Below are 57,671 nucleotides of genomic sequence, written 5' to 3' on the forward strand. Positions count from 1 at the left end.
TAACGTAAATTCTCCCACATCTAGTGCAAAATTTACTTTTACATGTAAAGCCTACTCTCTTACTTTCCATGCATTCTAAACACATATACTCTGTATATCCCTTTTCTAGCCTCCCACAGTCCATTGCTTTTTCAACTGTTTCTATAACATCTGCCCTTATTACCTTCGGAATTCTTTTAATTTTTTTCTTTAAAAAGTTTTGCCAATTATCTTGCAATATTTTTTTTAATGTTACTTTAGTCATCTCTTCATCTCTCTTTTTTCAATACTTATACATATATTTTAGCAAGTTTTCCACAGATTTTGAAATTTTATAATTTCCTACTTAATATAAAAAAACTGCCAACTCAAAGTTAGCAGTTTTATATATATTTATTTTATTCATCAGCTGGCTTAGATGGCATTTCTTTATTTTGAGATGATGCTTTAAGCATTGTAACTGAAGTATAGAATATAACACCTATAACTAACCATTTTAATATATCAAGAGGTAGTTCTTTAACTATATATGCAGCTATAATAACTCCTATTGTTCCTCCAATTGTTATACCCATTGATGCTCTTCTGTCATATGCTTTTTCTTTAACGAACTTAATAGAAGCAACAGGCATTAAGAATGCACAAGAACCCATCATTATAGGGAATGCAACTCTTGGAGACATTCCTAATAAATAAACAAGTGCCATACAAGGCGCATAAAGTCCTATTCCCGCAGTCATTAAAGCCCCTAATATAAAGTTTGCAACTATTGCTACTATAAGTTTTGAACCTTTAATTCCAATAGGTACACCTAGCATTTTTATAACTTCTTTTCCATCTATAGTTTCTTTTATTTCCATAGTTTTATAGATTAAATTATTTTTAACTCCATCAAATGATTGCGATAATGGTTCTCCTCCTCCTGGCATCCAATCCATTTGTCCTGCAAGCATTAAAAAAGCAGTAATAAATAACGCTATTCCCATTGCAAACTGCACTTTCTTTTCTGGAAGTTTTGATACAATTCCTGCTCCAACCCATGCTCCAATTGTTGCAGATGCAAGCATACTAATTAACGTAGCAGAATCCATGTCTATAACTGTTATAAATATAAATGCTTCTAACACAACTGGTATTGTATGAGATACGTTTAATGTTCCAGGTAAAAGTCTATCCTTAGTTTGTTTCATTCCTTTTAGTAGTGCTGTAGTAGGTGCAAATGAACCTATACCTAAAGTATCGAAGAAATCTGTTATAAATCCAATAAAAGTAACTTTTGACCAAGTATTATGAGCTTCTAAATTGTTTTTGTTTTCCATAAAATCTTTTATAAATACCACTACAAACCAAAACGTCAGTACACCTAAAACACCTAAAACCATTTTAATCATAGCTTACATCCTCCTTTTATAGTTTTGCTTAATTTTATTTTATCATTTTTTAATCAAAACTTAAATATGATTTTGTTAATTTTTAAACCTTATTTGAATATTATGTTTTTTTGACAAACTATGTATTTTACTTCAATATAAATCCATATTTTAATGGATCTTCAGGGTCTATTACAAAATGATTAAATCCTGTTATATAAGCTGCTCCTGTTATTTCTGGAGTTATAGTTTTATACCCTCCAAGTTCTCCAGTTCCAACTATTCTACCTTTGAACAACGTTCCTAAAATACTTTCATAAACAAATAGTTCTCCTTCTTTTAACTCTCCTTTAGAGTAAAGAGTTGCAAGTTTAGCACTAGTTCCTGTACCACAAGGAGATCTATCTACTTGACCTTGACCAAATATAACTACATTTTTGTAAGTAGCTTCAGGATGAGTTGGCTCATCATATATTTCTACTAAGTCAACTGTTTTTATATGGTCTAAAGTAGGATGTTTTATTTCTACATTTTCATTAATTATATCTCTTATTTTAAGTCCTACTTCTGTTAACTTTTGAGCATTCTTAGGCTCAATTTTAAGGCCTAATTGCTTAGCATCAACTATTGCAAAAAAACTTCCACCAAAGGATATATCAAATGTTATTTTTCCTATTTCAGGAACTTCTATTTCTACATCTTTTTTATAATGAAATGCTGGAACGTTTACTATTGATACTTCTTTAACTTTTCCATTTTCTACTCTTGCCTTTGATCTAACTATTCCTGCTGGAGTGTCCATTACAACTTCTGTAATAGGCTCTTTAGCTTCAACCATTCCTGTTTCAATAGCTACAGTTATAGCACCTATAGAGCCATGGCCACACATATTTAAGTATCCTCCACCATCCATGAATATTATTCCAAAATCAGCTTCTTCATTCACTGGGGCTGTAAGAATTGAACCAAACATATCATTATGCCCTCTTGGTTCTAACATTATTGCCGTTCTTAAGTTATCCATATTCTTTTCTAGATACTCTTTTTTCTCAGCCATAGTTTTTCCTGGAATATTTGGTACTCCACCTACAATTATTCTTGTAGGTTCTCCCATAGTATGAGAATCAACTGCATGAATACTTCTTATAGCTTTCATATTACTTCTCCCCTCTTCTCATTTTTAATTTTAAAAATGCAAGCGCTTTTTTAGCATCTAATTTATCTACAGTGTTTTCACCAACAACTTGTGTTTCTATTCCTTCTTTAGATTTATTAAAATCAACTATCGTGTCCATGTATTTATTTGTAACTACAAATTTAGCTTGAGTTCCTATAAAGCTAAGTCCTACTACAGGAATTCCTCTTTTTCCTATTTCTTCTATTGTATTTGCATAGTCCACATGAGAATTTCCCCAACCGTCAACAGATATTATAACTCCATCAGCTCTCATTGCTTCTGCCCAAGCAGCAGCTCTTTGACCTACAAAATACTTTTCTTTATTATCTTGAGGTGTACCTACAACCATAACCCCTAAAAGGTCTATGTCTTTATCATTACTTACTATATCAAGTAAAGGATCTCTAAAATGATGAAGAGTTGTTTCCTTAGTGGATGGTCCTATTCCCACAAAATCACCACCTTACGTCATGGCCCTTAATGCGCCATCTCTATATTCATTAGGAGATATTATCATAGGAACATTTTTCATATCTATAATAGATGTTCCTCCTTTTAGTCCACTTGGTTCGTTAGAAAAAAGTTGATTGTCATACATCGCACCTTGACCTGCTATTTGTTTTATTATTAAAACCTTTTTAGAATTAGGTCTTATTTTATCAAAATATTCATACGATTCAGTAGCATCTCTTCCATCTAACTCTTTTAGAATATTTCTCAAGTTTTGAATAAACTTATCACATGCTCTAAACGCAGATAAAGGAAGTTTTCTTTCAAACGGCTGCCCACCTTTTAAAGTTACATCAAAATTAATTATATAATCATTCTTAGAAGGTGTACCAGCTCTATCAAATTCTAGTTGTTCCTTTAATATTCCTTCAGATGAGCCAAATTCATGCATTTGTCTTCCATCTTCATCTACTCCAGTTAGCATAACATAAACTCCAGTTAAAGTATGTGTTATACCTTCTCCTATTCTACCTAATACCTTAGTAGATATAGGTATAATATCCATTATAGTATTTACATATCTATTGTAATCACCTGGAGATATAATATCTATTTTTATATCTACTATTAAATCTTCATCTTTTATTAAAGAATTTGATATTTCTTTATCAATCTTAAGTACACCATTACTTATTCCACTTGCATCTGAAAATTCCACTTTCTCTATATGAAAAGATTTAATAACTAATCTTCTCAAATTTTTTTCTTTATACATAAACATCACCTTTTAAGGTATTTATTTAAAACTTCCCCCTAAATAGGGGGAAGTTATTTTATTATATTTCTGCTACATATTCGTATGGTAATGGTATTATTTTACCAGCACTTGGTATTTCAATAAGTTTTCTTAAAGTATCTTTTAATATATTTGTTTGCATTTCTTTATTATTTGGTTCACCTGCATTTGCTCCCATAGGAACTAATGGAGCAACTGCTCTTGGGCTACCATTTTGTCTAACTACTGGAGGAAGAGCTGCTATTATTATAGTTGGTATTCCAGCTTTCTCAATTGCTCTCTGCACAATCACGGCAGAGCGGTGGCAAGTACCTCAGCCAGCAGTTAAAACAACTGCATCAACATTTTCTTCTTTTAATTGTCTAGCAATTTCAGGACCAGTTTCATCAGTGAATTTTTGTTGGTCTCCACCACCACCCATAAATCCAAAGTGAACTGGTGCAACTTCTTTTATAAATCCTTCCTCAGCAAGTTCTCTTAATCTATCTATAGGGAACATACAGTTTATATCTTTGTTAACATCAGCATTATCATATCCACCATGAGATACCATCATTTCACTTGTTGGAGCATCTCCTGGTATTACTCTAAAACCAAAATCTCCTGCTAAGTTAAATCTCTCATCTGATTTTAAATGCACACCAGCTGCTGTAGCTAAAGCAATTCTCATCTCTTTCAATTCTTTAGTTACAGGAGTCCAAACTGGTGGAGGTGTTATCGGTACAAATATTTCTGATTGAAGTCCTTTAACAACTGTAAGACTCATATCTATTACCTCACTTTCCTGTTTATTTTTGTTCTTGTTTCTCTTTTTCACGTCTTTTATTTTCTTCTATTATCTTAGCATATTTTTCATTAACCTCAGGTCCTAAAACTTCAGGATAGCTCAATAAAAATCCAACTTCCATGCCAAGCTTTAATTCATAATCACTAATTAACATCCTCATCGGAACCTTGAATTGTCCAAGTCTTCCTTTTAAATCAATAGTAACACTACCATCTGTTAATTCAACTATTACTCCTTCATACATTCTTTCTGTAGAAGAATATTTTAATCTATCCATCATATCACCTATTTATTAAGCATCTTCTTTTTCGTAAATTTCTCTTCTCTTTTTACTCTTTTCTAACACTTGCTCATTTTCAAGAAGCTCTATTTTGCTTCCAGTTGCTTTTTCAATTAACTCAATATTGTTTAACTTAACATTATTGTTCCATTTTCTTTCTGGAGCTTTAACTTCTTCTCCAGCCATAACAGCCTTAACCATAGCTAATGCTCTTATAGCATCTTCCTTACATAATGTATTATTTGAAAGTATTTCATTTTCAATACCTTGTTTAGACTTGTTATTATCTATCATATATTTCATATATTCATTACCAACAACTAAAGCACCTTGAACAGCTGAGAATGTCATACCTACTACAGCAACATCTCTCATACCTATTTGCTCATGATGAGATGCAAAATCTATATGATTGTTTCCAAATCCTTCCGTAGTAATTATTGCACCATCTACATCCATAGCTTCTACCATCATACCTAATCTCTTAGATACATAGAATTTCTCAGAGTTAACTTGTGGAGACCCTACAAATACAACTCCTACTAAATCTATTTCTTCATCATTCATAGCTTCTATTACTAGTGGCTCTCTCCAATAATGTCTAGAGTTTTCTTTAGAAGCAGGCCCTATACAAGTTAATGCATGAATACCTCCATCTAATACTTCAAGTGGAGAAAGTACCACTGGAACATTTCCAAGGTCAACATTAGGCTTTGCTCCTAATGTTCCAACAGGCTCAACTGGTAATATTAAGTTATCATGCATTGCACCTTGACCCATTATTTCTTTAACTATAACTACTTTCTTTTTACCAGGTCTTCTGTATTGAACTAATTCTTCAGTTTCAACAACTAAAGATTCATCAGCATTTTTAAGAGCTTCTCTTATTTCTTGAGTTATTACATCTGTAGCCATATGAGCAGCAAGTGGTCCTGGTCTTTCCATATTAGTACCAGCTTTTACTGTAACTTGAGTTTTTATGAAGATATCTCCTTTATCTGGAGCACCTGGTCTTCCCCACATTATATTTTTATCAAGATCACCTTCTGAAGAACCGAATTCGCCTATTTGAACTCCATTTTCATCAGTTCCTGTTACCATAACGATAACACCATCTATCACTCTAGTAACACCAGTTCCTAATTCTCCTTCTTCTTTAGTAGCAATCGGTTGAACATCCATTATAGTTTCACTATAAGTGTTATATTTATCTGGAGTTATTATATCTAACTTCAGATCTACAACTAATTCTTCAGATGCTACTGCTCCTGAACAAATATCTTTTCTTATATATAAAGTAGTTCCTTCTATTTTAGTTTCATCAGCAAGTTCTACTTTTTCTATTTTAAAGTGTTTTTTAACTAATTTTCTAACAGCTTTAGCTTCTTTAACTTCTTCTTTAGCTTCAGTAGCTGGTTGAGCTTCAGCTACAGGAACTACAGCTGATTGTTGTGCAAGTCCCATTGAAGCTGCGATTGTTAAAGGTATTTCTAAATCTATATTTCTTCCTTCTCCTATATGAATTTTAACAGTTCCTCCACCAGATACTGGTGTTACAGAAGATACTGGTGCTACAGGTGCTACCATTTCTTCTTTAGTTTCTTCAACTGCTTCTTCTTTAACTTCTTCTACTTTATTTATTCCTTCTAATAAATCTGCAGTAAGAGGAGTTAAAGCATCTATAGTTTTAGTTAGTTTTGCACCTAATACCTCCTCTATAGTTAAGCAATTTTCAGGTATTTCAAGTAATCCTGAATCTTGTAAGTCAGCAAATATTGCTGGGTCTTCTAAATTTGATGTTTCAATTACAGTACCAGCTTCGAATCTACAGCAGCAAACTGCTGGATCTTTAGCATGAGCCTTAGCTGTTTCTGGAGTAATTGACATATAAATCGCCTCCTTTTATTTTTTTCTTCTATATAGTTTATGTCCTGCACCTCTTAAAACATGGTCTGTACTGTGATAAACTGGAACTCCTACCCTAGGAGCTACTTGCATAACTGTGTTAGTTCAGTCCTCACATGTTCCAGTAATCACCACTTCAGCCCCTTGTTTTTTAAGGTATAATACCTTTTCTGCTTGCCCTGGACATATTCCTGGTAAATCACATCTGTATCTTCCATTGCTTTCTGTCATTCTCTTACACTTAGTCTCTGCTACAACTTCAGCACCCATTCCCTTAGCAATTTCTTTCAATCTCTCTTCTTGCGCTCCACATTCACACGCAATTATACCTACTTTTCTTTTTTCATTCGGAAATGGCATAGATACTAATATTCCACCTAAAGTTTTATTAACTGGAGAATCTTCTTCTCCATGTTTTCCTGTGAAAGGTCCACCTAAAACTATCTCTCCATATGGTTTTTCATATCCTCCACATTCTTCTATATAGTGCTTAATTGGCATTCCTATTGGAACATCAAAGAATACTCTACCTTTCTTAGCATCTTTTACTCTTCCACCAACTGTAATATCTTTAGTTATAACAGGTTTTCTTTCTTCTATTGCTAAAACAATATTTTTAAGGGTTTCAACATTAGAAACAACTGCCTTTGCTTCAAGTGGCAATTGTCCAGGCTTTAGTTCTACTCCAAGTAGTTCTCTTATAATAACTCTTTCATCTCCTGCTGGATACATATCTGGTAAAAATTTAACTTCTATATTTTCTTCATTTTTACAAGCTTTACCAAGTGCTATAATAGCCTTTTTATATTTTGGCTTTATGGCAATATATCCTTTAGAAGCATTAGTCATTTCAAGAATATATTTTAATCCCTTTACTACTACTTCTGGATTTTCCTCCATTAATGCAACATTGTGCGAAAGCACAGGCTCACATTCTGCTGCATTTGCAATAACATATCCACCTTTTAAATCTACGTTTAATTTAACATGAGCAGGAAAACCTGCACCACCAGACCCAACTATTCCAGCTTCTTTTACAGCTTCTAAATGGCTATCTGTTTCTTTTATCTTTACATATTCTTCTGGTTGGTTTTCAAAAGGTTTTATAACTATTTCTTTTTCATTTATATCTACTACCTTACCATAAACACTTGAATGTATATTCGCTCCAAGCCCTTGTGGCTTAGCAACTAACTGTCCTTTTTTTACTTCGTCTCCTATATTTACTATAGGATTACAAGGTGCTCCAACATGTTGCTTTAATTCAATGCATATATTCATATCTTTCACCTCCTATTCTTTTATCACTTTCACCATATTATATAAGCAACTATCATGCCAATTTTTTAAAAAAAGTTGTAAATAAATCATATTTTTATATAATAGTTGATTTGACTAATATATAAAAACTTTATAATGCTTTTTAAAAAACTTCAAGCATCCCTTAATTTTCTGAAATTGTCAGTTTTTTGACGCATTTTCTAAAATGAATTCCTTTATAAATTATAAAAAACTTCTATCAATTACTTATTATCTTATATTTTCTTTAAGTTTATTCAAAAAAAAATAAAGCGTCAACTTTTCGACGCTTGTCAGCTTTTTGACACTATATTTTATATAAATCCATTTTATAATATAAAGTACTCCTTGGAATATTAAGAAGCTTTGCTGCTTTTGCTTTATTTCCACCTGAAATTTTCAAAGCTCTTTTAATAGTGTCTATTTCTACTTTTAATACCGCCTTATTTAAATCCATAGGATATTCTTCTTTTTTTATTTTTTTATTAACTTTTTCCATAATATAATTCGGCACTAATTCTTTAGTTATAGTATCATCTTTACTTAAAACAACTAAATGTTCTATTGTATTTTTAAGCTCTCTTATATTTCCTCTCCATTCATAGTTTTGAAGTATATCAATTACTTCCCTTTCTATTTGTGGTATCTTCTTATTATTTTGTTCACACATTTCTTTTAAAAAATTATGTATTAAAAGCACTATGTCTCCATCTCTTTCCCTTAAAGGAGGTAAACTAAGCTCTACCACATTTAATCTATAATACAAATCCTCTCTAAATGTTTCTTCTTCTGACATTTTTTTTAAATTTTTATTAGTTGCAGATATTATCCTTACATTTATATTTATAGTTTTTTCTCCCCCTACTCTTCTAATCTCTTTTTCTTGAAGAACTCTTAGTAATTTTGCCTGCATGTGCATAGGAAGATCTGCTATTTCATCTAAAAATACAGTTCCGTTATTTGCAAGTTCAAAAATTCCTATTTTCCCTTTTTTACTCGCTCCTGTAAACGCTCCTGCTTCATAACCAAAGAATTCACTTTCAAATAACTCACTTGGTATGGCACTACAGTTAACAGGAACAAAAAGTCCTTCTCTTTGACTGTAATCATGTATTGCTCTTGCAAACACTTCTTTACCAGTTCCACTTTCTCCAAGGATTAAAATACTTGCATTAGTTTTTGCAACTTGCCTTGCAGTTTCTATTGTTTTTATAAGTTTTTGACTTTTACCTATTATATTTCCAAAATTACTGCTTGAAAATTTTTTAACCTCATTTTCTAAAAACTTCAAAGTACTGTTTGCTTTTTCAAGTTGATAAGATAATTTTTTCACTTGCGTAATATCTCTATCTGTAGATACAGCACCAACAAATTCTCCATCTATAAAAATAGGATGTGCGCTTACTACTACATCCGTATCCTTTCTAGGCGGGCAGTGATATACATCAGCTACACCCATTCTAGTTTCTAAAACTTTTAATAAAATTGCTTTAGGAAAAAAATCTTTTAATTTTTTACCTATTATATCTTTAGCTAAAACTTTATAAAGCTTTTCAGAATTTTTGTTCCATATTACAACAATTCCTTCTTTATCTACAACGCATACAGCTTCATATATATGATTTATTATGTGATTTAATTTCCCTCCTAATTCTTCCATCTTCATATAAAAATAATCTCTTAATTGTTCTACTCTTATAACACCTATTAAACTCCTATTTTCTACAACAGGAAGTCTAGCTATTTTATTTTTAATCATTATATTTCTACATTCAAGTAAACTAATATCTTTAGTTACAGTTACAATTTCTTTTGACATAAAATTCTTTATAGGTAGATACTCATTTAATTTTTTTATTTTTATTTTTGCTATATCTGTTAAAGTCAGTAATCCTCTAATATTTTTATTTTCATCTATAACAAATATATCAGTTAAATTGTTCTTTAACATTTCTTCTAAACACAATTTAAGCTTATCCTCTTCATAAACCATAATAAAATCTTTAGACATGGCATCTTTAACTAAAGTTGTTTTAGGGATTAAAAACAAAGCAATCACCTCTTATATAATAATCGTTTTATAGAATATTATACAATTAATATGTGTTGTTGACAAAATTATTAATTATCAATCTTATTGTCCTTATTTATTCTTTTTTGCCTTCCTGTAGAATCCATCTCATAGTCTTTTTTATATATAAGCTCAGATATTGGAACTATTTTATATCCTTGAGATTGTAATTTTTCCAAAACTAGAGGTAAATATTGAGTTATGTATTTAGCATTATTATGAAATAAAACTATAGAACCATTTTTTGTGTTTTTAACTACTCTGTCTACAACATGCTCAACACCTATTTCTTTCCAATCTAAAGAATCTACATCCCACTGTATAGTATAATAACCTAAGCTTTGAGCAGTTTCTATAAGGGTATTATTATAGTCTCCAAATGGAGGTCTAAAAACCGTTGGCTTTTTATCTATAATTTTTTCTATTTTTTCAGAAGTAATTTCAAGTTCTTTAGTAATTTCCTCTTTGCTTAAAAGACTCATCTTAGGATGAGTTGTAGAATGATTTCCTATTTCATGGCCTCTTGCGTATATTTCTTTAACTAAATCTGGATGTTTATCAACCCAAAAACCTACTAAAAAGAACGTTGTTTTAACATTATATTTATCTAGTATATCTAATATTTCTCTAGTATATATTTGCCCCCAAGCAGCGTCAAAACTTATAGCAATTTTCTTTTCTTTTGTGTCTACACAGTAAATAGGCAATTTTTTTTCTTCAATTTGAGCCATTGTATCTTTTATAATATAAAAGGAACATAATAATACCGTTAATGCTATTAGGAATATAACTAAACTTAAGATTATCTTTTTAAAAGAAACTATTAGTATTTTCAAATTAAACCCTCCTAAATATGATTTTCATTAATATATTTTTATTTTAATATTCTTCAAAAAATTACTAGAAGATTTAGTTTTTTAAATGGGAAAATTATTTTTAGGAGGTGTTTTCATGTCTGAGATACGAAGCGAGTATACTAATTTAAAAGGAAAGAGAACTGAATCAGGAAGAATTACTAATAAACTTGAACCAAGACATTTTTTAAGAGAAGCTCATACAATTCAAGAAGGTATACGAAAAGATAAAAAAATAAAAATTCACAAAAAATATGGTTCTGATTCATAATAAAAATGAGTTGTGCAAAATTGCACAACTCATTTTTATTATGAATGTATAAAATTCTTTTAATACAGTTATTTATTTTACATATATATTAATTTCTTTCAAATATTTCTAACATATATTTTGTAAAACTGGTTAAATTAATACTACAACATCAAAAGATGTTGAAAACAAAACTTAAATGACATTACAAGGAGGAATTGACTATGGCAGGAAGAAATAAAAAAGTAGTTCCCGAAGCAAGAACTGCTTTAAATCAAATGAAACTTGAAACAGCTAATGAACTTGGTTTATCAAACTACGAAAACATTGATAAAGGAAATTTAACAGCTAGACAAAATGGATATGTTGGTGGATATATGACTAAAAAGCTAGTTGAAATGGCAGAAAAACAAATATCAGGAAAATAATAAATTTTTGAAAAGACTACCTATTTCAAGGTAGTCTTTTTTAAGGTCTTCATTATAAGAAGACTTTTTATTTTTGTTTTTTATACTTTTATTTTTAAGACAAATAGTTTAATATATAAATAGAAGTATTTTGCGGAGGATGATGTATTATGTTTGAAAACACATCTGAAGAGTTAGCAGTTAATAAATTACTATTAATGTATATCTTGAATAGAATCGAAATAAATTTAACTAATTCTCAGATTACTCAAGTAGTTATGGAAAATGATTTTATGAATTATTTTTCTCTTCAACAATTTTTAGCTGAACTTACACAGTCTAATTTTTTAAAGGTCTACAAAGAAGAAGGTAAAGAGTATTACTCCTTAACTAAAAAAGGAAATCAAGCTCTTGAATATTTTTTATCTAGAATACCTTTAGATGTTAAAGAAAAGATAGATATATATATATCAAAAAACAAAGAAAAAGTTTTAAAAGAAACTCAAATCAAATCTAATTTTTCTAAAATATCAGAAAATGAATTTATTGTAAATTTAAAAGTAATAGAAAATCAAGTACCACTTATAAACATAGACTTAAATGTAGCTTCTAACAAACAAGCAAAGTTAATTTGTGATAACTGGAAAAAAAATGCTCCTACTATATATGGAGAAATCATAAAGCTTCTTATAAAAAAATAGAGCCTATCTACAAATTATTGTAGTAGGCTCTTTGTCTACTTTTATATCTTTTATAAAATTATAATTTTCAGTATTAAATACCTTTATAACATTATTTTCTATGTCTGATACAAATAATAATTTTTTATCATTAGATATACTTATTCCAAGAGGTCTTCCTAAAATCTCTATCTTTTTTATAATTTTATATTTTTTAGAATCTAATATATCTATACTTTTATTACAAAAATCCGTTACATATACTTCATTTTTTAAATTATTAAAAGCTATCTCTATGGGTAATTTAAAGTTATTTAGTGTTTTAATTGTTTTAAAGGTAAACCTATCTAATAACACTATATGACCATCTTTTGTTGCTACATAAATTACATTTTTTATTTCATCTACTTTTAAATGCCATGGCATAAAATTTAATTTTACTTTTTCTACAATATTTTTAGATATTACATCTATTACTGTAAAATAATCAGAACAAGGAACATATAGTTTATGTTGATTTTTATCTAAAACCATTCCGTGAGGCATATCATCAACACAAATCACTCCTATAGGATTCATTTTTTGTATATCTATTATATATATACTATTAGAGTCTTCATTAGCTATATAAAGTTCTTCATCATTATAAAGTGCAACCTGACTTAAATTTCCACCTATAGATACACTGTCTATTACAACTTTGTCTTTTATACTAACTATATATAAAACTCCATTTAAGCTACTGGGTATATATATAATTTCTTCTTTTTTATCTATACAAAAATGATGAGGATATACATTTTCATATAAATCTATTCTGTCTTCTTCTATAAGAAGCTTTTTATCTATTATTGATATACTTTTTGATAAAAAATTAGATACATAGACTTTCAAACCCCTCCCCCCTTCTTTATTCCCGCTTTCACAAACTCTTATATACTATAATAATATATTATATTTACTATTATTGTGATACATTTTTGTTAACTTTTTCATATGTATATACTATAGTAGGGTATAGTTAATAGGAAAATAAGGAGGGTTTTAATATGTATTTATTCAGAACTTCTGGTGTTTGTGCTAAAGAAATAAGATTTGAAATTGAAAAAGATATAATCAAATCTGTAGAATTTGTAGGTGGATGTCCTGGAAACTTACTTGGAATTAAAAAACTTATAGAAGGAAAAAAAATAGATGATATCATAGAACAATTTAAAGGAATCCCTTGCGGCAATAGATCAACTTCTTGTCCAGACCAACTTACAAAAGCATTATTACTTTATAAAAAGAAACAAGCAGAACAAAGTGCATAGCAAAAAGGGTGATTAAATATCACCCTTTTTTATTATACTTCTTACAGCTCCTATCATGTATAAAGAACCTGCGCATATTATAATTTCATCTTCCTTACATTCATTAATAGATAATTTTACAGCATCTTCAATATCATTTATCGAAATACATTCTTTACCCAAATCAATTATTTTTTCCTTTAAATCCTTTGCAGTTAAAGCTCTATCACTATCAGGTGTTGTAGTAATTATTTTGCTGCATTTAGGTATTAATACTTTTAATACAGAATCAACATCCTTATCTTTAAGCATTCCAATTAGTAATGTTATATTTTTATTATTTAAGTATTTATCTATAGAATTAGTAAGAGATATTGCTCCATCCTTATTATGAGCCCCATCTATAATAAAAAGTGGTTTTTCCATTAAAAGCTCAATTCTACCTGGCCATTTAGTTTCTTTTAATCCTTTATATATAGATTGCTTATTTATTTCAAAATCATATTTATTTTTTAATATATTTATAACATTTAAAGCAAGTATAGCATTATTTACTTGATGGTCTCCTATTAATTTTATTTCTAATCTCTCATAATTTTCATTATTTAAATTAAGATTGAATGTTTGACCATATATATCACCTTTTATAATTTCTTTATCTTTTATATTAGCAGTAGTTAAAATGGAATTTTTTTCTTGAACTAAATCTTTTATAACATCTTCAGCTTCTTTTTCTTGAGGATACATTACAACATCACAATTTTCTTTTATTATTCCACCTTTTTCATATGCTATTTTCCCTAAAGTATCTCCTAAGTAATCAGTATGATCCATACTTATAGGAGTAATAACACAAATTAGTGGTTTTTTTACTACATTTGTGGCATCAAATCTTCCTCCCATTCCTACTTCTAATACTAAAAAATCTACATTTTGTTCTTTATAGTAGTAAAAGGCTATAGCCGTTACTATTTCAAATTCAGTAGGATGGTTATACCCCCTATTTACCATCACTTGTACTTTTTCTTTTACTATTTGTGTAACCCTTGCAAGCTCTTCTTCTTTTATATTTTCTCCATTTATTCTAATTCTCTCTGTAAAAGTTTCAAGATAAGGAGATGTGTAAAGTCCAACATTATATCCTTGATTAACTAAAATAGAACTTATAAAAGAACAAGTAGACCCTTTTCCATTAGTCCCCGCAACATGTATAACATTCAAGTCTTCGTGAGGATTTCCAAGAAGTTCCAAAAGCTTAGTTATATTATCTAGTCCTAATTTTCTTCCAAATTTATATGTTCCATGAATATACTCTAATGCCTCATTGTAATTCATATTAATCTCCCCATTCCCTAGTTTTATAGCTACTTAAATTATTAGTTAAATTTATACAAAGCCATAATATTGCAAGCAATATTATGACTTAATTTTATTATTTTAACTTTCCTTTTAAGTTTTCAAGTCTTTCAAGTACTGTTTTCATCATTTCTTCATATTTTTCTTTCTTAGCTTTTTCTTCTTCTATCAACTTAGCTGGTGCTTTACTTAAAAATCCTTCATTTGATAGTTTTCCATTTACTCTTTTTAGTTCCCCTTCAAGTTTTACTTTTTCTTTTTCAAGTCTTTCTACTTCTTTTTCAAAATCCACAAGTTCATCTAGTGGTATATATATCTGCGCTCCTTCTATTACAGCAGACATAGCATCTTCAGGAACTCCTACTTTATCCTTTAATATTTCAACATTAGATGCTGATGCTAATGTTACAAAATACTGTTTACCTTCCTCAATTGTGCTTAATTTTTCCTCTGTTGGAATAATAATAACTCTAGCCTTTTTAGAAGGAATAACATTCATTTCCGCTCTTATATTTCTAACACTTCTTATTCCTTCCATTATTAAATTCATTTTATTTTCTTCTTCTTTCATATTATCTTCTTCTTTGTATTTTGGCCAAGAAGATAATACTATGCTTCCATTTACAGTTGGAAGGTAAGTATATATTTCCTCTGTAATAAACGGCATATATGGATGAAGTAGTTTTAATATGTTTTCAAGAACATAAGTCAAAGTATATAAAGCTGCTTTTTTACTTTCTAAATCCTCTCCATAAAGCCTAGGCTTTACCATTTCTATATACCAGTCACAATATTCTGACCAAGTAAAATCATAAACCTTTTGAATAGCCATACCAAGCTCAAATTTTTCCATATTTTCAGTTGTTTCTTTTGCAACATTATTAAGTCTTGATATTATCCATTTATCCGCAAGAGTTAAATTTTCCTCTACTTTTTCTCTATTTAAATCACTTACTAATTCTTCACTTAAATTCATAAATACAAATCTAGATGCATTCCAAAGTTTATTAGCAAAGTTTCTAGCAGATTCTACTCTTTCCATATAGAATCTCATATCATTTCCAGGTGTATTTCCTGTAGCTAATGTAAATCTTAATGCATCAGCTCCGTAATTGTCTATTATTTCAAGTGGATCTATTCCATTACCTAAAGATTTACTCATTTTTCTTCCTTGTGAGTCTCTAACAAGACCATGAATTAAAACATATTTAAATGGAATTTCATTCATGCAATAAAGTCCAGAGAATACCATTCTTATAACCCAGAAGAATATAATATCATATCCTGTTACTAAAACATCTGTTGGATAGAAGTACTCAAGTTCCTTAGTATTATTAGGCCATCCAAGAGTTGAAAAAGGCCATAGTGCAGAACTAAACCAAGTATCAAGTACATCTTCATCTTGTTTTAAGTTATTGCTATCACATTTAGGACATTTATGTGGTATTTCCTTAGATACAATAGTTTCTTCACAGTCTTGACAGTAATAAGCGGGTATTCTATGTCCCCACCATAATTGTCTTGAAATACACCAGTCTCTTATATTTTCAAGCCAATGGAAATATATTTTATTAAATCTTTCTGGAACAAGCTTTATTTTTCCACTTTTTACAGCTTCTATAGCAGGGCCTGCTAATTCTTCCATTTTTACAAACCACTGCTTAGATACCATAGGCTCTATTACTGTATTACATCTATAACAATGTCCAACATTATGAGTGTGATCTTTTATTTTTACTAAGAATCCTTCTTCATCTAAGTCCTTAATAAGCTGTTTTCTACACTCATATCTATCCATACCATTATATTTTCCAGATGCTTCATTCATAGTTCCATCTTCATTCATCACAACTATTTGTTCAAGATTATGTCTTAATCCTACTTCAAAGTCATTAGGGTCATGTGCAGGAGTTATTTTAACTGCTCCTGTTCCAAATTCCATTTCAACATATTCATCAGCAATTATTGGTATTTGTCTTCCAACTAATGGTAGTATTAAAGTTTTACCTACTAAATGTTTATATCTTTCATCTTCAGGGTTTACTGCAACCGCAGTATCACCTAATATTGTCTCTGGTCTTGTTGTTGCTATTTCTATAAACTCATCACTATCTTTTACAGGATATTTTACATGATAAAAATGTCCACCATGTTCTTCATGCTCAACTTCGGCATCAGATAAAGAAGTTTTACAATCAGGACACCAGTTTATTATTCTATTTCCTCTATATATAAGTCCATCATTATATAATTTTACAAAAAATTCTGTAACAGCTTCATTACATCCTTCATCCATAGTAAATCTTTCTCTTTCCCAATCACAAGAGTCTCCTAGTTTTTGCATTTGATTTACTATTTTTCTTCCAAATTCATTTCTCCAATCCCAAGCTCTTTTTAAAAACTCTTCTCTTCCTAATTCATACTTACTTTTTCCTTCTTCTTTTCTTATTCTTTCAACAACCTTAACTTCTGTTGCTATACTTGCATGGTCTGTTCCAGGCTGCCAAAGAGTAGCATATCCATCCATTCTTTTCCATCTAACTAATATATCCTGAAGTGTATGATCAAGAGCATGTCCCATATGTAATTGCCCTGTTATATTAGGTGGAGGAAGCATTATACTAAAAGGAGTTTTATTTTCGTCAACCTCTCCTTTAAAATATCCGTTTTCTAACCACTCAGTATATAGTCTTTCTTCAAATTCTTTTGGATTGTAAGTTTTAGGTAAATTTCTTATTTCCATTTTCTGACCTCCTTAGTTTTAATAATTGCTATAGATAATCACAAATAAAATCACAAAAATTATAAAAAGCTTTTCGTCTTTAAAAGGACGAAAAGCTCGCGGTACCACCTTAATTTCAGAAAAAATCTGACACTTGTTTTTTTAACGACAATTGCCGTCTAAACCTACTATTATTTCAGCTTAGAAGCTCCAAAGCTACCTTCCATAAACTCATGCCTAGAAAACCTTTCAGCCATGGATTTTCCTCTCTAAAAGCGATATTTATGTACTCCTCTTTTTCATAGCCTTTATATATTAAAATTTACTTATTCTAAATTATATATAACTTTTTTTATTTTTGTCAATAATATTATTATTTTATTTTTTTAGCAAATTATTCAGATTTATTTATATAAACAAATTTAAAATTAAGTTGCACTACTTATCCATTTTATTTTTATCCATTCTTTCTTTATAATATTGAACTATTAATTCATCTAAATCTTCACTCATTTTTAAAACTTTCAAATCAAGTATATTAATATTTTTTCGCCCTAAAATATCATTTAACTCATCACTGTATTTTTCTATCTGATTTTTTAAACCCATTTGCTTTTTCACTCCTATCCCTCTTTCCATCTCAATTCTTTCCATTTTAATATATTCATTATGAGAATATTATATATTTTGTTTAATTAAGACAAAAATTTAATCATGTAAATTTAGGCATTTTCATCCTAAAAGTACATGACTACTACCTTCTTTTTTTAAATTATCATAAACAGTAATCTCGTTTAAAAACTCCACAATATCATTTTCTTTCATAGGCTTACCTATATAATATCCCTGTATTTTATCACATCCAAGTTCTAATAATTTATCTAATTGTTCTTTTCTTTCAACTCCTTCTGCTGTAACTTTATAACCTACTTCATGTGCAACATATATAATAGAATATATTAATTTTTCTATTTTTTTACTAATACTAATATAATCAATAAAGCTTTTATCTATTTTAAGTTCCGATATTGGAATAAAGGCTATATTCTTTAAGGATGAATAACCTACTCCAAAATCATCTAATGATATACTTGTTCCTAGTTTTTTTAATTCTTTTATTTTTTTTATATATTTTTTTTCCGATTTTAATATTTGTGTTTCTGTTATTTCAAACTTAATTTTATTAAAATCTACTCCCTCATCTATAACAATACCTTTAAGATTATTTAAAAAATTTTTATCATCAAATTGATTTGGAGAAATGTTTATCGCTACCTTCAAATTTATATTTTGTATTTCCCATTTCTTTATCTGATTACATACTTCTCTTATAATCCAGTATCCAATTTCATGAATAAATCCTATTTCTTCAGCAACAGGTATAAACTCCATTGGAAAAACTTCTCCTAATTCTCTGTTTTCCCATCTCAAAAGTGCTTCTACTTCAAATATTTTATTTTCTTTTAAGCTCAGAATCGGCTGATACACAAGATATAATTCATTGTTTATAATTGATTTCCTCAATCCATTTATTATAGCAACCTTTCTAAATATTGCTTTTTCAATTTTTTCATCAAAATATCTATATTGTCCTTTATTATTTCGCTTAACTTCATACATTGCAACTTCTGCTTTTCTTAAAGCATCATCTAAGACATCGTCATTTTTTGTAATGTAAATACCCATACTTACAAAACATGTGATTTCCTTTTCTTCAACTATTGTTATACCATTTAATTTTTCAAATAATAATTCTATTTCATCATTAAATATTCTTATATTAAGTTTAGGTAAAAGAATCAAAAATTGATTTGCGTTATAAATAAAAACCTTCCCACTTTCTGAAATCAAATTAGATAGCCTATTACTAAACTCCTTTAAAAATTTATCACCGAAGCAATATCCATAAATATCATTTATATATTGGAAATCATCTATATCTAAAAATACTACCACATACTCTGAAATATTTTTTGAATATTTATCGTATAAGTATTGCCTATTATGTAATCCTGTTATGTAATCGTAATAGTGTATTTCTTTTTCTGATATCATCATCACTCACATCCTAAAATAAATTCTACTATTGTTTCGTCTGTTATGGCAAAATCTATTTAAATCTTTCCAATACTTACAAATTAATCTGTTTTAATATACTACTTAATTTATCTAATTGATTTTATTTAAACATATTTCTTTTCTGCCATTCAATATCACCTCTTTTCTTATCTTAGTATTTTGCATACCTAACTTTCGACAGATTTGCTTCTGTTGAAAAAAACAATTCAATTTTTTACCAAAAATATTTTTTATTATCTTCATGTAACAATATACCTAAAATGTTACATCTATAATATTTAATATATCTTGATTTTAAGAAGTTTTAAATATACTAAATAAATTTTTTGCCTAGTTTTAATTGAATTATAATGCAATTTTTTATATAATATATTACAAATAATTACATAATAGAGAGGAAAATGCTTATGACTGTTGAACCAATTAGAGATAAAACAAAAATTAAATATATGTATCAATTTTTAAATGGAAAAGATCCTAAGTATGGCCTATTGTTTAAATTTGGTCTTAATACTGGTTTAAGAATTAGCGATATACTTCCCTTGAAAGTAAAAGATATTTTTAATAAAAATGGAAATTTTCGAGACTACTTAGTTCTAAAAGAAAAAAAAACAGGAAAAGAAAAAAAAATCAAACTAAACGATGCTCTCCGTAAAACAATTAAAATGTATATAGAAAATAAAGATCTTTTTTATGAAGATTATATTTTTCCAAGCCATAAAGGTGGGCATATAGGTAGAATACAAGCCTATCGTGTTTTAAAAGAAGCCGCAAACATAATTGGAATTGAAAATTTTGGAACCCATAGTTTACGCAAAACATGGGGATATTGGACTTATAAAGTCTCCCGATATAATATTGGTCTAATAATGGATACTTTTAATCATAGTTCACAAAAAATAACACTTCGCTATATTGGAGTAAATCAAGACCAAAAAGACGAATTATATTCACTTGTACAATTCTAATTTAAAATAAGTTTTCATAATATTATGTAGAAAACATGAATATTTATAGGAAAAAAATTGAATATTGTTGAATATTTGTAATATCTATATTATTATTATATATAAAGTAACATTTTAGGTATATTGTTACATAATATATTTAAAATTTACCAATATAACTAAAATTTCGATGAATTTTTCAACTTATAGTTAATCAAATAAACTAAATTTATGCTTATCCCATATACCTTTCTATATTCAGTTTCTTAAAACGAACAACAATTGAAATATCTTACAAAAAAAGACTCAAAGTAAACTTCTAATATTCTATTACTACAGTAACTATTGCAACATTCTCTACTTAGATAACTTTTTAAATTTATATGATTCAATCAAATATTTTAGCCATTAATATAGAATCTTGTTACTATAAACTATTTTTGTATTTTGCTGTACTGCTAAATCTAGTTCAATTAAAAAAAATTCCAATCATACAAAATATCAAATAAAAATCTTACTATATTTTAAAGTACACATTTTATATTAAAAGAGAATAATATGTTAAAGAAAGGAGTGAAAACTATGCTTTATTACGTTAAACGAGGTGATACTTTACAGAAAATTGCTATACAATTTAATACTACACCTAAAGCAATAATGGAAGCTAATGTAATATGTAATCCAAATTTTATCTCTGCTGGTGAGCCTTTAATTATACCTAATCCTAATATTAAATTACCTAAATCTCAAGGTCAGCCCCCTTATTATATTGTTAAGTTTGGAGATACTTATTTATGTCTATCTAAAGAGTTTAACATACCTGTTAAATCTCTTATTTATATGAATAAATTCAACCCAACCTCAATACCTACTGGCTCAGAAATACTTGTAGGAGATTATATGGGAAGTCCTATAGATCTTAAAGAACAATGGGAAACAATAGGTAATACTAAATGTGATAAATTAACTGAAGATGAAATTTACAATGTATATTATAATGGATCATTTATATGGCAAACTTTAGGAAATCAATCTATTCCATATTTATTAGATTTATTAAAACATAATTGTGATATAGTACGCTTTTATTCAATAGTAAGCCTAGGAAGAATTGCTCCAAATAACCTAAATGTTATTAACACTCTTATTAATATGACTAGCGATAAAAGTGAGTTAGTTTCAACTGCTGCACAATTAGCTTTAGATAGAATAACTTTAGTTGAGCAATATGGCAAGAGAATGCATATTACAGTTGTCGAAAATAGAATTTATGATGAACCAAATTTAAAGGCAAACTCTTTTCTTGTTCCTATAGGAAATACAGTTATGTCTTTAAATTGGGCTATTCCAAGTATAACTGGAGAAAAAAATATGACAGGAGATGTTATTTTATACGACAGAGTACGCTTCTTTTCTACTGGACAGGATGGTTATATGCCAAGGCTTGGATTTAATGAAATAAATGTAATATAAGGTGGCATATCCACCTTATATTATATTGTGAATTTCTGGTTATCAACTAATACTTTCAATTTTTTTCATTTCATTTGAATTTTTAATACCATTTATTCTTTTTACATTATTTATTATTTTATCCAAATGATAATTAAATACTATATTTATATTATTATTTGAATTTTTTATATTTCTATCAAAACCACCATATAATTTTACTATATTATGATAGTTTTTTTCATTTAACTTATAATCTTCTTTTATATATTCTATAGTCTTTAAATTTAAGCATATTTCTTTACTCATTTCTATTATATTATTTATTCTTTCAATTTCTATTTTTTCTTCTTTATTTAATTTAAATGTATAAACATATCCATCTATGTTTTTTTCTAAATTTTGAATATCACTGTAAATTTCATTTAAATTAATACTTATATTGTCAACAATTTTATATTTAACTAAATTCATTAATCTTATTATTATTTCATTTGACTCTTCTAAAATCCTTTCTAATCTATTTGGCGGTACTATAAAATAATTAACTAAAACTGCAACAATAATCCCCAACAATGTATCTAAAACTCTGTTTAATGCATAAAAAAATGGATCTCTTCCATCTAAATTAGTCATAATTACACAAAATACTATACCAGCTATTGTCACTGATTTATTCCATTTAACCAAATTACATATATATATAACTATCATTATTCCTACACCTGAAAGAAGAATACTTGTAGGTCTTATACTATAAAATATTACACCTATTACAGCTCCTAATATAGTGCCTAATACTCTATTTCTTCCTACTTTAAAAGATTCCTCTACTGTATTTTGCATACATATGATTGCAGCAATAGCTGCGTAAAAAGGATATTCCATATTAAAATATTTAGATATAAAAATGCACAGCGAAACTGCTATAGCTGTTTTTATATTCCTCATTCCTATTTTCAAAAAATCACTTCCTTAATTTATTTGTTTATTTTTACATTTATCCATTATACATCAATTTAAAATATAATAACATAAAAAAACTCGGAAATAACTTCCAAGTTTTTTAATAATAAGGATAATAATTATAATCATCAAATCTTTTTCTACGTCTTCTTCTAAATCCCCTTCGACCTAATAACTCTTCTATTAAAAGTATTCTTATAAGATCTCTTGTAAAACGACGACGTCTATATCTACGCTGTCTATACTGTTCATCATCTTCATATTCTTCTTCATCACTTCTATGTTTACAGTTTTTTGTATAATCTTCATATATTTCATCTACCATTTTCTCTATCTTTTCTTCTCTTGGAAATGGATTCATCTCCATATTATATTCAGTATCTTCTTTTTCACACTTAACAACAACATATGGATATACTTCATGATAAATCTTAGGATATAATTTTTGAGCTGCTCTATAGCAATAATTCATATAATAATAGTAATTATACAATGCATTTACCCCTTTACACTTTATCAATTTCATAATATGCAAATAGGATTAAATTTGTTCTGTATATTAAATTTTATATTTGTAACCATTATAATTTTATTGAGTATATTAAAAATATAGATAAATTTATGCTTATAAGGGGGAACATTATATGAAACTTGGCAAAAAAATTGCCCTACTATTATCATCACTTATGATAATAGTACTCGTTATGAGCGGCTGCTCTAATAATAATTTAACCAAAATAACACTTGCTGAAGTTACACATTCAATATTTTACGCTCCCCAATATGTAGCTTTAACTGAAGGATTTTTTGAAGAAGAAGGATTAGATGTTGAAATTATAAATACTAAGGGAGCAGATAAAACAATGGCCGCAATTCTTTCAAATGAAGCAGATATAGGATTTATGGGGCCTGAAGCATCCATATATGTGTACAATCAAGGAAAAGAAGATTATGCTGTAAATTTTGCTCAATTAACACAAAGAGATGGTAGCTTCTTAATCGGAAGAGAAAAAGATGACAACTTTACATTTAATAAACTAAAAGGAAAAACTATAATAGGAGGAAGAAAAGGCGGAGTTCCTGAAATGACTTTAGAGTATGTACTCAAAAAGAACGGACTTAAAATCGGAGAAGATGTAACTGTTAGAACCGATATTCAATTTTCTGTTATGGCAGGAGCCTTTACAGGAGGAGAAGGGGATTACGTTACACTTTTTGAACCTGTAGCTACTTCTCTTGAAAAAGAAGCTAAAGGATATATAGTAGCCTCTATAGGTAAAGAATCTGGATATCTTCCATATACATGTTATTCTGCTAAAAAATCATATATACAAAAAAATACTGATACAATTCAAAAATTTACCAACGCTATATACAAAGGACAACTATGGGTTCAAAATCATTCATCAAAAGAAATTGCAAAGTCAATATCTTCTCAATTTCCAGATACAGATATAGCTACTTTATCCGCAGTTATAAATAGATATAAATCTCAAGATACTTGGGCTAAAAATCCAATACTTAAAGAAGAAAGTCTAAATCATCTTATGGATATAATAGAGTTTGCTGGAGAACTAGATAAAAGAGCTCCTTATGAAAAGATAGTTACAACAGAATTTGCTAAAAAAGCTATAGAAAATATTAAATAAATTTAAAAAACCCATCCTTTATAACAAAAGATGGGTTTTTTAATGTTCAATTCAAATCATTTATATTATCCAAATTTTTAGTAAATTACAAATATAGCTATTATAACTAATCCTAATGGACATCTACTTCCCATAAGTGATATTATTATATAGCGTATACAGTATGTTGAATTTTTAATATAAAAAGGATGGTGTTTATGTTAGTTCCTAAATTATTTACTTGTTTTAAATCATACAACAAAGAACAATTTGTAAAAGATTTTATTTCAGGCCTTATAGTAGCAGTTATTGCACTACCACTTTCTATAGCTCTTGCTATAGCATCTGGTGTATCTCCTGAAAAAGGACTTTATACTGCAATTGTAGCAGGCTTTTTAATATCTTTATTCGGAGGTAGCAAAGTTCAAATAGGAGGACCTACTGGTGCTTTTGTAATTATTGTATATGGTATTATACAAAAATATGGAATAGATGGTTTAACTATAGCTACATTAATGGCAGGTATTTTTCTTATTTTAATGGGGATTTTTAAATGCGGAAATATGATAAAGTATATACCTTATCCTATTACTACAGGATTTACAAGCGGTATTGCAATAACTATTTTTTCAACTCAAATCAAGGATTTCTTTGGACTTAATATACAAGTTCCTTCAGAGTTTATACATAAATGGGCAGTATACTTTAAGAATATGAACAGCATTAATACCCAAAGTTTAATTATAGGTATTATATCTATATTAATTATAGTACTATGTCCTAAAATAAACCAAAAAATTCCACCCACTCTTATTGCTATAATAGTATCAACACTTTTAGCAATAATATTTAATTTTAATATAGATACTATAGGAAGTCGTTTTGGAGAAATACCTTCTCAATTTCCTAAAATGCATATTCCTACCTTAAATTTTGATACTATGATTAAACTTATACCAGCTGCTATAACCATTGCAATTTTAGCAGGTGTTGAATCTTTACTATCTGCTGTTGTAGCTGATGGAATGATTGGAGGAAGCCATCGTTCTAATATGGAATTAATAGCACAAGGACTAGGAAATATCGGTTCTGCCCTTTTTGGTGGAATACCTGCAACAGGTGCTATAGCAAGAACTGCTGCTAATATAAAGAATGGAGGCAGAACTCCTGTATCAGGCATAATTCATTCTATCACTTTAGTTTTTTTTATGGTTATTTTAATGCCTTATATAAAATTAATTCCCATGGCATCACTGTCTGCTATTTTAATAATAGTGTCTTATAATATGGGAGAATGGGATACTTTTAAAAGACTAAAAAAATTTCCTAAAAGTGATTCTATTGTATTTATAACAGTATTCGTTTTAACTATCTTTTTCGATCTTGTATTAGCTATAGGAGTTGGAATTGTCCTTGCATCATTTTTATTCATGAAAAGAATGGCAGATGTTACTGATGTGAAATCTATACTATATACTTATGAGCATATAGAAGATGATGCTTTTATGTATAAAGTTCAGATACCTAAAGACATTTATTTATATGAAATTAATGGTCCATTTTTCTTTGGTGCTGCAGATAAGTTTGTTAAAACAATAAGAGATATGCAAAATTTACCAAAAGTTTTAATTTTAAAAATGAGTAATGTTCCTGCAATGGATGCAACAGCATATAATGCTTTAGAAACTACATATGAACTATGTGAAAGAAACGGAACAAAACTTTTAATATTAGATATACAATTCCAACCACTACAAGTATTAAAAAAATACGAATTCATAAATAACTCAAATAAAGATATTTTATTTAAAGATTTTGATAGAGCATTTGAAAAGGCTTTATGTATAGTTAGTAATCATTATGATAAACAAAGTGATTTACCAAACATACCTAAACCATCTATGGATTTATGCTAAAAAATAAAGGGTAGATAAAAAATCTACCCTTTTTATATATTAAACTAATCCTTGAGCCATCATTGCATCAGCAACTTTTAAGAAACCAGCTATGTTAGCACCAGCTACATAGTTTCCTTCCATTCCATATTCTTTAGCTGCTTCTTTAGATGCATTGAATATATTTACCATTATGCCATGTAATTTTTCATCAACTTCTTCAAATGTCCAAGATAATCTCATACTATTTTGAGACATTTCAAGAGCTGAAGTTGCAACTCCACCAGCATTAGCAGCTTTAGCTGGAGCAACAAGCACTCCTTTTTCTAATAATAAATTAAGTGCTTCATTTGTACAAGGCATATTCGCCCCTTCTCCAACAGCTATTACACCATTTTCTATTAATTTAGTAGCATGTTCAACATCTATATCATTTTGAGTTGCACAAGGAAGTGCTACATCACACTTAACAGTCCAAATGCCCTTTTGTCCATCAAAGTATTTTGCATTTGGATGTTCTTTAACATACTCACTAATTCTCTTTCTTTCAACTTCTTTGATTCTCTTAATAGTATCCAGCTTAATACCTTCTTCATCTAGAATATATCCTGTAGAGTCGCACATAGCTATTACCTTAGCTCCTAGAGATTGAGCTTTTTCACAAGCATATATAGCAACATTTCCAGAACCTGAAATTACTACTGTTTTTCCATCAAAGCTGTGTCCATGCTCTTTAAGCATTTCTTGAGTAAAGTATACAAGACCAAATCCTGTAGCTTCTTTTCTAGCAAGTGATCCACCATATGTAAGTCCTTTACCAGTAAGTACTCCTGCTTCATAGGCATTTCTTATTCTCTTATATTGTCCATAAAGATAGCCTATTTCTCTTCCTCCAACTCCAATATCTCCAGCTGGAACATCTATATCTTGTCCTATATGTCTGTAAAGTTCTGTCATAAAACTTTGGCAGAATCTCATTATTTCAGCATCTGATTTTCCTTTTGGATCAAAATCAGATCCACCTTTACCTCCACCTATTGGAAGTCCTGTTAACGAATTTTTAAGTATTTGTTCAAATCCTAAGAATTTTATAATTCCAAGGTATACTGATGGATGGAATCTAAGTCCTCCTTTATAAGGTCCTATTGCACTATTAAATTGAACTCTAAAACCTCTATTTACTTGAACCTTTCCATTATCATCTACCCAAGGTACTCTAAACATAATTTGTCTTTCTGGTTCAACAAATCTCTCTAAAATTCCTGCTTCTACATATTCAGGATGTTTTTCTATAACTGGTGCTAAAGAATGTAAAACTTCTTCTACTGCTTGATGAAATTCTGCTTCACCAGGATTTCTTTTCTTAACTTGTTCTAAAACGTTTTCCACAATTGACATATAAATCATCCCCCATATTAAATTTAGGTATATAAATTCCCCTACATCTATAATTATACAACTTAAACAATATTTTTCAACCAAAAAGTAGATATTTTAATAACTATAGATATTTTCACAATATTTTTATTCTTCTGAATATTAATCATTAAAATAAAGCCTTATAAAAAGGCTTTATTTTAATTTATTTCAATTATTTCTCCTTTTGATATATATATTATTTTTTCACATATATTTGTAATATGATCTGCTATTCTTTCTAGATATCTTCCTACAAATAATAACTTTGTTCCTTGATTTATATATTCTCTATTTTCATGTATCATAGTTAATATATCACTATATATATCTTTATACAAATTATCTATAAGTTCATCTTCTTTTCCTACTTTTAATGCAAGACTTGCATCTTCTAATATAAAACTGCTTCTTAGATTTTTTAGCATATCAAGTATTATATCCTTCATCTTAGGTATATCTACAAGAGGCTTTATATGTTCTTCTTTTCCTATTTTTATAGTTTCTTTCGATATATTTACACAGAAATCTCCGATTCTTTCTAAATCCGTTATTATTTTGGATACAGAAAATATTATTCTTAAATCCTTTGCCATGGGTTGTTGAAGTGCAATTAACTCTATTGCTTTTTCTTCTATATAATACATATATTCATCTACATCATCATCTAACTTTATAACTTTTCTTGCAAGTTCTAAATCCTTGTTTAATAAAGCTTCTACTGATTTTTCTACTAGATTCTCTACTTTTTCTATCATTTTAACAACATCTTCTTTTAAATCCTTTATATCCATATGAAAATTATTCCTAACCATACTATACCCCCTAACCGAATCTTCCCGTTATATAATCTTCTGTTCTTTTATCTTTTGGAGTTGTAAATATTTTATTAGTTTCTCCAAACTCAATTAACTCTCCCATAAGGAAAAAAGCTGTATTATCTGATATTCTTGCTGCTTGTTGCATTGAATGTGTAACTATTACTATTGTATAGTCCTTTTTTAACTCCTGTATTAATTCTTCTACTCTAGAAGTTGCTATAGGATCTAATGCAGATGTCGGTTCATCCATTAAAATCACTTCCGGCTCCATGGCAATAGCTCTTGCAATACATAACCTTTGCTGTTGTCCCCCTGATAAACCATATGCAGATTTATCCAATCTATCCTTCACTTCATCCCAAAGTGCTGCTCCACGAAGACTTTTTTCAACAACCTCATCTAATTTCTTTTTATCTCTTACTCCTTGTTTTCTAAGTCCATATACTATATTTTCATATATAGATTTTGGAAAAGGATTAGGCTTTTGAAACACCATTCCTACTCTTTTTCTTAGTTCTTCAACCTGCATAGAATTTGAATATATATCTTCTCCATCTAATACAATTTTACCATTTAATTTTGTTCCTTCTATTAAATCATTCATTCTATTTAATGTCCTTAAAAATGTAGATTTACCACAACCTGATGGTCCTATAAAAGCAGTTACTTTTTTTTCTTCTATATCTATGTTTATATTTTTTAAGGCTTTAAAGCTTCCATAGTAAAAATCTAAATTACTTACTTTCATTTTAACTGTCATTTACTTACCCCCTAATGTTTTATCCTATCTTGGTATTTATTTCTCAAAAGTATTGCCATTAAATTTATTGTTACTAAAACCATAAGTAAAATTATTATTCCTGCAGATGCAACATTTTGAAATTCCGCTTGAGGCTTTGATGCCCAATTGTATATTTGAAGAGGTAGCGTTGTAAATTCATCAAATATTCCCTTTGGGGAAAACCAAATTCCAGCAGCTCCTCCAACAACAACAAGTGGTGCCGCTTCTCCTATAGATCTTGATACTGCAAGTATTACACCTGTTAATATTCCAGGCATAGCATACGGAATAATTGCTCCTGTTATTGTATCCCATTTAGTAGCTCCTAATGCGAAGGATGCTTCTTTTAATTCCTTTGGTACTGTTTTTAATGCTTCTTGAGATGAAACTATTATTATTGGAAGTATAAGTAATGCCATGGTTAAAGACGCAGATAAAATACTTCTTCCAAAATTAAAAGTTCTAACAAATAAAGAAAGTCCTAATATTCCATATACAATCGATGGAACTCCTGCTAAATTACTTATGTTGACTTGTATTAAATTTGTAAATTTATTTTTAGGTGCATATTCTTCTAAATATATTGCTGTTCCTACTCCTAGAGGAAATGCAATTAATAATGTTACTATATTTACCCACAAAGATCCAAGTATAGCAGCTCTTATTCCTGATTTACTAGCAATTCTAGATGTATAGTTTAAAAAGAAATCAATATTAACATGAGAAATTCCTTTTTTAAACACATCAGAAAAAAGTAAAAATAGTATCATTATACTAAATGATATAGATGCTAATAATATAATATAAAAAATTTTATTCAGTAATTTTCTCTTTTTTAAGTTAGCCACATTCATTAATATTCCTCCCTAAGTTTATTAGCAACATATCTAGATAATATATTCATAATTAATGTCATAATAAATAAAAGCATAGCAACAGCAAATAAAGTTTGAGCCTCTATTGTTCCTTTTGCTATATCTCCTTGACTTACTTGAACTATAAATCCTGTCATAGTTTGAATACTTTCAAGAGGATTTAAAGTAAGTTTTGGTGTTGATCCTGCTGCAAGTGCAACTATCATAGTTTCTCCTATTGCTCTTGATATAGCTAGAATAAAAGATGACATTATCCCTGATATAGATGCTGGAATAACTACTCCACATACAACTTCAAGTTTTGTAAGTCCTAGTGCATAAGCACCTTCTCTTAAACTTTTAGGAACAGCCTGCATAGAATCTTCACTTAAAGACAGTACCATTGGTATAGTCATTATACCTACAGCTATAGCTGCACTAAGTGCATTATAAATATTCGTTTGAGGTATTAACTTTTGAAGTATAGGTGTTATTATATTAAGGGCAAAGAAACCATAAACTATAGAAGGTATTCCTGCTAATATTTCCAATATAGGCTTAATTATTTTTCTAACTTTTTTATTTGAATATTCACTTAAATATATAGCACTTAAAAGTCCTATAGGTATTGAAATTATAGATGAAAATAATACTATTAAAAATGTCCCACTAACTAATGGTAGTATTCCAAAATGCTGAGGTTTTAAAAGAGGAGTCCATTGCTTTCCTGTAAAAAATTCTACAGGTGATACATTAATAAAAAACAATGCACTTTCTTTAAATAAAGTAAAAAATATACTAATAGTTATAAATATAGATACAATTCCAAATGCAAATAAAATATACTTTATTATCTTTTCCTTTAAATATTTCATATTTCATCCTCCCAAATTCCAATAAAAAATTCGCTTCATGCTATCGCATGGCTAAAGAGCTTAAATTTGAGCTTCCTACTATAATTACTAACATATTTAGAATAATACATATTTGTTATACAGATGTTAAGTGCATATTATGCATTTGTTAACTTTGTTAATTATATGTAAACTGTTCATTAGAAAAAAAACACTCAAATAAGAATTTAATTTCCTATCTAAGTGTTTGTTTTATATTTAACTGTTATTCTCCAATTTGAGAAAGTTGATTATCATACTCAGATTGTGGTAGCTTTACATATCCAACTTCTGGTATTAATTCTTTTCCTTCTGTTAAATAATATTTCACAAATTCTTTAATTTCTGGTCTTTGCATAGACTCTTTATTTACATATATGAATAATGGTCTTGAAAGAGGCTCATACGTTCCATTTTCTACTGTTTCCGGCGTTGGTTCAACTGGTCCCTTTCCTGAATCTATTGGAACTACTTTTAACTTGTCTTTATTTTCTATATAGTATGCATATCCAAAGAATCCTAATGAATACTTATCTCCTGCTATACCATTTACTAAAACATTATCATCTTCACTTGCAGTATAATCAACTCTTATTGCTCCAGCTTCTTTATTTACTTCTTCTGTAAAATATTCAAATGTTCCCGAATCACTTCCTGGACCATAAAGCTTTACAGGCTCAGCTGGCCACTCTGCTCTTACATCTTTCCATGTTTTAACAGAACTATTTGGCTCCCATATTTTCTTAAGTTCTTCCATAGTTAAGTAATCTATAAAGTCATTATCTTTATTCACTACTACTGAAAGTCCATCATATGCAACTTTAAGTTCTGTATACTCAACTCCTGATTCTTGTGCTTTTTTAATTTCTTTATCTTTTATAGGTCTTGATGCATCATTTATGTCAGTTTCTTTTACTAAGAATTTTTCAAATCCTCCACCTGTTCCAGAAAAGTTTACTGTAACCTTTACATCTGGGTTCATTTTTTGGAATTCTTCAGCAACAGCTTCGCTTATTGGGTATACAGTACTTGACCCATCTATTGATATTGCCCCAGTTAATCCACTTTGAGAAGTTTCACTTTTTGCTCCACATCCCGCTAAAATTCCTACTGATAAAACCCCAATTAGTCCTAGAAAAAGAATTTTTTTTATTCTACCTTTTAAAATTGCCATATTCATTCTCCCTTCAATTTTGTATGTATTTTAAGCACATATTTAGAATACTACTTGTTTGTTATAACAATGTTAATTAAAAGTTATAGCTTAGTTAATTTTGTTAAGCATTTGTAAATCAACTAATATTTTAGCCTTTTACAAAAATAACATTTGCTTATTTTTTTAATCAGGTGTAAAATATAAGAATGCGATTTTTAAAGAAAGGAAGTTTTTTATGTCAAAAAAACAAGAAATAATAAATATAGCAGTTATAGCCCATGTTGATGCAGGAAAATCTACATTAGTAGATGCATTTTTAAGTCAAAGTGGAGTTTTTAGAGAAAACCAAGAAATTGTAGATTGTGTAATGGATAGTAATGATTTAGAACGAGAAAGAGGTATAACTATATATTCAAAAAACTGCTCTATACAGTATAATGGAGTAAAAATAAATATTGTAGATACACCTGGACACTCAGACTTTTCTTCTGAAGTTGAAAGAGTTATAAAAACTGTAGATACTGTAATTTTATTAGTTGATTCTAGCGAAGGTCCTATGCCTCAAACTAGATTTGTTCTTCAAAAATCTTTAGAGCTTGGAATAAGACCTATTTTATTTATTAACAAAATAGATAAAAAGGATCAAAGAGCTGAAGAAGTTGTAGATATGGTATTTGATTTATTTGTTGATTTAAACGCTACAGATGAACAGTTAGATTTTCCAATTATATATGGTATAGCAAAGGATGGAATTGCAAAAAAAGAATTAGAAGATGAAAGTACCGACTTATCTCCTTTATTCGAAACAATACTTAATCACGTAGATGTATATCCTGATTATGATAACGACCCTCTTCAAATGCAAGTATCTGCTCTTGCTTATGATGATTATATAGGAAGATTAGGTATAGGAAGAATATATAAAGGTACATTAAAAGATGGTCAAAGTATTTCTATTTCAAAAAGAGATGGCTCTATTATAAAAGGTAAAATATCTAAACTCTTTGTATATGAAGGTTTAAAACAAGTCCCAAAAAAAGAAGCCAAAAGTGGTGATATTGTAGTTATTGCAGGTATATCTGATATATCAATAGGAGAAACAGTTTGTAATGAAGATAATGTAATCCCTATGGAAATGATAAAAATAGAAGAGCCTACTTTATCTATGAACTTTTTAGTTAACGATTCCCCTTTCGTTGGGCAAAGCGGAAAGTTTTTAACTACAAGACATTTAAAAGATAGATTGGAAAAAGAACTTGAAGTAAACATAGGATTAAAGGTTGAACCTTTAGACACTACAGATGGATACAAGGTTTCTGGTAGAGGTGAGCTTCATTTATCTATTCTTATTGAAAATATGAGAAGAGAAGGATACGAACTTTCAGTTTCTAAACCTGAAGTTTTAATGCACAAAGAAAATGGAAAACTCTTAGAACCTGTTGAGCGAGTTATTATAAATATTCCTGATGAATACTCTGGAACTGTAATTTCTAAACTTAATTTAAGAAAAGGCCTTATGGAAAGTATGGAATCTGAAAATAATTATACAAAACTTGAGTATATTGTTCCAACTAGAGGTCTGATAGGATATAGAAGTGAATTTATAAATGATACTAGAGGAGAGGGAACTATCGTACGTTCTTTTGAAAGATTTGAAGAGTACAAGGGAGAAATACCTCAAAGATTAAATGGTGTTTTAATATCTCAAAGCAAAGGAACTGCCATGGGTTATTCTTTATTCAATTTAAGCGAAAGAGCTACTATGTTTATAAATCCAGGAACAGAAGTATATGAGGGTATGATTATAGGAATGAACTCTAGAAAAGAAGATATGGTAGTTAATCCTTGTAAGAATAAAAAACTAACTAACACTAGAGCTTCTGGATCTGATGATGCTATAAAATTAAGCCCTCCTAGAACATTCACTTTAGAAGAAGCATTAGAATTTATAGATGATGATGAGCTTGTAGAAATAACACCAGATTCTATAAGACTTAGAAAGAAAATATTAAACGAAAATGATAGAGTTAAATACAATAAAAAAAGAAAATAGTAAAAAATAAAAGGGTGAAAATTCCACCCTTTTATTTTTTAACTTAAAACCTCATCTCCTATTTTTTTTGAATAATACATATCTTCATTAAATTCACCTTCAGTTTTTGAAACAACTATAGTACAAACTGAATCTCCTGTTATATTTATAACTGTTCTACACATATCTAATACTCTATCTATACCTATAATTAAAGCAATTCCTTCTACTGGTAAACCTACAGATTGAAGAACCATAGAAAGAGTTATCATTCCAACCCCAGGAACTCCTGCTGTTCCAACAGATGCAAGAGTAGCTGTAAGTATTATTGTTAAAAACGCCTGCATACTCAAATCAATTCCATAAACCTGAGATATAAATACTGCTGCTACCCCTTGCATTATGGCTGTTCCATCCATATTTATAGTAGCTCCAAGAGGAAGTGTGAAAGATGCAACATTCTTAGATACGCCCATATTTTCAACAGCTTCAATTGTAACAGGAAGTGTTGCATTACTTGATGAAGTTGAGAAAGCAACCCCTGCTACCGGTAAAAATTTCTTAAAAAATACTATAGGATTCAATTTTCCAACAACACTTAGTATTCCCATATAAGTAAACGTTGCATGAATTAATAATGTAAGTACTACTGCAATCATATACTTAAGTAACGAACCCATAGCTTCAAATCCAACTGTTGCAAATGTATTAGTAATTAATGCAAATACACCAAAAGGAGCAAATTCCATAACTACCATTACCATTTTCATAACTATTTCATTCAATGAATTAAATATATCAATAACTGGCTTTGCTTTGTCTCCCACAAGTGCCATACTTACACCCATTAAAAGAGAAAATACTATAATTTGAAGCATTGAACCATTTGCCATAGAAGCTACTGGATTCGTAGGAACCATACCTATTATAACATCAACCAAAGCTTTTCCTTCTCCTATCGTAGGTTCTTGCTTTACTATATTAGATAAATCAAGTCCAATCCCTGGATTTATAATTTTTCCTACTATCAAAGCAAAACTTATAGCTACAGCTGTTGTTATAACATAAAACACTAAAGTTTTAACTCCAACTCTTCCTAACTTTTTAACATCTCCAATTGCAGAAGCTCCACAAACTAAAGATACAAAAACTAGTGGTACTACAAGCATTTTTATAGCATTTATAAATACCTTTCCAGCAACTTTAAGTATCCCATTTATTAAAATCACATCTTTAAAATACCCAGAAGGCATTCCATTTAAAATTATCCCAAACACAAGTCCAAGTAAAAGCCCTATAAGAATTTTACTTGTAAGACCTAATTTCTTTTTCTTCATATCTTCCCCTCCTTATTTTTAACAAACACCGAATTATATTTTTATCATATTGTCATTTAACATATAATTTCCGTCATTTGTATTACAATTATATTTTAAAGGGAAGATACAAAAAAATACTGAAATATTCAAAATAATACTCTGCAATTTTCAATAAAATGAAGTTATTTGTTTTTTACATTTCATTTTGTATAAGTAAACCTTCGATAAACTTTTTCACACTTATCTTCCCACCACTAGTATTTTTCCCTCTTATACAATCCATTTCTGCTTTTACATCTTCAAAGTTAAATAAAGAGTTTGAATATGTCGAAAAATAATCATTCATATAATCTTCTATCCCTAAACTTGCTATATTACTTAAAGCTTTATTTATAGCTCTCCTTATTCTTTGCTCCATGGCTTTTGGATTGTCACTTAGAGTTTTGCAAATTTCACTTATCTTATAATTTAAATGTTTTTCACCTTTATTAATTAAATACTCACATACTTTTATTATATCTTTACTTCCCATTTCACCAGCTATTCCAAGCTTTGATAATATAAACCTTATATTTGAAATATTTGAATTATTTCTTGCATCATATTTATTTAAATTCAAGTCAGAAAACATACTTTTTATATTATTCAAAGTTTTCTCCATTTCAATCTTCTCTTTTATATTATTAATTACTCCAACAACTTCTATTATATTTATGGGCTTACTTATAAAAAATTCAACACCTTGTGTATATGCTTTTGCTATCATATCTTTTGAAGAAACCTGAGATATCATTATAAACTTTATGTCTTGTCTTATTTTTTTAATTTCTTTAACAATTTCTATACCGTCTTTTTCAGGCATCAATAAATCTATTATTACAATACTAGGTTTTTTAAGAATAATATCATATATACACTTTTCTCCTCCTAGAGAATATCCTATAACTTCTCCTAAATTTTTATCCTCTATTATATTTTCTAATATTTTTACTATACTTATATCATCATCAACTATATAAAAATTCACCACCATCACCTCTTAATTTATCTTTTGGTATTAAAATTTCAAAAGTAGTTCCATCTTTATATTTAGAATTAACTTTTATTTTTCCACCAAAATGATTTTCTACCATTTCCTTTACTATTGTAAGACCTATACCTCTATTTATATCTCCAGTATTTATATCAAACTTTGTTGAAAATCCAGCATTAAATATATATTCTTTATCTCTATCCTTTATACCTTTTCCATTATCATATACCGTAAAAACATGAGCAGTTGAAGTATTAAAATGAGTAACTACTATAATTCCTTTACAATCTAAATTATCCATTGCTTCAATTGAGTTATTTATCAAATTTCTAAGTATTGATATTAACATATAATGGTCTTTAACTTGTATATCCACATTATTTTTGAATACAATATCTATATTTTTTCCACTAGAATTTATAAATTTCTTAGTACTATCCTCTAGTATATTAAATATATAATTAAGACTCATTTTCTTATATTTCGATTTAATATTTGTAAATTCTTCTATTCCCTTTATAACTCTTACATAGTCCTTTTTAATCTCATGAATATCTTTAGTTATAGAAAGAGATAACTCCTTTGTATTATCCTGTATATTGCTATCGTTTAGTATTTCATACAACCTAAATGATTTTGTCATAACCTCCTCTATATTATCCATATTTTTGTTCATAAAATACACTTCTGATTTTAAACTAGATATTAAAAAAATTAACTTCCTATACCTTTCTTCATGTTCTTCCTTTTCTAATAAAATATTATATTTTTTTATTATATTTATAGCTATTAAAGTAAGTATAGATCTAAATAATGCAACTCCTGCTAAAATCTTGGTAATACTATATATATCACTACCTAACTCAAAATTAATCCTAAACAACAGTTCCCATATATTAGATACGAAATCACTAATCCAAAAACATAAAAATATTCTATATATATTTTTTTGTTTCCTTATATTAAAAACTCTAAATAATATTCCGTATGATAAATAAAAAAATACAACAGGATAATTCATTATAAATGAATCATATAAATTCCCATTTATAAATGAGTATATTAAAAATCTAAATAAAAACACTAAACCCGATGTGAAAATAGAGGTTGTTATTATATTAAGCCGATTAAAAAAAATCAAAAATATTGAAAAGAATATAACAGCAACAGACACTCTGAAATTATTAATCAATAAATTTATATATATTTGAGATACAAAAGATACAGTAAGAGCTATAATCATCATGCTTTTTATTTTTTTCATTTTATCACCTTAATTAGAAAATATATTTTCCAGTTGCCTCTCTATAAATAATGTTTTTTCCTCTATTAAATCTATAAATATATTTTTATGAGATACAAACCTCCCTTCTTTATCTTGTAAAAGCTTCACAACAGGTCTATCTAGCATATGTTTATTTTGAGAATACACTATTGCCTTAGAGCCATCAGATAGCTTTATTATAGAACCTTCTTTAAATTTTACAATCCTAGACAAAAATATTTTCACTATTTCAAAATCAAATTCATTATATCCTAAACTATATATATACTCAGAAGCAACATAAATAGGCATTGCTTTTCTATAAACCCTATCAGCTGTTAGTGCATCAAAGACATCAGCTATAGAACAAATTCTTGCTAATTCATATATACCCTCTCCACTAAGCTGATTAGGGTACCCTTTTCCATTCCATTTTTCATGATGTTGAAGTATTATTTGTTTACTCAAAGTAGAAATTTCATTCCCATAGTTATCATAAATAAATCTATATCCAAGCTCAGGATGTTTTTCTACTTCTTTTCTTTCTTCTATAGTAAGCTTAGATGGTTTATTTAAAATATTTGGATCTACAAAAGTTTTTCCTATATCATGAAGAAGGGCCCCTAATGCTAATTTTTGAAGCTTTGTTTTATCATATTTTAAAAGTATTCCAGTATAAATACAAGATACCGCTACATTTAAACTATGCTCATAAAGGTAATCATCTACTGTTCTTAATTGATTTACATTATAAGAAATATCCCTATTGGATATCAATATATCCAATAGCTCTGATACTGTATTATTTATTATATTCATATTAAGCCCTATGTTTTTTCCCTTTTTTATTATATTAAATTGATCTTTGATAACTTGTTTAGCTTCTACAAGTTTTTCATTCGGAATAGTTTCATTTATTTCTATCCCTTCTGATATTTCATCTACTACATAAATATAATTTATACCTTTTGATATTAATTGTTTTATATAAGAATCATTTAACTTTACATTGTCTTGAAGTAATAATACCCCATCATTGTATATAGCCTTTCCTACATAATATTCATACTTTTCAGTATCTATATAATTTACATTTATAAGTCTCATTCGTATCACCTCTCATATTCTATAGTATTCTTATAAATAAAAAAAATAAAGAGGATAATAGTCCCTTTTAGTATATTTCTTATCAAAATATAATAAAAAAATCCTAACATCTAAATATTAGGATTTTTTAGTATATTTATCTTACATTTCGTTTTCTAACTCTTTAACTAAATTTTTAAATATATCTAACGCTATTTGAATTGTTCCTTCATCTTCCATGTCCACACCGGCTTTTTTAAGTTGATTTAAAGGATAATCAGAGCCTCCACTCTTTAAAAAGTCTAAATATTTATCTACCGCTTCTTTACCTTCACTCAATATCTTATGACTTAAAATAGAAGCAGCGGAAAACCCTGTAGCATATTTATAAACATAGAAATTAGAATAAAAATGAGGAACCCTTGCCCATTCAAAAGAAATTTCCTTATCAACACAAGTATTTTCTCCATAGTATTTCAAATTTAAATCATAATAAATATTACAATAATCTTCACTAGTCAAAGCTTCACCACTTTCAGACTTCTCATGAATGATTTTTTCAAATTCAGCAAACATAGTTTGTCTATATACTGTAGTTCTAAATTGTTCCAAATAATAATTTAGAATATATAATTTTTCTTCTTTTGTTTTTGCATTATTTAACATATATTCCATTAATAATTGTTCATTTAAAGTCGAAGCAACTTCCGCTACAAATATTTTATAATGAGAATACAAATACGGTTGATTTTTTCTTGAATAATAGCTATGAAGAGAATGTCCCAATTCATGAACTAATGTAAATAAAGAATTTAAATCATCTTTATAATTCAATAGTATAAAGGGATGAGAATCATAACTCCCCCAAGAATAAGCCCCTCCTTTTTTACCTTCATTCTCATAAACATCTATCCATCTTTCATCAAAAGCTTTTTTTACTATACTTAAGTATTCATCTCCTAAAGGTTTTAAGGCTTTTAAAATTATATCTTTAGCATCTTCATATTTTATTTTTATATCTATCTTTGAAACTAAAGGAGTATATAAATCATACATATGAAGCTCATCCACTTTTAAAAAACCCTTCTTTATTTTTAAATACTTATACATATCATCTAAATTTTTCGATATAACATTTATTAAATTCTCGTATACTTTCAAATTTATATTATCCTCAAATAAAGAAGCTTCTATAGCAGAATTATACTTTCTAGCTTTCGAATAAAATATTTCCCTTTTTACACTTCCCGATAACGTGGAAGCAAAAGTATTTTTATACTTTTCATATGTTTCATATACTGATTTAAATGCATTTTTTCTCACAGTTCTATTCTTACTTTGTAAAAATTTAGAAAAATTACCATGAGTAACTCTAACTTTATTTCCTTCTTCATCTTCTATTTCAGGAAATTTAACATCTGCAAAAGATAGCATTTCAAATGTATTTTCAGCCGTATTGGCAATATCTGAAGATAACGCAAGTAATTCTTCTTCTTTAGGAGATAGTGTATATGGTTTCTTTCTTAGTATCTCATCTATAAATTTTTTGTATTGCTTTAATTTTTCACTTTCCATATATTTATTCATATCATTTTCGTCTATTTCAATTATTTCTGGAACTATAAAAGAAGTTATAGTAGATATTTCTGTAGAAAGCATTTCAGCTTTACCCGATAAAGCTTGATTTTTATTATTCCTAGTATCTTCATGCTGTTTCATATGAGTGTAAACATATATATTTTCAGATATTCTCAATATCTTCTCATATAAATATAATGTATTATATAAATTTTCCCAAGAATCACTTAAAATACCTTTATATTTTTTTATTTCATTCAAAAGACTTTTTACCTCTTCAAAGTCTTTATTTAACTCTTCTTCACTAGAGTAAATACTTTCTAAATTCCACTTATATTTTTCTTCTATTTCATTTCTTTTTATTCCCATACTAATCCTCCTATATTTTATTAAAAACTTATAAGTATTGCTCCCTCTGATGAATAACTTCCTATAGAAGCTCCTATTTCGGATATTATTATTTCCTTAAATTCATATTTTTTATTTACCAAATCTTGCAACTTTAAAGCTTTATTTAAAGCATTAGCATGACATATAGCTAATATTCTTTCTGAAGTATTAACTCCTGCACTTTCTATATAGTCAATTAATTTGTTCAAACTTTTTTTATCTCCTCTTGCTCTATCAAAAACTTTAACTAATCCATCTTCAACTTTAACAATAATTTTTAAATTTAAAATTTGAACTATTTTTTCTTTGAAAGAACTTATCCTCCCAGCCTTTACAGCATTTTCTACAGTATCTAACACTACATAAGTAAAAGAATTTTCTATATCTTCTTTTATTTTTCTTATTATATAATCTATATTTTTTCCTTCTTTAATCAATTTAGCAGCTTTTAAAACACAAAGACCTAACCCCATAGAACCTGTTTTTGAATCTAAAACTTCTATTCTTTTTCCTTTATACTCTTCTAAGTACATATTTTTTCCTATTAAAGCATTATTATACGTACTAGATAATCCCGAAGATAAGGAAATAACCAATACATTTTCTTCCTCACAATCATATTCTTTAAAAAAACTAAGCGGTGATGGACTCGATGTTTTAGGAAGTTTATCATAATTTTTAATCTTTTTATAAAACTCTTTTTTACTTATATCCACACCATCTAAATAAGATTCATTCCTAAACAATATATTTAATGGAATTATAGAAATATTATATTCTTTTATTATGTGTTCTGGTAAATCACAAGAACTATCTGTTATCAATTTTATATTATTCAAAACACAACACATCCTTATCATATATTTAAGCTATTAATTTAATTTTAGTTTTTTTGTAGAATTTTGTAAATACATTAACATATTATTCTTCATAATCAATCTTTACTACATTATCAAGTTCTAAAATTTTTTCAACTATTCCTTTAAATGGTATTTTACTGTTGTACAATACCGTTAACTTCATATTCCAGAACTTATCTTCTCCTTGAGATATATCTATATTTTTTATTACAATTCTATTTCTTTCTATTATCGAAACGACCCTAGATGTTGTTTCAGATATATTTAATGTTGTAATATAAAAAGTAGATGTTTTACTTAATACGAACTTATTTTCTATAACCTTTAAGGTATATAATGTTGTCATCAATATAAACCAAGTCATAAAACCTAAATAATAATATCCAAATCCTACAGCTAATCCAATACATGCCGTTACCCAAATTCCAGCTGCTGTTGTAATACCTCTAATACTATTAGAGGTTTTAAGTATAGCTCCCGCACCTAAGAAACCTATTCCTGACAAAACCTGAGCTGGCATTCTAGCAGGATCTAAATTAACATAATTTATATGATCACGAAACAACATTAAAGATGTAACAGACACTACACAAGAACCCACCGCAACCAATATATGTGTTCTAAATCCTGCCCATTGATGTGATTTTTCTCTTTCTATACCTACCATCCCCCCTATAAAAAGAGTAAATAGTAATCTAAATATCATTTCTTTATGAGTCATAGAATCACCTCTTTATTCATTTAGTATATTATAAAACTAGAGCTATTATAAATAATATATCAAAATATATATATGTAAAATAAAAAAATTCGCTTCATGCTATCGCATGGCTCATGTCGCCAACGAGTCCTAACGGACTCCGTTGCTCAAAATAATTGATACTTTTATTCAGTTACTAAAGTTATCAACAGTTTAAAAAATTTATAGTTTCCTATAGAATAAAAAAGTCTTTATTCTAAAGATTTTAGATGTAGACTTTTTTGAAATTTCATGGCGCCAACGAATTCTAACGAATTCCGTTGCTTAAAATTCATAACGAAAATTATATTTATCCACAATTCAAAAGGATTATAATTTCCTATTCATTATAAAAAAAATAGGCCTTAAAAGGCCTAGGGCGATAAAAATATATTTATATTTTTAGGGAAAGAAAAATATATAAAAAACCTGCCTCGACGTACCAGGACAGGAATAACTATTAATTTCTCCTGACCCTTCCCTCCGAAGGCTTGAAAATTCTATACAGGTAGGTCTCCTGACTCATGATTCCTCCTACTCCCTTACCTTCCCACAAATAAAATTGCAGTGGCATAACTAGGTTTCGTCATCAAATACAGTAGCGGGGGCTGTGACGGATTCTAACCGCTCTTCCCTATTATCCTTAATTAAGGACCTGCATATCTTATTGAATTTTCTTAATTTATATAATATCATATTGTTACAATAATTTCAATTTATATTATAAATTTACATACAAAAACTAATAAAAATATAAAATGTATAGTCTATAAAATAAATTAAATACTAATATTTTTCAAATACATATAAAATACTATAATATTTAGCCGATATATATTTTTAGTAAAATTAAATATTCAGGTGGTGTTTTATGGAGATTTTCACAAATAATTACTTTAACATATTTGAAGAAAAAGAAAAAGTATATATACTAGTAAACTGTTCTGGATTTAATATTAATGATTTTTCTACACTATTAAAAAACTATCCAAGAATTTCTATAAAGCATTTTTTAAATCTAAAAAATGCTTTAGATAATGGATGTAAGGCTCCTGTAGAAATAGGTATATTAAAACCTAAAATAGAAATTAATATATCATCAGATAATATGAAAGCCTCTATTAAGTTAAATATAACCAATGATGAATTCCAAGAAAATAAACAAATTATAATGAACGAAATATTATCAGAACTTGAATCTCATAATATTGTTTATGGAATATTATATAAAGTTTTAAATAACGAGCTAAAAGTGCAAGAAGACATACTCATAGCACAAGGAACTGCCCCTATTAATGGAAAAGATGCTATAATAAAATATGTACAATTACCTGATCGCAAACCTACTATTAGAGATGATGGTTCTGCAAATTATTACGAAATGAACCTTATATACGAAGTTAAAAAAGGAGATTATTTAGGAGAAAAAATACCAGCTACTCAAGGGATTCCCGGTAAAACAATTCAAAACACTCTTCTTCCTCCTAAACCTGGAAGAGATAAGCTACTACATTTTGATAGAAAAACAGTTGGAGAATTTAAAGAAGGTGAAAAAATAACACTTAGAGCTTTAATAGATGGTGCAGTTTCTTATGATAACGGCAAAATTTCTATATTAAATCACCTTATAATACATGGAGATGTAGGATACGAAACAGGAAATATAGACTTCAATGGTTATGTAACTATAAAAGGTACTGTATGTGATGACTTTACAGTTATAGCTGATAAAGATATTTCAATAGAAGGAGATTTAGGAATTGGTGCTATAAATAAAATAATATCAAAAAATGGAGATATATATATAAAAGGTGGAATTTCAGGTAAAGGAAAAGCTATTATTCAAGCAGGTAAAAGTGTATTTGTTAAGTATTCTAATTCATGCACTATTAATGCAGAAGAAAGCATTAACATTGGATTTTATTCTATAGACAGTATTCTTTCTTCTAAAACTATTATAGTTGACCCTGAAAAAGGCAGAATAATAGGAGGAGAGATAAACGCCTATGCCAAAGTAGTAACTAATACAATAGGAAATATAACTGAGAGAAAAACAGTAGTAAACGTTAAAGGCTTTGACAGAAAAAAGATTAAAAAGGAATTAGATGAATTATTAATTCAATATAAAAAATGTTTAATAGAGATTGAAAAAAACAAAAGAGAGATGAAAATTTACGAAAATACAGTTGACGATTTTAATGCACTAAAAAATATAAAAGAATACATATACTATTATAATATTCATGAAAAACTTATGAGTCAGCTTTCTAAATTAGAGCAAAGGAGAAAAACTTTACTAGACTATTTAGAGTCAAAAGGAGAAGGTGAGGTGTCTATCCTAAAAAGTGCATATCCTCAAACCTTTTTAGAAATAAAAAAACTGCAAAAAATAATAAAAAAAGTTACAACAGGAACTTTTTATGCAAAGGACAACAAACTTCACTCAGAATAAAAGGTGGTGCTTTAATTGACAAACATAACTAATATAAACGATACAACTTATAGATACGAATTACTTCTTCATGCTATAGATTTTTTTACTCAAAGATTTAACTTAGATCAATTAAGCAACTATGCTTTTAAATTTTCAAATGAACTTTTAAACTTAGATTCATCCGCTTTGTTTATAAAAGAAAATGAAGAATTTGTAATGAAAAAAGTAAAATCATACAATATTGATAATTATAAAATAAAAAACTCTTTAAATCTTCAAAACATAGCTACTTTTCACGGAAATATAATAATGTCTAATTTTGAAAATTTTTTCAAAAAAAAAGACATAAACAAATTTAATACAAAACTAATTATACCTCTTATAATAGATGAGTTGTTATATGGGTTCATTATATCTAACGGAAAAAGTCAAGGTAACTTTGAAGAAGATGATTATATAATATGCTATGCCCTCATGAGACTTATTAATAATTGTCTTGAAAATATTAAACATATTTCAGATCTTCAGTATAAAAATAAGCAACTTGATAGGAAAATTTTCAATTTATTTGCAATAAATCACAGTTCAAAAACACTTTTGTCTGAGTTAAATTTACAAAACTTATATTTTATAGCAACTGATATTTTTAGTGAAATAACAACAAGCAAAGTCACTTCCTTCGGGCTTTATGATGATATATCTAAAAAAATAAATATTTTAGGTTACAAAAATGTATCTAATTTCTCAAAATATTATACACAAATAGACGTCCATACAAATGTATATAATAGCAATAAAATAGTTTTAGACTTTAATTCTGATCTTAATTTAATAAAATCAATATTCATAAATTGGGAAGAATTTGTAAAACTAAACACTAAATATATAGTTTTATTAGTAAAAAATTCCATTCTAGGGATAGTTACTTTAAGCGAGTCTGTAAACGAATCTATATATGATAAGTCTACTTTCGAACTTATAGAATCTTTAGCTTCTTTTACCTATATAGCCCTTTCAAATGCAATATTGTTTAAAAAAGTAAAAGAACAAAAAAAAGTCATAGAAAAAAAATTCAATACATTATCTAAACTAAACAATTTAATAAAAAATATAAACAGTTGCCTAAGTATAGAAGAATTATGCTCGTTAACTTTGAAAACTCTCAAAATATCTTTTGGAATAAAAAAGGGATTTATTGCTTTTAAAAATAATAATTCCTATGCCATTCAAACAAGTATAGGATTCTCAAGTAAAAAAAATACTTTCATCCTTAACGAAAATTGGAATGATACTTATTCTTCGGAAACAATATATTATTTTTCTAAAGACAACTTAAAAAAATTCTTTAAGGATGAAATGCTAGATACCTTTGGTAGTACAAACTGTTTAGTAATATCTCCTATTACAATAGATAATTATTTTTCATTTGAATTAAATCCACCTATAGGATATTTAGTTATTCTAGAAACTCAAAACAGCCTACAAGAAGAAGACATATTACTAATAGATACCATAGCAAAAAATATATCTCCTATAATTAATCAAATGAATATTGTTTTAAATTTAAAAGAATATTATGTAGAAGACACTAGAAAAAAATTCTTAAATAACTTAAAATCTAAATTTGAAGATAAACAAAAATATCTTATTGACTTCAATTTATACTATAAAAAAATAGAGAAACATCCTTTTAAAAAATTAAATTTAGTTCAATTTTCTCAATTTGATTACTATTTAATAGATAATTATATTTTTATAATTAGCTATGATGATTTAGATTACTTAGATTTATATAAAGTAGACAATATTAACAATATAGATGATGTTATTAATTTTAATTATAAATAATTATCATATTCATCTAAATTAATATTAACTCTTTTTGGGTAAGCTATCTTTATTCCTTTTTCTTTAAATTTGAGAAGAATATTTAACCTTGCATCTTTTGATATACTCCAGTATTTAAAAGGTTCTACAACTCCAGTTATTGTATATTGAGCTCCTATACTATCTTTATATATATCTGTTACTCCATATACTTTAAATGGATTTGATGGTTCTTTCATCATATTTTTTACTAAAAACTCTTTATATTTTTCATTTAAAATTACACATACTTCTTCTAATGCCTGTATTACTAAATTAGGATCACTTTCATAAGATACTCTAACATGTATTATCACTCTCATCTTTTTCCTACTATAATTCATAATAGATTTTATTTCACCGTTTGGCAAACTTATTCTCCTTAAATCCCAGTCTCTTATGCTAATACTTCTAAGCCCTATTTCTTCAACAGTCCCTCTAAACCTTTCATTTATTAACACATAGTCTCCTACCTTCATTTGTTTTTCAAACAATATAAAAAAACCATTTAATATGTCTTTTATTAAACTTTGAGATGCAAACCCTGCCACCAACCCAAATAGTCCAGCACCAGTTAAAATAGTTGATTGATTAAAATCAATTATTCCATATTCCTTTAGAATCAATATACATGCTGTAAAAAATGATAAATAATAAGAAATTGAAACTATAATACTTATTACTGTTCTTTCATACTGAACATCAAATCTAGTTATATCAAATATCTTTTTAGTTATATATTTGATAAATCTTATAAATATATAACTAACTATTACTATTGTTATGCTTTTAATAAATTTGTTCATCATTTTCTCCTATATTTAATATTATAAAAATATTTTTTAGAATCATTATCACTAGAATTATTACCACATCAATAAATTAGTATACTTAATTATAAGCATAAAAAAATTCGCTTCATGCTATCGCATGGCTCATGTCGCCAACGAGTCCTAACGGACTCCGTTGCTCAAAATAGTTGATGATGTAGTGCTTTTAGCAATGTTATCCATAATTCAAAAGGATTATAATTTCCTATTCATTATAAAAAAAGAAACGATTATAAATATCGTTTCTTTTTTTAATAGTTAAAAATGTTTTAACTTTAAATATTCATTTATAAGTTCATCTATTTTCCCACTAGTAACTTGAATTTCTTCCTTGAATATATCTGGATATTCTATATATCTATTAATTTCTTCTCTCAAATCCTCTATACTTTTCTTTAATTTTACCAAATTGTTACTTTCCATATTTATCACCACTTAGTTAGTCATATTTAAAATATACTTTTATTCCTAATCGTATTTTATCAAAAGAAATAAATATATGTCAATGTATAAAATATAAATAATATTCAACATATAGAATAAATATTCATTTTGATTAATAGGATATATTGTCTACTTCTTTATTTTCTCCTAAAATTTTTATATACATTTTATGAGGAAGACACGCTATAATTTCTCCTTTTCTATCTATAAAGCCTGTTTTTACACATATTTTATCATAACAATCAGCATCTATTATTTCCACTCCTCCATCATGAATATAAACATAATTATATCCATGTTCAGTATTCACTTTAATTTTTTCTTTATATTCCTTATCTTTAATTAAAACCTTCTTGTAAATTTTACCTTCTACAACTATTTCAAGCCATTTACTAGACACATCATTTCTATCTTCTAAATTAATAATATATACAGATCCCAAACTTCCAATTATAAGAATAGTTATTAAAATTATATCCATTTTTTTAAAAGTTCCTATTTTAGGTCTATTATTTTTTATATTTATAACATTGTAAATATTTTTATTATACGTTATAAATCTACAAACCAATCCTATAAATAATCCTGTTGGTATAGATGATAATAAGAGTATAGGCAAATATATAAATATACCTTTATTTTGTATTATAATAGATGCCATTATTAACTGTCCTATATTATGAAATATAGAGCCTATTATACTTACCCCTATTAAACTATAATTAATTTTATTTAATCTTAGGGTAATACTCATCATAATTAAGCTTAAAATTCCACCAGTTATACTATATAAAAAAGCTGATAATCCTCCCGAAAACATAGATGCCATTATTATACGTGTAATTAATACTATAAAAGTGTCTTTAAAACCTAAAAAAATTAATGCTATCAAAGTTATTATATTAGATAGTCCTAATTTAGCCCCAGGTGCTACTGCTATAAAAGGATTAGGTATATATGATTCTACTATATACAAAACTAAACTTTGCGCTACTAATATTGACATAAATATTAGCTTTTTTGTGTTTTTCATAAATACCTCCTAATTTTAAATATTTCTAATAACTATTATACTTTAAAAAAAATAATATACATATAAAAATATTAATTTATACAAAAAAAGACAACACAAATTTGTGTTGTCTTTAAAATCATTTTATTATGCAACAGCTTCTTCTTTTTGAGATGTTCCTCTCACTTCTTCAACTGTTCTAATTTTATAATTTTTAAATATTATTGAACCTAAGAATCCTGATAGTGCTCCTGCAAGTGCACAAAGTACAGCTGCTATAGTAACAGTTTTAGGATTATTAAATCCATACATAACCATAAGTCCTGCTATTGGAGTTGCTGTTCCTGTTGCATTATTTATTAATCCAAATTGAGATACTATAATACCTGCTAATCCTCCTCCTATAAAGTTAGTTACATAAACAGGAATAGGATTCGCTGAAATTAAATCAGCTTGAGTCAGTGGTTCAATAGCAACTGCTATAGTTGTACTTCTATCGCCAAATTTCATTCTATCAAAGAATACATAGTTCATAAATGAAGAACCCATAACAGAAAGAGCTCCTATAGCCATTGGAAGTCCTTTAAGTCCAAGCATAGCAGTTAATGCCATGGAACTTAAAGGAGCAGTAGCAACAACTGTAATAACCCCACCTAAAATGAATCCCATTATTATAGGACTACTATTTGCAGCTGAAGTTATTATTCCACCTATATTTAGTAATGTAGCATCTACTACAGGAGTAGCAAAGTTACCTATTAATCTAGCAAGCGGTGCTACAAACGCAACACATACTATTAAATCTAATCCAGCTGGTACTTTTTCTTCTATCTTTGGTACTATAAACGAAAGTAAATATCCAGCAAGAAAACCTGGTAATATGCCAAGACCTGCACAAGCTGCTCCAATTAATACAGCATAAACTGGACTAACACCTAAAGCTAATGGTACAAGTGTAGCAGCTGCTGCTCCACCCATGCCTCCTGAAGCAAGTCCTGTTTCTTTTAATAATTTTATATGTAACATATCTCCACCAACATAGCTTTGGAAAGCCTCTACAAGAAAGCTTGCCACCGCTGCATCAGCTAACGCTCCCATGGCCTTCATTCCCTTTGGAGCTTTTAAACTAAATAATGAAAAAAGCGATAAACAAAATAATAGCAAAATCGTTCCTTTAATTAGTTCCATTAAACTTACCTCCTTAATTATATTAGAATCATAATTATAATAAAAATAAATTTATCAAATACGCGATTTTCAACATTTTCCGCGTATAAAAGCACAGTTCTTAGTATATCAAATTTTTTTATAATGTCTATACTTTTTTTCATTTTTTTATTATTTTTTTCACAATATCGAAATCGAACTTCAGTTAAAAACTAGTATTTTGAACAAGTGTAACACTTTCATTTTTGTATTTTTCAAATTTTCTTAATTTTAATATTGTTATTCATGAATTTTTTTTCATTATATCGAAATAAATATTTCATTGTATTTAATAAATCTTTATATCTTAAACAGTATAAAGAAATTTAATTATTTATAGATATTCCTATTTTATGTTATAATTTATTTATTAAATAATTATAACAACAATAAATCACAAAAGGAGAGTGCAATGGAGTTAGGGGAAAAAATTAAATATTTTAGAAAGAAAAAAGGACTAACTATAAAAGAATTATCTGAACTTACAAATTTATCTATAGGGTTTATAAGTAATTTAGAAAGAAATTTAAATAGCCCTTCTGTAAGTAATTTACAACAAATATGTGAAGTTCTCGGAATAAATTTAATGGAAATTTTACAATCTACTAGCGAAAAGGATTTTATAATTCGAAAAAATGAAAGAAAAGAAATATTTACTACAGAAGATAACAAAATAAAATTCAAAATGTTAACTAATGGTAATAAAGAGTTAAATGGGATTTCTATTTCTATTGAAGGAAATAGTGAATATAGTGATATTTCCTGGGGACATAATTATGACGAACTTGGAGTAGTTGTAAAAGGATCTCTTGAAATACAAATAGATAATGAAACATACTTATTAAATGAAGGAGATAGTGTATATGTAAGTAAGTTTACCCCTCATAGATACAGAAATCCCTCTAATGAAACTAATATCACCTATTGGTTCTCTGTAAAAGAATAAAACCTACCGCTTTAGGCAGTAGGTTTTATTCTTTTGCTTTTTATTATTTTATAGTAACTATATTTTTATCTCCAGCTTTAACTTCTTTACCAACTTTAACAGAAACACTTTCTCCTTCATTTAAGTTAGTAAATACTATAGGAGTAATTAAAGAAGCAGCCTTTTCTTTAACCTCTTTTAAATCAACCTTAAGTACTGGCTGTCCAGCTTTTACTTTATCTCCTTCTTTAGCTAAAGCTTCAAATCCTTTACCTTGTAAGTTAACAGTATCTATACCAAAATGAACTAAAATTTCTTGTCCATTGTCAGCTGTAAATCCTATAGCATGTTTTGTCGGGAAGAATGTAGTTATTACTCCATCTACAGGAGATACTACCTCTCCATTTGTTGGCTCTATAGCAAATCCATCACCCATTATTTTTTGAGAAAATACTTGATCTGGCACATCTTCTATATCTAAAATTTTACCATTTAATGGTGATACAAAATTTAATTCACCACTAGTTACCGCTACCTCACTTTTCTTTTCATCAGCAGCAACTGGAGTTTTTCCTGACATAATATCTTTCATTTGACCTTTTAATGTTTCAGATCTTGGTCCAAATATAGCTTGTAAATTATTACCAACTTCAAGAACACCAGAAGCTCCTAAAGCTTTTAATTCATCTTTGTCAACCTTCTTTATATCATTAACTGTTATTCTAAGTCTTGTTATACATGCATCTAATTTATTTATATTTTCTTTTCCACCTAGAGCTTTTACTATACCATAAGCAAGCTCTGTTCCTGATGTACTTTTAGTTTCTACTTCTTCTCCTTCTTCTTCTCTACCAGGAGTTTTTAAATTAAATGTTCTAATAGCAAATCTAAATCCAAAGTAGTAAAGAACTGCAAAACCTAATCCTACTAATATTACTAACCACCAAGCTGTTCTATTTGGAAGCACACCATATAATAAGAAATCTATAATACCACCAGAGAATGTCATACCTATTTTAACACCTAATATATGCATTAACATAAATGATAATCCCGCAAATAAACAGTGTACTGCATATAAAACTGGTGCTACGAATAAGAAAGTAAATTCTATCGGCTCTGTAATACCTGTTAAGAAAGACGTAAGTGCCGCTGAAGCCATTATCCCTCCAACTAAAGCTTTCTTTTCAGGTTTAGCTTCGTGATACATAGCAAGTGCTGCTGCTGGAAGTCCAAACATCATGAATGGGAATTTACCAGTCATAAATGTACCTGCTGTTAATTCTACACCATCCTTTATTTGATTAAAGAATATAGCTTGATCTCCACGAACAAGTTGTCCTGCTTTAGTTGTATATTCTCCAAATTCAAACCAAAACGGTGAATAGAATATATGATGAAGTCCAAATGGTATTAATGATCTTTCAATTACCCCAAACACAAAAGCTGCTAACGTTCTATTTGCATCTATCATACTATGAGAGAACCAGTTTAATCCATTTTGAACTGGAGGCCATATAATTAACATTATAAATCCTAATATTAAAGCTGATACTGCAGTTATAATAGGAACAAATCTTTTCCCTGCAAAGAATCCTAAATAAGGAGGAAGTTCCATATTATAATATTTTTTATACATCATTGCTGCTAAAACTCCAACAATAAGACCACCAAATACTCCTGTTTGAAGTGTTGGTATACCTAAAACACTTGCATAAGCTGGGCTAGTTCCTAGCATATCAGCTGTAATACCTTTTGCTGTTCCCATAGTAACATTCATTACTAAGAATCCTATAATCGCTGCAATCCCTGCAACTCCTTCTCCATCAGCAAGTCCTACTGCAACACCTACTGCAAATAATAATGCTAAATTTGCAAATACTATTCCACCTGCTTGTTCCATAACTTTAGCAATATTTTGAATTGCAGGCGCTCCTAAGAAAGTTAATTTAGCTAAAGTTGTTTCATTTTGCATTGCATTACCAAAAGCAAGAAGTAATCCCGCTGCAGGTAATATAGCAACCGGAAGCATCAATGCTTTACCTATTTGTTGTAAAACACCAAATATTTTCTTCATACATTTTTCCCCTTTCCTGTAAAATAATTACATTAATTAAGAATAATAATTTCTTTTAGTGTTTATGATTCTTAAGAAAAACAAAAGGCATGAGCAAAGTCCTAGATATACATAGTATCACATAGTATCCCTTATATGAATTTAAATAATTCATATAAGAACACCACTTTAATGTATACCCAAAACTTCTGCTCATGCCTGATCGAATCAGTAACACACAAAATAAATTTTGAGTTATTAATTTTCAATTAACTTTACATTGATAATAATAGCATAATTTAAAATGTTGTGCAACCGTTTTCTTTGAAATTTTTTATTTTTTTGTCGAAGAAATAAAAAAAGCACCTCTTTTCAGAGATGCTTAAAATTAAATTGTTGTATATATTTTATTTGTTTTCAACACTTTCTTCAATATTTTCAATTTGAATAAACATAAAAATAGGATATGTATTTATAAAAACTGTAAAATATGTAATTTAACTATTTTTTTCTTTTAAGCAATTCTTCAAATGCGTCACCATCTAGGGGTCTGCTAAATAAATATCCTTGACCCATATGACAGCTATTTTCTTTTAAAAAACTCAATTGATTTTGTGTTTCTATTCCTTCTGCAACAACTTTAAGATTTAATATATTTGCCATGGCTATTATTGTAGATACTATTGCAGTATTATCTAAATCTTCATTAATATCATTTACAAAGCTTTTATCAATTTTTAGTTTATCAATAAATAACTTTTTCAATTGACCTAGAGATGAATAACCCGTCCCAAAGTCATCTATAGATAACTTTACTCCTAAATTACTTAATTTTTTAAGAATCTTAATAATATCTTCTATATTTTTAGCTGAAATACTTTCAGTTATCTCAAGTTCTAAATACTGAGGATCAAGTCTTGTTTCATTTAATATTTCTTCCACTAATTCAGGAAAATCTTCTTGTTCTAACTGCTTGACAGATATATTTACAGCTATCGTTATCGGCTTTAAACCAATATCTTGCCACATTTTATTCTGATAACATGCTGTTTTTAAAATCCACTGCCCAATTGGAACTATCAAGTTACTTTCTTCTGCTATTGGTATAAATTTATCTGGTGGTATTAATCCCAATTTATCATTATCCCATCTAAGTAATACCTCCGCTGCTATAATTTCATTTTTTTCTATATCAATTATAGGTTGATATTGTAGGAATAATTCATTTTTATCTAAAGCAAACCATAAATTATTTTCTAAGACAAATTGATTGCTTATTTTTTCATTTAAATCAGAAGAATAAAATTCAATTTTACTTCCCGAAGTTTCCTTTGCTTTATACATTGCCATATCAGCATTTTTTATTAAAGTTTCAGCATCAGTTCCTCCACTAGGATACATTGCAATCCCTATACTTGTAGATATATAAAATACATGTGTATCAAATATAAATGCTTGCTTAAATATTTCTACAATCTTTTGAGCTATATTTAATACATATTTTGAGCTTTTTATTTTAGGTATTGTTATTAAAAATTCATCGCCTCCAAATCTTGCAACTATCCCTAACTCACCAATAATTTCTTTTAGCTCATCAGCTACTATTTGGAGTACTTTATCTCCATTCTCATGACCTAAGTTATCATTAATTTTTTTAAATCCATCTAAATCCATAAATAATACTGCTAAATTTTCTTTTTTATTAGCTATCCTAATAAGTTCTTTTTTTAGGTACTCTGTAAAAAATCTTTTATTATATAAACCAGTAAGATAATCTTTAAAAATTAAACTATCAATACTTTTCTCTTTTTCCTTATTTTCTGTTATATCTCTAACTATTGCACTTATTAGTTTTCTATTTTTTATAGGAAGGGAATTTAATATAATTTCTACATTCAAATTCCTTCCATTTTTTATATGGCATATTTCTTCAAACCTATGATTTCCAAGTTCTAAAGCTATTTTAAGCATTTTTTCATCTCTCTCTTTATAATAACTTTTACTTTCATCATCTTTAGAATGTAATTCATAAGTTTTTAATCCTATTAATTCTTCCTTTGAAGTAAGTCCGTACAATTCTACTGCTGCTTTATTACAATCAATAATAGAGTCTTCTTCAATTAATAAAGTTGCATCTGGAAAGCCTTCAAATAAAAGTTTGTACTGCATATCATTATTCGAATATGAAGTTATTTTTATTTTTTTCACAACCAACCTCCTAATATTAAAAATATCAAAATTATTAAAATATTATTTATATAAATTTATTGTACTATTTAATCATTTTTTAATGAAAATATATTCAAAAAATAAACTCTTTGACTATAATTATAATACAATTATAGGCAAAGAGTTTATTTAAATTATGTATTATTGTCTAAAAATTATTTCTAATTTCTAATATTTAATTTCTGTCCAATCAATGGATTCAATGGTTTTCTCAACAAATTCATAACTCATATTAGGATTAATGGTCTCTTCATGAGATATGGTAATAACGGACATTGCAATAGCGAATTTAACTGTTTCCTCTATACACATACCTTTCATATAACCATAACCAAGTCCTGCAACAAAAGAATCTCCTGCACCTGTTACATTTTTAACTGTTACATTACACGCTTTAATCTTTCCTGATTTTAATTCATTTCTATAATAAATCCCATCTTCATCCAAGCTTATGAAAACATTTTTTACACCTAATTCTAAAAAGTAATTTGCAGCTTTTTTTAAATCTTCATCATTATTTATCTTAAACCCTGCTAAAACTTCTGCTTCATGCCTATTAGGTTTAATTGTATGAAAATACTTAATTAAATGTCTTATATTTTTTGCTTTAGTAGCTGAAATTGGATCTAAAATAAACTTTGTTTTTCCTTTGAATTTAGTTAAAATATACTCTAGATTTTCAGGATCATCTGCATCTAAACATGTAAATTCTGCATTTGTTATAATATCTGATTTCGAGTTAATAAATTCAAAATTCATTTCATCAATACTTTTCATATCTGCAATAGCCGAAACCATTTCTCCATTTTCATTTAAAATGGCCATATATGTTGGTGTTCCTCCATTTTCTAAAATCAAAGAATCACTCATATCATATCCTATAAGTTTAGAATGTTCTAACATGTTGCGTCCTTTTGAATCATTTCCTAAAATAGATATAAATTTGGTATTTACACCTACACGCGCCATATTTTCAGCAATATTTCTGCATACTCCTCCAAAGGATATTTTTATATTCCCAGGTGTAGAATCACAAGGTTTATAATTCGAACTACTAAAACCTATGATATCAACAACCGAAGCTCCAAAAACCAAAATATATGGTTGATTATTAATGCTCATGTCCATCTCTCCTTCTAATAGTCAACCATAATATTTTATCATATTTTCAGTTTTTTTGTAGTATTTTATCGTCAAAATATGAGACTTTTAAATCTAATCTTCTATTTTACTTTCATCAAATCCAAGTATAGTAGTTGCTATGAAAGCTCCAAGAAATGCAATTATAAAACCTACTATATATTTAACTACATATCCTTGTTTTATTATTGATATTATTGGAATAGTTGATAAACCTAAACTAACTGAAGGTACTTTAAAAAATGCTATAAACCCTCCTCCTATTGCACCTCCTATTGCAGCTCCTATAAAAGGCCTTACTAGTAAAAGATTTACTCCAAACATTATAGGTTCAGTTATTCCCAATAAACAAACAGGAATAGAGTTTGCAGCTATTTTTTTAAGACTTTTATTTTTAGCATATAAATAAACAGCAAATCCTGCTCCAGCTTGTGCAGTATCTCCCATTGCAAATATAGGAAGCATAGGATTTTCTCCAGTTCTAGCAAGAATTTCTAAATAAAAAGCATTTAACCCTTGATGAAGCCCAGTAGTTACAATAGTTGAATAAACTCCTCCTAAAAAAAATCCAGTCATAGCACCTCCCTTTTCTAATGATAAGTTTAAAATTTCCAAAAAAATATTAGTTAAAAATTCTCCTATTGGATAAAGAATATACATTGTTG

Annotated in this window: 49 protein-coding genes, 1 pseudogene, 1 riboswitch and 1 other annotated feature (1 of these 52 running past the window's edge); of the genes and pseudogenes, 12 read left to right on the plus strand and 38 right to left on the minus strand. The window is 28.0% G+C overall.

The window, feature by feature from the left end; genetic code table 11:
- The 10 genes and pseudogenes from BUA77_RS02740 to pdaB all read right to left on the minus strand — a co-directional run.
- Nucleotides 1-244, minus strand: a 244-nt coding sequence (locus tag BUA77_RS02740) for a transposase zinc-binding domain-containing protein (protein WP_200773907.1), incomplete at its 3' end; no start/stop codon positions are given.
- Nucleotides 245-377: 133 nt separating this feature from the next.
- On the minus strand, nucleotides 378-1,370 hold the full coding sequence (locus BUA77_RS02745; RefSeq protein WP_072887113.1) for a TSUP family transporter: 993 nt from the start codon (nucleotides 1,368-1,370) through the stop codon (nucleotides 378-380).
- A gap of 127 nt (nucleotides 1,371-1,497) precedes the next feature.
- Nucleotides 1,498-2,505, minus strand: a complete 1,008-nt coding sequence (locus tag BUA77_RS02750; protein WP_072887115.1) for a proline racemase — start codon at nucleotides 2,503-2,505, stop codon at nucleotides 1,498-1,500.
- A 1-nt stretch (nucleotide 2,506) separates the two neighbouring features.
- Nucleotides 2,507-3,757: pseudogene (gene prdD, locus BUA77_RS14320) on the minus strand (proline reductase cluster protein PrdD).
- 55 nt (nucleotides 3,758-3,812) lie between these two features.
- Nucleotides 3,813-4,538 (minus strand): D-proline reductase (dithiol) protein PrdB, encoded by a 726-nt coding sequence (gene prdB, locus BUA77_RS13340; protein ID WP_242939069.1) that lies wholly within the window; start codon nucleotides 4,536-4,538, stop codon nucleotides 3,813-3,815.
- 22 nt (nucleotides 4,539-4,560) lie between these two features.
- Nucleotides 4,561-4,839, minus strand: coding sequence for a CBO2463/CBO2479 domain-containing protein (locus BUA77_RS02775; protein WP_072887123.1), 279 nt, complete (start codon nucleotides 4,837-4,839; stop codon nucleotides 4,561-4,563).
- A gap of 12 nt (nucleotides 4,840-4,851) precedes the next feature.
- The gene (prdA, locus tag BUA77_RS02780; RefSeq protein WP_072887125.1) at nucleotides 4,852-6,726 is read right to left on the minus strand and encodes a D-proline reductase (dithiol) proprotein PrdA; all 1,875 of its coding nucleotides are present in this window, start codon (nucleotides 6,724-6,726) and stop codon (nucleotides 4,852-4,854) included.
- Nucleotides 6,727-6,741: 15 nt separating this feature from the next.
- Nucleotides 6,742-8,025, minus strand: coding sequence for a proline reductase-associated electron transfer protein PrdC (prdC, locus tag BUA77_RS02785; RefSeq protein WP_200773909.1), 1,284 nt, complete (start codon nucleotides 8,023-8,025; stop codon nucleotides 6,742-6,744).
- A gap of 325 nt (nucleotides 8,026-8,350) precedes the next feature.
- Entirely contained in the window at nucleotides 8,351-10,102 is a 1,752-nt protein-coding gene (prdR, locus tag BUA77_RS02790; RefSeq protein WP_278280548.1) for a sigma-54 dependent transcriptional regulator PrdR, read from the minus strand.
- Nucleotides 10,103-10,164: 62 nt separating this feature from the next.
- Nucleotides 10,165-10,950 (minus strand): polysaccharide deacetylase family sporulation protein PdaB, encoded by a 786-nt coding sequence (gene pdaB, locus BUA77_RS02795; RefSeq protein WP_072887131.1) that lies wholly within the window; start codon nucleotides 10,948-10,950, stop codon nucleotides 10,165-10,167.
- Between the two features lie 115 nt (nucleotides 10,951-11,065).
- Here pdaB and BUA77_RS13670 point away from each other — a divergent pair, with 115 nt between their 5' ends.
- The 3 genes from BUA77_RS13670 to BUA77_RS02805 all read left to right on the plus strand — a co-directional run bounded on the left by BUA77_RS13670 (nucleotide 11,066) and on the right by BUA77_RS02805 (nucleotide 12,326).
- Nucleotides 11,066-11,239, plus strand: a complete 174-nt coding sequence (locus tag BUA77_RS13670) for a hypothetical protein (protein WP_159428931.1) — start codon at nucleotides 11,066-11,068, stop codon at nucleotides 11,237-11,239.
- Between the two features lie 203 nt (nucleotides 11,240-11,442).
- Complete coding sequence (locus BUA77_RS02800) at nucleotides 11,443-11,646, plus strand: alpha/beta-type small acid-soluble spore protein (RefSeq protein WP_072887133.1); 204 nt, start codon at nucleotides 11,443-11,445, stop codon at nucleotides 11,644-11,646.
- 149 nt (nucleotides 11,647-11,795) lie between these two features.
- Complete coding sequence (locus tag BUA77_RS02805; protein ID WP_072887134.1) at nucleotides 11,796-12,326, plus strand: DUF4364 family protein; 531 nt, start codon at nucleotides 11,796-11,798, stop codon at nucleotides 12,324-12,326.
- Nucleotides 12,327-12,329: 3 nt separating this feature from the next.
- Here the strand turns inward: BUA77_RS02805 and BUA77_RS02810 are convergent, their stop codons facing one another.
- On the minus strand, nucleotides 12,330-13,199 hold the full coding sequence (locus BUA77_RS02810) for a YncE family protein (protein ID WP_072887135.1): 870 nt from the start codon (nucleotides 13,197-13,199) through the stop codon (nucleotides 12,330-12,332).
- Nucleotides 13,200-13,354: 155 nt separating this feature from the next.
- Between BUA77_RS02810 and BUA77_RS02815 the strand changes: the two genes are divergently transcribed.
- A complete protein-coding gene (locus tag BUA77_RS02815; RefSeq protein ID WP_072887136.1) occupies nucleotides 13,355-13,618 on the plus strand; it encodes a TIGR03905 family TSCPD domain-containing protein in 264 nt (87 codons plus the stop codon).
- A gap of 12 nt (nucleotides 13,619-13,630) precedes the next feature.
- Here BUA77_RS02815 and BUA77_RS02820 read toward each other — a convergent pair whose 3' ends face one another.
- The 4 genes from BUA77_RS02820 to BUA77_RS02835 all read right to left on the minus strand — a co-directional run bounded on the left by BUA77_RS02820 (nucleotide 13,631) and on the right by BUA77_RS02835 (nucleotide 19,733).
- A complete protein-coding gene (locus tag BUA77_RS02820) occupies nucleotides 13,631-14,932 on the minus strand; it encodes a bifunctional folylpolyglutamate synthase/dihydrofolate synthase (protein ID WP_072887137.1) in 1,302 nt (433 codons plus the stop codon).
- Nucleotides 14,933-15,029: 97 nt separating this feature from the next.
- Nucleotides 15,030-17,696, minus strand: coding sequence for a valine--tRNA ligase (locus tag BUA77_RS02825; RefSeq protein ID WP_143151283.1), 2,667 nt, complete (start codon nucleotides 17,694-17,696; stop codon nucleotides 15,030-15,032).
- An 80-nt stretch (nucleotides 17,697-17,776) separates the two neighbouring features.
- Nucleotides 17,777-17,987, minus strand: a binding site (T-box leader).
- Nucleotides 17,988-18,113: 126 nt separating this feature from the next.
- Nucleotides 18,114-18,296, minus strand: a complete 183-nt coding sequence (locus tag BUA77_RS02830) for an aspartyl-phosphate phosphatase Spo0E family protein (protein WP_159428932.1) — start codon at nucleotides 18,294-18,296, stop codon at nucleotides 18,114-18,116.
- 111 nt (nucleotides 18,297-18,407) lie between these two features.
- Nucleotides 18,408-19,733, minus strand: a complete 1,326-nt coding sequence (locus BUA77_RS02835) for a putative bifunctional diguanylate cyclase/phosphodiesterase (RefSeq protein WP_072887139.1) — start codon at nucleotides 19,731-19,733, stop codon at nucleotides 18,408-18,410.
- 428 nt (nucleotides 19,734-20,161) lie between these two features.
- Between BUA77_RS02835 and BUA77_RS02840 the strand changes: the two genes are divergently transcribed.
- Together BUA77_RS02840 and BUA77_RS02845 are read left to right on the plus strand one after the other, a co-directional pair.
- The gene (locus BUA77_RS02840) at nucleotides 20,162-20,722 is read left to right on the plus strand and encodes a tyrosine-type recombinase/integrase (RefSeq protein WP_072887140.1); all 561 of its coding nucleotides are present in this window, start codon (nucleotides 20,162-20,164) and stop codon (nucleotides 20,720-20,722) included.
- A gap of 561 nt (nucleotides 20,723-21,283) precedes the next feature.
- Nucleotides 21,284-22,174 carry a LysM peptidoglycan-binding domain-containing protein gene (locus BUA77_RS02845; RefSeq protein ID WP_072887141.1) on the plus strand — a complete coding sequence of 297 codons (891 nt, stop codon included), beginning with the start codon at nucleotides 21,284-21,286 and terminating at the stop codon, nucleotides 22,172-22,174.
- A 42-nt stretch (nucleotides 22,175-22,216) separates the two neighbouring features.
- Here BUA77_RS02845 and BUA77_RS02850 read toward each other — a convergent pair whose 3' ends face one another.
- Together BUA77_RS02850 and BUA77_RS02855 are read right to left on the minus strand one after the other, a co-directional pair.
- On the minus strand, nucleotides 22,217-23,116 hold the full coding sequence (locus tag BUA77_RS02850; protein ID WP_084605438.1) for an FUSC family protein: 900 nt from the start codon (nucleotides 23,114-23,116) through the stop codon (nucleotides 22,217-22,219).
- Nucleotides 23,117-23,219: 103 nt separating this feature from the next.
- Nucleotides 23,220-23,612 carry a hypothetical protein gene (locus BUA77_RS02855; RefSeq protein WP_072887142.1) on the minus strand — a complete coding sequence of 131 codons (393 nt, stop codon included), beginning with the start codon at nucleotides 23,610-23,612 and terminating at the stop codon, nucleotides 23,220-23,222.
- Between the two features lie 151 nt (nucleotides 23,613-23,763).
- On the opposite strand from BUA77_RS02855, the gene BUA77_RS02860 reads away from it, so the two are divergent.
- Together BUA77_RS02860 and BUA77_RS02865 are read left to right on the plus strand one after the other, a co-directional pair.
- On the plus strand, nucleotides 23,764-24,768 hold the full coding sequence (locus BUA77_RS02860) for an ABC transporter substrate-binding protein (protein WP_072887143.1): 1,005 nt from the start codon (nucleotides 23,764-23,766) through the stop codon (nucleotides 24,766-24,768).
- Between the two features lie 197 nt (nucleotides 24,769-24,965).
- Nucleotides 24,966-26,663 carry a SulP family inorganic anion transporter gene (locus BUA77_RS02865; protein ID WP_072887145.1) on the plus strand — a complete coding sequence of 566 codons (1,698 nt, stop codon included), beginning with the start codon at nucleotides 24,966-24,968 and terminating at the stop codon, nucleotides 26,661-26,663.
- A 39-nt stretch (nucleotides 26,664-26,702) separates the two neighbouring features.
- Here BUA77_RS02865 and gdhA read toward each other — a convergent pair whose 3' ends face one another.
- From gdhA to BUA77_RS02895, 6 genes are all read right to left on the minus strand, one after another.
- The gene (gene gdhA / locus BUA77_RS02870) at nucleotides 26,703-28,040 is read right to left on the minus strand and encodes an NADP-specific glutamate dehydrogenase (protein ID WP_143151284.1); all 1,338 of its coding nucleotides are present in this window, start codon (nucleotides 28,038-28,040) and stop codon (nucleotides 26,703-26,705) included.
- A gap of 179 nt (nucleotides 28,041-28,219) precedes the next feature.
- Nucleotides 28,220-28,873 carry a phosphate signaling complex protein PhoU gene (phoU, locus tag BUA77_RS02875; RefSeq protein ID WP_072887149.1) on the minus strand — a complete coding sequence of 218 codons (654 nt, stop codon included), beginning with the start codon at nucleotides 28,871-28,873 and terminating at the stop codon, nucleotides 28,220-28,222.
- A 10-nt stretch (nucleotides 28,874-28,883) separates the two neighbouring features.
- Nucleotides 28,884-29,639, minus strand: a complete 756-nt coding sequence (pstB, locus tag BUA77_RS02880) for a phosphate ABC transporter ATP-binding protein PstB (RefSeq protein ID WP_072887151.1) — start codon at nucleotides 29,637-29,639, stop codon at nucleotides 28,884-28,886.
- An 11-nt stretch (nucleotides 29,640-29,650) separates the two neighbouring features.
- Entirely contained in the window at nucleotides 29,651-30,514 is an 864-nt protein-coding gene (gene pstA / locus BUA77_RS02885; protein WP_072887153.1) for a phosphate ABC transporter permease PstA, read from the minus strand.
- Nucleotides 30,514-31,389, minus strand: a complete 876-nt coding sequence (gene pstC / locus BUA77_RS02890) for a phosphate ABC transporter permease subunit PstC (RefSeq protein ID WP_072887156.1) — start codon at nucleotides 31,387-31,389, stop codon at nucleotides 30,514-30,516. The genes pstA and pstC overlap by 1 nt, the downstream gene beginning before the upstream one ends.
- Before the next feature lie 244 nt (nucleotides 31,390-31,633).
- Nucleotides 31,634-32,581 (minus strand): PstS family phosphate ABC transporter substrate-binding protein, encoded by a 948-nt coding sequence (locus BUA77_RS02895; protein ID WP_084605442.1) that lies wholly within the window; start codon nucleotides 32,579-32,581, stop codon nucleotides 31,634-31,636.
- Nucleotides 32,582-32,798: 217 nt separating this feature from the next.
- Between BUA77_RS02895 and typA the strand changes: the two genes are divergently transcribed.
- A complete protein-coding gene (gene typA, locus BUA77_RS02900) occupies nucleotides 32,799-34,616 on the plus strand; it encodes a translational GTPase TypA (RefSeq protein ID WP_072887158.1) in 1,818 nt (605 codons plus the stop codon).
- A 38-nt stretch (nucleotides 34,617-34,654) separates the two neighbouring features.
- Here the strand turns inward: typA and BUA77_RS02905 are convergent, their stop codons facing one another.
- From BUA77_RS02905 to BUA77_RS02935, 7 genes are all read right to left on the minus strand, one after another.
- Nucleotides 34,655-35,932, minus strand: a complete 1,278-nt coding sequence (locus BUA77_RS02905; RefSeq protein WP_072887159.1) for a dicarboxylate/amino acid:cation symporter — start codon at nucleotides 35,930-35,932, stop codon at nucleotides 34,655-34,657.
- A 175-nt stretch (nucleotides 35,933-36,107) separates the two neighbouring features.
- A complete protein-coding gene (locus BUA77_RS02910) occupies nucleotides 36,108-36,941 on the minus strand; it encodes a response regulator (RefSeq protein WP_072887160.1) in 834 nt (277 codons plus the stop codon).
- Nucleotides 36,922-38,211: a sensor histidine kinase gene (locus BUA77_RS02915; protein WP_072887161.1), complete on the minus strand. Its 1,290-nt coding sequence runs from the start codon at nucleotides 38,209-38,211 to the stop codon at nucleotides 36,922-36,924. The genes BUA77_RS02910 and BUA77_RS02915 overlap by 20 nt, the downstream gene beginning before the upstream one ends.
- Nucleotides 38,212-38,220: 9 nt before the next feature.
- Nucleotides 38,221-39,318: an HD-GYP domain-containing protein gene (locus BUA77_RS02920; protein WP_072887162.1), complete on the minus strand. Its 1,098-nt coding sequence runs from the start codon at nucleotides 39,316-39,318 to the stop codon at nucleotides 38,221-38,223.
- Nucleotides 39,319-39,459: 141 nt separating this feature from the next.
- Complete coding sequence (gene pepF / locus BUA77_RS02925) at nucleotides 39,460-41,244, minus strand: oligoendopeptidase F (protein WP_072887163.1); 1,785 nt, start codon at nucleotides 41,242-41,244, stop codon at nucleotides 39,460-39,462.
- A gap of 20 nt (nucleotides 41,245-41,264) precedes the next feature.
- Nucleotides 41,265-42,104, minus strand: a complete 840-nt coding sequence (locus BUA77_RS02930; protein WP_072887164.1) for a DegV family protein — start codon at nucleotides 42,102-42,104, stop codon at nucleotides 41,265-41,267.
- 82 nt (nucleotides 42,105-42,186) lie between these two features.
- Entirely contained in the window at nucleotides 42,187-42,846 is a 660-nt protein-coding gene (locus tag BUA77_RS02935; RefSeq protein ID WP_072887165.1) for an MgtC/SapB family protein, read from the minus strand.
- 508 nt (nucleotides 42,847-43,354) lie between these two features.
- A riboswitch (cobalamin riboswitch) is annotated at nucleotides 43,355-43,538 on the minus strand.
- 197 nt (nucleotides 43,539-43,735) lie between these two features.
- On the opposite strand from BUA77_RS02935, the gene BUA77_RS02940 reads away from it, so the two are divergent.
- Entirely contained in the window at nucleotides 43,736-45,316 is a 1,581-nt protein-coding gene (locus BUA77_RS02940; RefSeq protein ID WP_072887166.1) for a DUF342 domain-containing protein, read from the plus strand.
- Between the two features lie 15 nt (nucleotides 45,317-45,331).
- Nucleotides 45,332-47,146 (plus strand): GAF domain-containing protein, encoded by a 1,815-nt coding sequence (locus tag BUA77_RS02945; protein ID WP_072887167.1) that lies wholly within the window; start codon nucleotides 45,332-45,334, stop codon nucleotides 47,144-47,146.
- Here the strand turns inward: BUA77_RS02945 and BUA77_RS02950 are convergent.
- From BUA77_RS02950 to BUA77_RS02965, 4 genes are all read right to left on the minus strand, one after another.
- The gene (locus BUA77_RS02950) at nucleotides 47,137-47,970 is read right to left on the minus strand and encodes a mechanosensitive ion channel family protein (protein WP_072887168.1); all 834 of its coding nucleotides are present in this window, start codon (nucleotides 47,968-47,970) and stop codon (nucleotides 47,137-47,139) included. The genes BUA77_RS02945 and BUA77_RS02950 overlap by 10 nt on opposite strands.
- Nucleotides 47,971-48,252: 282 nt before the next feature.
- The gene (locus BUA77_RS02955; protein ID WP_072887170.1) at nucleotides 48,253-48,417 is read right to left on the minus strand and encodes an aspartyl-phosphate phosphatase Spo0E family protein; all 165 of its coding nucleotides are present in this window, start codon (nucleotides 48,415-48,417) and stop codon (nucleotides 48,253-48,255) included.
- 133 nt (nucleotides 48,418-48,550) lie between these two features.
- Nucleotides 48,551-49,471, minus strand: a complete 921-nt coding sequence (locus BUA77_RS14640; protein WP_072887172.1) for a Gx transporter family protein — start codon at nucleotides 49,469-49,471, stop codon at nucleotides 48,551-48,553.
- Nucleotides 49,472-49,597: 126 nt separating this feature from the next.
- Nucleotides 49,598-50,638 carry a PTS sugar transporter subunit IIC gene (locus tag BUA77_RS02965; RefSeq protein WP_072887174.1) on the minus strand — a complete coding sequence of 347 codons (1,041 nt, stop codon included), beginning with the start codon at nucleotides 50,636-50,638 and terminating at the stop codon, nucleotides 49,598-49,600.
- A 430-nt stretch (nucleotides 50,639-51,068) separates the two neighbouring features.
- Here BUA77_RS02965 and BUA77_RS02970 point away from each other — a divergent pair, with 430 nt between their 5' ends.
- Nucleotides 51,069-51,602: a helix-turn-helix domain-containing protein gene (locus BUA77_RS02970; protein WP_072887176.1), complete on the plus strand. Its 534-nt coding sequence runs from the start codon at nucleotides 51,069-51,071 to the stop codon at nucleotides 51,600-51,602.
- Between the two features lie 43 nt (nucleotides 51,603-51,645).
- Here the strand turns inward: BUA77_RS02970 and ptsG are convergent, their stop codons facing one another.
- The 4 genes from ptsG to BUA77_RS02990 all read right to left on the minus strand — a co-directional run.
- Entirely contained in the window at nucleotides 51,646-53,658 is a 2,013-nt protein-coding gene (ptsG, locus tag BUA77_RS02975) for a glucose-specific PTS transporter subunit IIBC (RefSeq protein WP_072887178.1), read from the minus strand.
- Nucleotides 53,659-54,138: 480 nt separating this feature from the next.
- Nucleotides 54,139-55,845: a sensor domain-containing protein gene (locus BUA77_RS02980; protein WP_072887179.1), complete on the minus strand. Its 1,707-nt coding sequence runs from the start codon at nucleotides 55,843-55,845 to the stop codon at nucleotides 54,139-54,141.
- Nucleotides 55,846-56,034: 189 nt separating this feature from the next.
- Nucleotides 56,035-56,988 carry a carbohydrate kinase family protein gene (locus tag BUA77_RS02985; RefSeq protein WP_072887180.1) on the minus strand — a complete coding sequence of 318 codons (954 nt, stop codon included), beginning with the start codon at nucleotides 56,986-56,988 and terminating at the stop codon, nucleotides 56,035-56,037.
- 93 nt (nucleotides 56,989-57,081) lie between these two features.
- Nucleotides 57,082-57,671 carry the final stretch of a PTS transporter subunit EIIC gene (locus tag BUA77_RS02990; RefSeq protein ID WP_072887181.1) on the minus strand. 739 nt of this gene lie beyond the right edge of the window, so the window shows 590 of its 1,329 coding nt (coding positions 740-1,329); its start codon lies off the right edge, out of view — the gene reads right to left on this strand; its stop codon occupies nucleotides 57,082-57,084.

The organism is Tepidibacter formicigenes DSM 15518, from assembly GCF_900142235.1.
GTDB classification, from domain to species: Bacteria; Bacillota; Clostridia; order Peptostreptococcales; family Peptostreptococcaceae; genus Tepidibacter; species Tepidibacter formicigenes.

Bases quoted from the DNA above. Each gene is read 5' to 3' on its own strand.
- BUA77_RS02745 (WP_072887113.1), bottom strand. From the start codon at position 1,370: ATGATTAAAATGGTTTTAGGTGTTTTAGGTGTACTGACGTTTTGGTTT.
- BUA77_RS02750 (WP_072887115.1), bottom strand. From the start codon at position 2,505: ATGAAAGCTATAAGAAGTATTCATGCAGTTGATTCTCATACTATGGGA.
- BUA77_RS02775 (WP_072887123.1), bottom strand. From the start codon at position 4,839: ATGATGGATAGATTAAAATATTCTTCTACAGAAAGAATGTATGAAGGA.
- prdA (WP_072887125.1), bottom strand. From the start codon at position 6,726: ATGTCAATTACTCCAGAAACAGCTAAGGCTCATGCTAAAGATCCAGCA.
- BUA77_RS13670 (WP_159428931.1), top strand. From the start codon at position 11,066: ATGTCTGAGATACGAAGCGAGTATACTAATTTAAAAGGAAAGAGAACT.
- BUA77_RS02800 (WP_072887133.1), top strand. From the start codon at position 11,443: ATGGCAGGAAGAAATAAAAAAGTAGTTCCCGAAGCAAGAACTGCTTTA.
- BUA77_RS02805 (WP_072887134.1), top strand. From the start codon at position 11,796: ATGTTTGAAAACACATCTGAAGAGTTAGCAGTTAATAAATTACTATTA.
- BUA77_RS02815 (WP_072887136.1), top strand. From the start codon at position 13,355: ATGTATTTATTCAGAACTTCTGGTGTTTGTGCTAAAGAAATAAGATTT.
- BUA77_RS02820 (WP_072887137.1), bottom strand. From the start codon at position 14,932: ATGAATTACAATGAGGCATTAGAGTATATTCATGGAACATATAAATTT.
- BUA77_RS02825 (WP_143151283.1), bottom strand. From the start codon at position 17,696: ATGGAAATAAGAAATTTACCTAAAACTTACAATCCAAAAGAATTTGAA.
- BUA77_RS02835 (WP_072887139.1), bottom strand. From the start codon at position 19,733: ATGATGATATCAGAAAAAGAAATACACTATTACGATTACATAACAGGA.
- BUA77_RS02840 (WP_072887140.1), top strand. From the start codon at position 20,162: ATGACTGTTGAACCAATTAGAGATAAAACAAAAATTAAATATATGTAT.
- BUA77_RS02845 (WP_072887141.1), top strand. From the start codon at position 21,284: ATGCTTTATTACGTTAAACGAGGTGATACTTTACAGAAAATTGCTATA.
- BUA77_RS02860 (WP_072887143.1), top strand. From the start codon at position 23,764: ATGAAACTTGGCAAAAAAATTGCCCTACTATTATCATCACTTATGATA.
- BUA77_RS02865 (WP_072887145.1), top strand. From the start codon at position 24,966: ATGTTAGTTCCTAAATTATTTACTTGTTTTAAATCATACAACAAAGAA.
- gdhA (WP_143151284.1), bottom strand. From the start codon at position 28,040: ATGTCAATTGTGGAAAACGTTTTAGAACAAGTTAAGAAAAGAAATCCT.
- phoU (WP_072887149.1), bottom strand. From the start codon at position 28,873: ATGGTTAGGAATAATTTTCATATGGATATAAAGGATTTAAAAGAAGAT.
- pstB (WP_072887151.1), bottom strand. From the start codon at position 29,639: ATGACAGTTAAAATGAAAGTAAGTAATTTAGATTTTTACTATGGAAGC.
- pstA (WP_072887153.1), bottom strand. From the start codon at position 30,514: ATGAATGTGGCTAACTTAAAAAAGAGAAAATTACTGAATAAAATTTTT.
- pstC (WP_072887156.1), bottom strand. From the start codon at position 31,389: ATGAAATATTTAAAGGAAAAGATAATAAAGTATATTTTATTTGCATTT.
- BUA77_RS02895 (WP_084605442.1), bottom strand. From the start codon at position 32,581: ATGGCAATTTTAAAAGGTAGAATAAAAAAAATTCTTTTTCTAGGACTA.
- typA (WP_072887158.1), top strand. From the start codon at position 32,799: ATGTCAAAAAAACAAGAAATAATAAATATAGCAGTTATAGCCCATGTT.
- BUA77_RS02905 (WP_072887159.1), bottom strand. From the start codon at position 35,932: ATGAAGAAAAAGAAATTAGGTCTTACAAGTAAAATTCTTATAGGGCTT.
- BUA77_RS02915 (WP_072887161.1), bottom strand. From the start codon at position 38,211: ATGAAAAAAATAAAAAGCATGATGATTATAGCTCTTACTGTATCTTTT.
- BUA77_RS02920 (WP_072887162.1), bottom strand. From the start codon at position 39,318: ATGAGACTTATAAATGTAAATTATATAGATACTGAAAAGTATGAATAT.
- pepF (WP_072887163.1), bottom strand. From the start codon at position 41,244: ATGGGAATAAAAAGAAATGAAATAGAAGAAAAATATAAGTGGAATTTA.
- BUA77_RS02935 (WP_072887165.1), bottom strand. From the start codon at position 42,846: ATGACTCATAAAGAAATGATATTTAGATTACTATTTACTCTTTTTATA.
- BUA77_RS02940 (WP_072887166.1), top strand. From the start codon at position 43,736: ATGGAGATTTTCACAAATAATTACTTTAACATATTTGAAGAAAAAGAA.
- BUA77_RS02950 (WP_072887168.1), bottom strand. From the start codon at position 47,970: ATGAACAAATTTATTAAAAGCATAACAATAGTAATAGTTAGTTATATA.
- BUA77_RS02955 (WP_072887170.1), bottom strand. From the start codon at position 48,417: ATGGAAAGTAACAATTTGGTAAAATTAAAGAAAAGTATAGAGGATTTG.
- BUA77_RS14640 (WP_072887172.1), bottom strand. From the start codon at position 49,471: ATGAAAAACACAAAAAAGCTAATATTTATGTCAATATTAGTAGCGCAA.
- BUA77_RS02965 (WP_072887174.1), bottom strand. From the start codon at position 50,638: ATGGAACTAATTAAAGGAACGATTTTGCTATTATTTTGTTTATCGCTT.
- BUA77_RS02970 (WP_072887176.1), top strand. From the start codon at position 51,069: ATGGAGTTAGGGGAAAAAATTAAATATTTTAGAAAGAAAAAAGGACTA.
- ptsG (WP_072887178.1), bottom strand. From the start codon at position 53,658: ATGAAGAAAATATTTGGTGTTTTACAACAAATAGGTAAAGCATTGATG.
- BUA77_RS02985 (WP_072887180.1), bottom strand. From the start codon at position 56,988: ATGAGCATTAATAATCAACCATATATTTTGGTTTTTGGAGCTTCGGTT.